This is a genomic window from Methanocalculus alkaliphilus, assembly GCF_024170505.1.
Classification (GTDB): domain Archaea; phylum Halobacteriota; class Methanomicrobia; order Methanomicrobiales; family Methanocorpusculaceae; genus Methanocalculus; species Methanocalculus alkaliphilus.
In genome coordinates, this window is the sequence record NZ_JALJYG010000001.1 from 222536 (window position 1) to 279898 (window position 57363).

The window sequence follows — 57363 nt, forward strand, 5'->3', positions numbered from 1 at the left end:
AGCAGGATTGACATATGCAAACCGTTCTTCCGGAAGAAGGTCAAACCTGTAGATGAGATCCTCTGCATTATCGGCGAATTTTTTATACTGCAACCTGCTCTCGTACAGGTGATCTGAAAGGAGACCGACGATTCCGCCGACCCCGGCCATCACAATGGATCTGAAGAGGGCATCGATGAGGGCGGATGGTTCAGGGAGGATGATCCCATGCAGGAGGAGGTACGTTCCGGCAAGGAGGGTCCCGAAACTGACTCCGTCCTGCCTGTACCGGTATGCTGCAAGGATGATCGGGATATAGAAGAGATGTGGATAGACATTCGTCTTCCCGGCCTGCAGGAGCATGATGGTTGCGAGGATGGACAGGGCCGAGGTGATGCCGATGATTGCAATCCAGAGATCGGGAGTCTTCTGCCTTCCATTCAGGGGAAGAAGAAGGCTTTGATTATCCTTGCCAGGTTTCTGCATCAGGTATATCGATCTCTGTCAGTATCGGTTCTTATATGCATCGACATGGTGATGAGCAATCTTATTGTAACAGGGCACCAAAGATATCCTTGACGATTGCGATGCACGATGATCATGAAGAATACCTGACGACAATCCTTGAGCTCTTCAGAAATGAGCCACGTGGGATGAGTATCAGTGATATATCCCGTGAGATCGGGCTGAACAGAAACTCAGTCTCAAAATATGTCAATATGCTCACCATTGCCGGGAAGATCGAGATGAAGGCGGTCGGTCCTGCGAAGGTCTATTTCCTCTCCGAACGGGTTCCGGTCTCTGCGATGATCGAGTTTTCATCTGATGGAATTGTCCTCCTTGATGACCAGCTCCGGATCGTCAATGCCAATGATCAGTATCTCTCCTTAACCGGGGCAGGCAAAGGAGACGTCCTCGGTGAGAAGATCAGGGGATCAACCCTCCCAATCCTCTCAACTGATCCCTTCCTCTCCTCGATTCCGAAGTTTGGGGAGAAGGAACAGAAGATTACCGACCATATGGTGATGATCAATGGGGAGGAGAGGATATTCACCATCAAGATCCTCCCGGCTGCCTTTGAGGGGGGCAAGGCAGGATATGCAGTCATCATCGAGGAGACGACGGAGAGGAGAGCGGCAGAGGAGACGATCAGGTCCGCACTCGCCGAGAAGGAGGCACTCCTCAGTGAGCTGCATCTTCGGATCAAGAATAACCTTCAGCTGATCGCAAGCCTCATCAGCCTCCAGATGATGGAGAGCCCGGATGACACCGTCAATGCCGCCCTGAGAGAGACACAGAACCGGATCATCTCTCTCTCCATCGTCCATGAACATCTCTATGCCCGCTCAATGGTCGCGGAGGTGGATATCGGGGAGTACCTCACCCTCCTCATCTCAGAACTCCGGCGATCATTTGAGCTCCCTGACAGGGCGATCACCCTCTTGGTCATGGATGAGGGGATACACCTCAGTACTGACCGTGCCATCGCGCTTGGCCTGATTACAAATGAACTGGTCACCATCGGTCTTGAATCCGGAGAGGAGCCGGATATCAGGATCGCCATCTCCCGATCCGATGAGGGGCATATCCTCAGCATCATCCCAGGTGCAGGCACGCACGAGCCGGAGGGGCTCTCGATCAATATCGTCAGAAGGCTCGTCAAAAGGGAACTCCAGGGAGAGTTCGGGATCGTGCCGGATGGATGGGAGGTCAGGTTTCCGTGACCGGGAATGAGTCGAGGCTCCGGTTCTTCATCGTTGAGGATAACGCTATCATCGCCTTTGATCTCGAACGGAGGGTTGAAACCCTCGGCCATACCGTTGTTGGCTCAGCAGACACCGCAGAGACGGCGATCAGAGGAATCCTCGAGACCCTGCCGGACTGTGTCCTTATGGATATCAGACTGAAGGGTGAGGGTGACGGGATCATGGTTGCAGAAGAGATACAGAGGACCTCACCCAGACCAATCGCCTTTCTGACGGCATACTCTGATAAAGGGATGCTGCAACAGGCCAGGGCCACCGGGCCGACAGCATGTATCATCAAGCCGGTCCGGGATCAGGACCTCCACCAGCTCATCTCCCGTATCCGATCAGGCTGATGCTCAGGCACGCCTGAGCGTGATGATGAACCGTGCACCTTCTTCCGGATGACCGGGTATCCGATCAGTAACCCCGATCGTCCCGCCATATCGCTCCACAAGCTTATTGACGATGAAGAGGCCGAGCCCTGATCCGGATCTGCTCGTTGCACCCTTCCTGTGCCGATCCATCACCTTTGTCTTGAGTTCATCAGGAATGCCGGATCCGGTATCGGCAACAGATATGATAGCGTCATCACCATTCTCCATAACGGTGATGAAGATCTCTGTTCCGGGACCTCCATGCCTGATGGCATTGCCGATGAGGTTGGTGAAGATCTCAGCAATGAGATCATCGGCGAGGACGGAGAGATCCGTCCCATGATATTCGATACCAACCCCGTCCCGATGGCGAATCTCCCGCATGATGATGGGATCAAGGGGGGTTCTGGTGAGGCGATCCCGTCGGGATCTCAGGTTCCTGAGTGTACTGACATCCCGGATGATCTCCGCATTCTTCACCAGGCAGTCGATGATCCGGGTGAGATACCCCTCCGCCGATCCCAGGTCACCATCCCTGAGCATCTCGGTGTACCCCATTGCAATTGCATTTGAGTTATTGATATCATGGGACATGATATCGACAAAGAGGGAGAGATCCTCGTAGGCGAGGGCAAGCTCCTCACGAAGATAGCTCCGTTCGAGATAGGTACCGACCAGGTGCGAGGCGACGGCAGCCATCTCCCGCTCATCCGGAGAGAACGGCTCATCCGATATCCTTCTGAGGAGGAGGAGGCCGCTCCTCCCCTCTCCTGCATCGAACCGGCTGATGATCGTCAGGGGATCCGTTTCATTCCCGGAGCAGGCGGGATCCCGGACAGCCGGATCTGAGGTACCGGGGGGATGGAGGAGGAGATCCCCTGTGGAGGAGGGGATCTCCCCTGTCAGTACCTCAATCACCTCAGGAATGACCGTCTCCGGGGGATCGACACCGGAGGTCAGTGCAAGAATCCTGTTTGTGAATGAGAGATACCGGAGATGGCGCCTGACCGCCTCATCAGCCTCTTTCTTCCGGGTGATATCGATATTGACCCCGATGAACCGATCCGGTCTGCCATCCAGATTGAAGAGGATACGGCCACGATCCTCCCACCATCGGAGATTCCCCCCCTTATCAACGACACGGTATCGTATTGTGAACGGCTCCCGGGAGATGCGGTGCCTCTGAAAGGCTGCATATATCGATGCCAGATCGTCCGGGTACACAAGTGAGCGCCACCCGTCTATACTTCGTGGTATTTCACCAGGCTCATAGCCGAGATGTTCATCGATCGGTCCGAACCACTGGACCACCCCGGTCTTCAGATCGATCTCATAGATGAAGTCACCGGCTGATTCGGCAGCGATCCGGAACCGCTCCTCAGACCGGGCGACTGCCTCCTCGGCACGCCTGCCACCGGTCCTGTTGTAGCCGACACAGAGGATCTCCCCGGCTGACCCGACCGGTGTCGCGATCCATGATGTCCATGCTGTATCACCGTCTCTTCGTCTACAGGCAAATTCACGCCAGACGATCTCCGCCTTCTTCTCCCGGGCATCCCGGATGAGGGAGTCGAAGGTTGCCACTGACTCCTCATCCGGAATGAGAAGGGATCCGGGATCCGATCCCTGCAGCTCATCCTGCGTATATCCGAAGAATGATGCCGCAAACTGGTTGACAAAGACGATCCTGCCGTTCTGGTCAAGCACCATGATGAGATGGATGGCATGGAGAAGCTTCCTGTAGGCCTCCTCCGGAGCACCCTCAATCTCAGGGATTCCGGCTGTTTTCATGGTGAGGATGGACCAGCCGGGATAGCCGGGATTTTGGACGGCACGAACCGTGCCAGAGAGGATGGAGATACCATCCTTGTGGTAGTGAGGAATAACAAGATCCCCTGGCAGGGGAGGTCCTTCACGGGCGCAGAAGCTATGATCCCGGCTCCCGGTCAGCTCTGCGAGGACCTGATGGCAGCTCATCCCGATGAACGCCAGAGCAGGTCGCCCGGCCAGATCGCCGCATGCCTTATTTGCCATCATGACCACGCCTATCGGGTCAAAGACCAGCATCGGATCGCTCATCTCATTGAGGGAGGAGAAGTATGAGAGAGGTATATCAGTAGCCTCCGGATGATATCAGTTAGAGCACCCTCTTCAATAAAGTATCCTGAGCATGGCTGGGATCTCCGCGTCTGCCCAGCTCCCTGTGGATATGGTCAAGGGCAATCTCCCGGTACGAGGCATCGATCTCAAAGCCGATGTAGTCGATCCCAAGCCGGATACAGGCAATCGCAGTCGATCCGATCCCCATGAACGGGTCGAGCACAAGCCTGCACCGGTCAACGCCGTGATCCCTGATGCAGAGGTCAGGCAGGCCGATCGGGAAGACGGCGGGATGGGGGCGTTTCTCTTGGATCGTCTCGTATGGGATGAACCATGTGTTCCCGCGATCCCGTCGATCTGCTGTTGCCTGTTTCCACCTGCCGATATTGCTCTTATCCTGGTACGGGACCCCGATAGCAAGCTTGTCGATCGGTACAGAGCCGGTCTTTGTGAAATGAAAGATGAACTCATGACAGTCGTTATGGTATCGCTTACTGTTGATCGGTTTGAAATGGCCGACAGAGATATCGCCGTTGATATTCTGGTTGTAGGATCCGATATCTGATCGGGGGATCGCAATTGATTTGATCCAGTGGATCATATTCTGGAGAATATATCCTCTCTTCCGGAATTCCATTGCAACATCGATCGGGATCCAGGGATCCTTCGGTGTCCCCCCGATATTGAGGAAGAACGAGCCCTGCTCTGAAAGAACCCGTGATGCCGCACCGGCGATCCCGCCCATCCATTCCAGGTACTCGGAGCGGGTGATTGTGTCGTCATAGGCAGAGTACGAGATCCCGATATTGTATGGCGGCGAGGTGACGATGAGATCAACCGATCCTGCATCCATCATCTCCATCCCGGCGATACAGTCCAGCCGATGGATCTGATTCCTCATCTCCAGGGCTTTCCCGCTCATCTGATCTCCTCATGCTCAGCCGGGATGACGGACCGGAGGGTAAGGGTATAGTGAATCGTCTCACCGGCATGGGGGTGGTTGGCATCGACGGTGAGGTACTTCGGATCAATCGCCTCGACCGTCACGACTGCCTTCTTCCCATCAGGGAGCCCGACCCGGACGAGATCACCGGGCTTTGGATCGCCCTTGAACTCGAGCCGCTTCCGCTTTAGCCGAAAGACGAGGCGTTTATTATATTTTCCATACGCCTTCTCCGGGGGGAGGGTGATCACCCGGCTCTCCCCGACGACCATCTCCCTCAACGCCTCGTCAAAGGCAGGGTTGATCGTCCCTGCACCAAGAACAGCCTCAACCGGACTGTCATCCTCTGACGCTTCGATGATGGTGCCGTCATCGAGGCGTGCGGTAAAATGAACAAAGACGGTGTCGCCGGATTGCGGGTGCTGCATTATAGTATATACACCTGCAAAAAAGAAAAGATGGTCGATCACTCTGCCTGGGTGCGTCCGGCAGGCTGATCGTCCCGCCCGTTGCCGATGAGCGAGAGGATGGCGGGCATGACGATGATCGCTCCCATCAGGGCAAATCCGACCGCGATGACGGTGAGGACACCGAAGTTGCTGATGATCCCAAAGCTTGAGGTGATCAGGGCAGAGAAGCCGAAGACGGTGGTCAGTCCGGAGATGGTGATCGCAGTGCCGATCTTCTGGACACTCTGGCGGATGGCATCAAGCTTTGGAAGCCCCTTCTCCCGCTCCTCATAGTACCTCTCGGTTATCAGGATGGTATATTCCGAGGCGATGCCTATCGTCATCGATCCGAGTGTTGCTGTCATGACGGTGTAGTCGATGCCGGTACTATACATGATCAGGCTGTTCCAGCCGACGATCAGAAAGATCGGGATGATCGGGATGATCGCCTTCCTTGCCTTCCGATAGACGATGAAGAGGAACCCGAAGATCATGACGAACCCAAGGACCGTCATACTGGTCTTTGTACTCCTGATCTCCTCGATGAGGGTGGTAAAGAACTCCCATCCCCCGGTGAGAGTGGTGGTGATTCCCGGCGGCGGCTGGTGCCATTCCAGTTCGGTGTGCATCTGGTTGATGAAGGACATCCCGACTTCGACCTCCATATCAATGGTCGAGATCTCGATCAGCGCCATCGAGTGGCCGCTCAGATAGCGTTCACGGCTTGCTGCGGGGATGGTCTCAAGCACCTCTGCCAGTTCGGCATCAGTCTCCGGGAACGTACCCCCGTTATACTGGAGGACGAGATCAGCGATGCTTTGGGTACTGGTGACCTTATCATTATTCTCCTCCTGGTACTGCTGGAAACTGTGCATCCACATGATCGAGTCGAGGGCTGAGACCCGGTCTCCACGGACAAAGATCGGGATGGTGTCTGATGGGCCCATTGCACGGGTGACCTTGTCGATCTGGACTTTTGCAGGCATATCCGGAGGCACAAATGTATTCTCATCGGTATTGACGATGATCTGATCATCAACTGAATACCCGCCGACTGCAAGGAGGAGACAGAAAGCGAGGATGAGTACCGGGAAGCGGGAGATTCCACCGACCATCGCGCCAAGCCCCTGGTTATACCGGTCACCCACTGAGAGACCCTTCTTCAGTGGAGCAGGTTTTGGTTCATACTTCATCAGGGTGGCGAAGGTCGGAACGATGATCAGGGCAGCGATGTAGCAGCAGACGACCCCGATGACACAGACCTCACCGAAGCTCCTGATCATCGGGAGCGGGGAGGTCCACATCGCAAGGAAGCCCATTGAGGTGGCGAGCATTGCATAGAGGATTGAGGGGCCGGACCGGGTCATCGTCTCCTTTATCGCCTCCTGGAGGGGCTTCCCCCGGACTTCCTCATCAAGACGGGAGTGGAACTGGATCGCATAGTCGATTCCAAGCCCGATGAGGACAGGGAATGCCGCAATCGTCACCATATTGATTTTTATTCCGGCAATCCCCATGAATCCGAAGGTCATGATAAGCCCGGTTGCAACGATCGCAACTGAGAGGAGGCGGTACCTGACCGCACTGAAGAGGATGCCGACGGCGACGATCATCAGGAGCATCGCGATCATGATGAGGCTCCCCATGGAGACGCCCATCTCATCCATCATCTGTTTTGAGAATGCAGGGTTGCCGGTCTGGACAACGGAGACTCCCGGCGGGGGATCTGAGACGCTGATCCGCGACTCGATGGCATCGACGATCCCAAACTGGGTCTCCATGCTTACTCCCGGCTGAAGGGTCACCTGGATGATGGTCATGGATGAGGTGGGGACGAGCCGGTCCAGGATCTCTCCCGGCATTCCTTCTTTTGCAGCTTCAACTTCAGCAATCGATGTGGGGAGCTCCCCTCCGTTTGCCGCACGGAACTGATCAGTTATTCCGAAGACGCCGGTGACATACTGCTCCCCTGCGATATCATCCTGAAGCCGTCCCATATACTCAAGGATGATCGGGTGGGTGACATCCTCGGTCTCAACGAGGATCATGATGCTGTCCGATGCGAACGTGCTCATGTATTTCTCAAGGAGGATGAACCGTGGGGTGTCCGGGTCCATATAGGTCTCAAACCCGGTCTCCATCTCGGTCAGTGTCATTCCGTAGAGTCCTGTTATGAGAAGGAGGATGACGACAGCTGCCACTATAAAAGGAGAGCGGGATATGAACTCCGAAAGTTTTTCAAATATCTTCATAACTGGGGTTCACTCCTCGCAGAACCGAATTTACTGCTGTTTCCGGTAGTACCAGTATCCAAGCCCGATGATGGCGATCAGGAGAGCACCGATCAACACCGGAGGAATTGTTGCCTCCCGTGGGACGACCTCCACCTCGACCTTCATCGTCCTTGATATCTGGGTATTGTCAAGGGCATCCCGGTACCGGACCTCGGAGTCAAGGCCATAGAGTTTCTCGACAGCACCGCCATCAACATTCAGGATGAACCGGGCGACAGCAGACTCCCCGGGTGCGAGGTCACCAAGATATGCGGTGTCATCGTTTGATGTAAAGGGATCTACCGCCGATATACGGGCGGTTGCACGGTAGGCGGTTGCTTCTCCGATATTTCTGTATTCGACATCAATAATGGTCTTCTGGCCGACTGCCACCACAGATGGGGGGGAGACTGCGGAGAACTCAATCTTTCCTCCAGTTGCAATACCTGCCGTCCTCGGGTCCGAGGTCTTCAGCTGGCCGTTCTGGTCCTTATAATCGACGATGATATCAAGGGGGTACTCACCGGGTTCGGCATTCTTTGAGACCGCAACCTTGAAGGTTCGAGTCACCTCCGCACCTGCCGGGAAGTCACCGATGAAGGAGCTTGCATCGGTCGGGATGAGCGGGCTTGCACCACTCCTCTGGATCCTGAGGGTGGCAGACCGGCCCTCCTCAGAACCGATGTTCCGGACAGATACAGTAACGAAGCCTTCTGTTCCGACATTGAGTGCTTCGGTCTCTATTCCGGTTATCTGAATCCTGAGATCCGGCTTCACAACAAGATGGATATAATCCTCGACGGTACGGGTTGTGTAGAAGTACCGGATGAGATCCTCGCCATACTGTTCGGCACGGCCGAGATACGTGTACTCAATGGTGATCGGCACAGCATACCGGCCTGCTGCCGCATCCTCATCAACCTGGATGGTGAAGGCCGCTGTTGCACTGCTGCCGCCGGGAATATCACCGATCATCTGGTCATCGGTCTTTATGCTGAGAGGGGCAGAGCCGGCTTTGAGACCGACGAGGGCCATCTTCGCGGTATCAGGCCGGTCGTCCCGGGTGATGATGTCGCTTCTGATGATCTTGACATCGGTTATTCCGGTGTTCTCGATCCGGAGGTGGACAACCGCCTCCTCACCCGGAGAGAATTCGTTCGTTCCGGTGATCGCGGTTCTGAGTTCCGGGGTTCCGGAGATATACTTCTCACCTGCAAGTGCGGGTGCGGTGATGCCGGCAAGGATGAGAGCGGCAAGGATGAGGACCCGGATAGAGGTCGTTCTAAGAGATGCATTCGCCATTCATGAGCTCCGTACTTTGTTGACTAGCAGTTGTTTTTCATAATATAAAAGCCTTTTTTTCATATGTCACCTATATGAGTTTCACAAAATGATACATATGTCACCAATTAGAGGAACAATTATATATTTAAACAATCAACAGATGAACGAATGGAGTCACCGCGGAGAGAGTTTGCTGAGATCAGGGATCTCCTCAAGGACCACCCAAAAGGGATGAGCGTCACAGAGGTCGCCCGTGCGCTCGGCCGGAATAAACATTCGACCGGCAGGTATCTCGACAGCCTGTATGCCTCCGGCCAAGTCGAGATGAGGACGGTCGGGATGGCGAAGATCTACTCCCTCGCACACCGCCTCCCACTCACCTCCCTCATTTCAACGATGCGGGAGAGGATCATGATCCTTGATGCGGACCGGCAGATCATTCTCATTAATGAAGCATGTGCGGCATTCATCGGCGTACCTGTGGATGAGGTGACAGGGAGGGATATCGGCTATATCCCTGCAAGGGATCCGGCGATCATCGATCTCCTTGCCACGATTAAAGATCACACCGTAGAGAGTGAGGAGATAGTAGAATATTCGGTTCTGATGGCAGACAGGGAGAGGACGGATCTGCATATCCATATCATCCCATCGATGGATGATGCGCACCGCGAAGTCTATGTCGTCGTCATGGTGGATATCACCGATCATGTCAGGATGGTCGATGAGCTGAGGGAACGGGAGCAGCAGTACCGCCAGCTGGTTGAGATGGCCGGTGCCATCATCCTGAAGCTCGATAATGAGGGGAGGATCACCTTCTTCAATGATTTTGCCGAGGAGTTCTTTGGATATTCACGGGAAGAAATCATCGGGGAGAGTGTCATCGGAACGATCGTCCCGCCGGAAGAGATGGATGGCAGGAACCTCCAATTCCTTATCAGGGAGATATGTACCGGTGCAGATGCCTACCGGCGCAATGAGAATGCCAATATCACCAGGGACGGCCGTCTCGTCTGGGTCCGGTGGTCCAACAGCCCGATCAGGGATGATGAGGGGAATGTGACCGGAATCCTCTCGGTCGGCAACGACATCTCTGATCGAAAAGCGATGGAGCTTGAGCTGACGGCCCGGAAGGACCAGCTTGAACGGAGAGTACAGGAGATAGAATGCATCCATAAGTTCTCCGATACAATCGACCCCCGCAACACCCTGCCGGAGATCCTCGCCGGGATCGTCAGGGTCATCGGGAGATGCTGGTCAAAGCGGGGCACGACCGCCGTCCGGATCACCCATAACGATGAGATATATGAAAGCGGCGTTCCTGAAGGACTCCCCTTCGCCTTCTCCCACCCGATCGTCGCCAATGGGGTTGTGGTCGGTGTGTTTGAGGCAGGATTTGGCGGCAGGGACGAGGACCCCGACTATCTGGAGAGTAAAGAGCGGCTCCTCACCCTCTTTGCGGAGCGTACCGGCTGGACCATCGAATGGATGGAAGGAGAGGCGGAACTGAGGAATGCCCGTGATCTCTCGGAGACACTGATCGAGACGGTTGATGCGGTCATCTTCGTCCTTGATCCGGAGGGAAGGATCACCCGCTTTAATCGAAAGGCGGAAGAGATGACCGGCTATCTCGCTGCTGAAGTTATGGGACGGACGATCTGGGATATCTTTGTTGCTCCCGAGATGATCGAGGGGATCAGATCCCACATCACCACCCTCACCAGGACGAGGAAGAGTGCACGGATCAGAACAGCATGGATTGCAAAGGATGGAGCCCGGAAGAAGATCGACTGGTCCAATACCGTCATCACCGATGAGAGGGGAGAGGTCACCCATATCATCAGTACCGGGATCGATGTCACCCGGCAGGTTGAGGATGAGGAGGAGCTGCGTCGGTGCAGATCCGTGCTGGACAGATTCCTGGCAGGAGAGGAGGAGAAATGAAAAGAAATTTCCTGATCACCGGAGTACTGCTCCTTGCCACACTCCTTGCCACAGGATGTGTCGTCGGGGGCGGGGATCTCCCGGATACATCCTGGAGGCTCATCTCCTATCTGGGAGATGATGGTCAGACCGTCAGAGCAGCTGCGGGAGGAACCATCTCATTCTCCGGGGATGGAACCCTTCAGGGGAGTGCCGGGTGCAATAGCTATGCAGCCGAGTACCGGGCGGGACAAGGGCAGATCGTCATCAGCCAGCCAATAGCAACCGAAATGTACTGCATGGATGAGAGCGTGATGGAAGAGGAGCGGCGGTTCCTCTTTCTGATCACCCAGGCTGCCGGGTACTCGCTGGATGGCGACATTCTCATCTTCTATCAGGGAGATGGCCGGGAGATCCTTGCGTTTGGGCGGATGATCTGAGTTATAGATTGCTCATACCTCTGATTATTCGATGGAGTCAAAAACAATGTGTGCACGAGAAGCCGTATTTGGTGGACGATTACATGAACAAGGCAGAATATTCTTTCCGTATTGTCTGGAGATGTAGCCGGCCCTTGGAACCATCTCACCCGGAATATCCTGGCGACCACCCCTCCTCCGATCGAATCCTTCTGGTTTGAAAGACTCTCGAGGAAGGGGTAGGGCGCCTCCACTCCATTCCTCTTCACTTTCACCCCCCGCTCCCGATCTTTATGAGGCCATCTGACGGAATACTCAATAATCAGTGTCCTGGAGCGTCTTGACGAGGGGCTTCCTCCTGCAGGAGGATGGAGTGGAGATCTGCTCAAGGCATTGAGGATACAGGAGCGATCAAGGGAGTTGGAAACAATCACAGATTCAGATCACCCGTATAAACGCCTCTTCAGCCACAAAGAGATGATGGCAGACCTCATCTCCGGGTTTCTTGATCCCGGATTTGCTGCTGCCTGTGACGTTACGACACTGAAGCGGTGTAATGGCAGCTATGTGACCGATGATCTCAGGGAGCGCGAGGATGATCTCATCTGGAGCGTGAGATATGGGGATCGGACCCTGATCATCTACCTCTTAATCGAGTTTCAATCCACACCCGATCCGACGATGCCGATCCGGATCATGTCCTATATGGCGCTCCTCTGGCAGGATCTGATACGGACAGGGAAACACTCCGTACGAAAACAATTGCCCGGGATACTTCCGATCGTCCTCTATAATGGCGAGAGTCCATGGAATGTACCGGATGATATCGGTGCAGCCATCCTGATGCCTGATCCGGTTCTCCGGTTCAGGCCGTCAGTCCCGTATCTTGTGGTTGATGAGCTCCGGCTGACACTGCATCATCTCACAGAGACGAGAAACCTTGCAGCCAGCCTCTTTGGTCTGGAGCAGTCATCCAAAACTGCGGATCTCTTCCTGCTCGGCCAGCGGCTGAACGCATGGATGAGTACGAATCCGGATCTCGATCCTCTGCGCCGGGATTTTTCGCTATTCTTTGAGAATACCTTAAAGACAGATAACAATAAACCACTACCAAATCCGTTTTGTGGGGAGACTATGCTAGCAGAAAAGGTAAAACGATGGACCGCTGAGCTGAAGGCGGAAGGGAAAGCGGAAGGAATAGCTGAGGGGCAGCGAAGACTCCTGAAGAGGATGAAGGCGTTTGGGATGCCCATCAGTGAGATCGCAGAGATCACCGGACTGCCGGAGGAGGAGATCCGCCACCTTATCTGACAGACAGTTAATCCGGGCTCTGCCCCCCACTCTTTTACATGATTCAGTTGGCCAGAGATTCCCTTCTGACCAGGACCAGTGGAGATCTCTGATTTTGCCAGGGGGGGTTCACTTTGAAGAATGCAACGAGGTGAGGCTCACGATCTAACAGGCAGGAAGCCCACGACTTCAGTCGTGGGTAGTTGACTCTCCATCGCCATACTTTAATAAAATCTCCCCTTTATTGGTAAGGCGATATTTCTGTAGTCTGCTCGTAGGTTTTTCAGGAATTGTATATTCTATTAATTCTTCATGGAGCAACATTCGTATTACATGGTTCAGTTGGCCAGAGACTCCCTTCTGACCAAGACCGGTGGAGATTTCTGATTTTGCCAGGGGCCCACTTTGAAGAAGCCGGGCTATTCGTAGTGCCAGAGAATCTGGCTGTGACTCTGGCTGTGACTCTGGCTGCGACTCTGGCTGCGACTCTGGCTGCGACTCTGGCTGCGACTGAGCATCTCTTCTGTATCCCATACCAGATCGTGGGAAGGTAATTGAAAACCAGTGCTCAGACGTATCAATCTTCGGTTCACCTATACCATATTCTCTGCAGAGCTGCTGAATGCGGCGAATGCCAGATCCAATATGTTCAACCACTTTCATTCGGTAGAGTGTTGCAAAAAGAAGTGGATTTCTTGGAACACTTCTGGTCCCAAGATTTTCCTTGCTCATCCCGGCAGGAAGTCCTCCAGGACTTACGATCTCAACCCGATCTGAAAAGATATAAACCTGAACATTGGCTGTAGTGCGGTAATCGCGATGTGCAAGTGCATTAACAACCGCCTCACGAAGGGCTTCTTCAGGCAGCTCGGGTTTCTCTTCCCTTTTTACATGCCGGATTATATATTCAATATTTATCTTTGAAAGTATATATGCAACCACATCATTGATCATGGAGTAGATATCGCTGTTGTAATTCCGCCGGTCAAGAATACGTACTTTATCTGTACCCATAAACAATGCACAGGCAACATCAGCGCTCGGGGTGAATTTTCTGATGTCGCGGGCCATGAGCCATGCACCAGCATGCGTCATCTGCCCTTCGTGAATCAAGTGCAGGTTCTCTAATGCTGCGAAGGGCGCCATATCAGTTGGAATCCGAGCCCGTTTCTGAAACGCAGTCCATACATCATCTGTGAGGTCATTCTCCATGGAAAATTTCCTACAGGGACTTTCATCAAAATGAATCAATCCCTCAAGATAAAAAAAATCGCGAATCTCTGATCGAGACATCTGCATTGAAGAAGCACCTTCGCGAATGTAGAACTTACCTGCAAAGGAATAGGGCTTGCTGTTTTGGGTTGGAATCGTTATGCAGAGTACCTCACCTATGCTTTCAATCTCAACAGCAATTGGTGGATCTGAAGAACGGGCGATGTTTTGAACCTCAGATTTAAGGCCATTATGATTATTTACACCGATAATCCGCCCATCATCCCCCACACCAATGAGGATGACACCCCCGGATGCATTGGCAAAGGCACATATTTCTCGTCCGAGACCAGACGTACCTGCCTGTTTGAACTCAGTAGTATATCCCTCTCCAAGTAAAATACGATCATTCAGATTCATCTGCTTCATTGTTGATCAATTACAGGCATTCGACCTGTCCATGATAGTACATTATTTGATGAGATATAAAGCGTATTCCTTTTCCTATTGTTCAACACAACAGCCTCCAATGAGGCCATATAATGCCTCTTCAACAAAAAAGCCATATTGGGTCCTGCAAGGATACAATCTGCCAGAGAACCCAGAAGATCCACCCCCTCACACCCTGTCAGCACGACGGCCTGCACGGACATTACCAAGTGATGTCTGCAACACCTGGTTGCAGTTCTCAAGGAGTGGGGAGCCATGCCCAAAGTATATCGCCCTGACATCCCGCTGGCAGATAACTGCGAGGGCATGGATAAAACCCTCCTCATAGGTTCCGCCCCTGGACCGGATGACAAGCGGGGTGTCACCTGCAAACAGGACCCCGTCCTCCTCGCAGAAGAGGCATATCGAGTCATGGCTGTGGCCGGGGGTGTGGATCACCTCGAACGTCCGATCACCCGCCTTCAGCGTTTCGCCACCTCTGACGACGGTATCAACACCTTCGAGATGTCCGGAGAAGGCATAGACGACCGGGCAGAAGAGCTCCCTGATCCTCGGGAGGAGGGATGCATGATCATAGTGGGAATGGGTGATGATCACCTGGTCGAGTTTCCGCTTCCCGACACCGGTGGAGGCAGCCCGGATCGCCTCGATGATGGCAGGATCCCTCCCGGTATCGATGAGGGTATTTCTGGTATCCAGTGAACACCACGTTCCGGTGATGAGATAGGCATTGGATGTGTATATGCGGCTCTGTTCTGTCAGGTTATTGATCTTCATAGCAGCGTGCGGTCCTGTCTCAATGATTCCTGTACCCCGCCCGGGAGTTGCCTTCTGATGATGAATCCCTTTCTTTCTCCAGCCCTGTTATCAGACCGGTATCTTCCTGAAGACCTGGGCATTTGAGACGACCGGTTCAAAGAGATCGCCACACTCGGAGGGCATCTTCTGCGTCTGTTCGGTCAGGAAGAACCCTCCGTCAGAGAGGGTGTCATAAAACATCCGGATGACCCTGATCCGCTCTTCCTCGGTGAAGTGGAGGAGGACATTTTTACAGGAGATGAGTGAGATATTGGTTCTCACCGGCTGGAGGGTGAGGAGATCATGCCGCTGGTAGGTGAGCCGCTTTCTGATCTCCTCTGCGATGATGAAGTTCCCTTCTTTCTCTGGATCAGGTGAAAAGTACCTGCTGAAATACTCTTTTGGCATCCGTTTCAGTTCCTGCTCCGGGTAGCTCCCCTTTGAGATGATGGCATCAAAAAGGTTTGAATGGTCGATATCGGTCGCCAGGATGCGGACATTCCGAAATATCATCGACCCCATATTCTCCTTTAAGAGAATCGCAATGGTATAGGGCTCCTGGCCCATTGCGCATCCTGCACTCCATACATCAATTGTCCTCCGGCCTTTCAGTGTGGGGAGGATATGATCGGTGATCACCTCCAGTGTCTGGAGATCCCTGAAAAAATATGTGAATGCCATTGTTGTATCTCCTTATCATATGGTATCCGAATGGATATCCTGTTTTGGTCTGGTTCAGGAAGGGGATCAGGAGGATATCGTACCTGGAATCCGGATGATGAAGGTGCTCCCCTCTCCCGGCGAGCTCTGGAGCGTAATATCCCCTCCATGAAGCTGGATATACCGCTGTGCAAGCGGCAGACCAAGACCGAGGCGATTATACTCCCGTGAGAGGGCATTCAGATCTGCGATATGGAACGGCTCAAAGATCTTCTTCTGTGCCTCGGGATCGATCCCGATGCCGTTATCGATGACCCTGATATAATGTGATGCTGGATCAGCCTCATACCGGATGGAGACCTGCCGGGGTGGTTCGTTATACTGGACCGCGTTTCCGATGATGCTTGCAAATACCTGATAGAGAAGGCTGGGATCACCCCGCAGAAGAGCATGGCGGGGGACATCATTACGAACCTCCGCCCGGGCACGGTGATCGGATCCCCGGATGATATCCTCAATGAAATTGTGAAGGGGGATACTCTCATGCGACGGAATCACCTTCCCCGAGTCGAGGAGGGAGAGCTCCAGGATACGATCGATGATCCGCCTCTCCTGATCGATATTCTTCTGGCAGCGGGTGAGAAGATCAACGACATCCTCCGAGAGGCCAAAGCCTTTTGGATCGGAGGTGAGGAGGCTGAGATACCCAAGCGCAGGCTGAAGCGGGGTCCGGAGTTCATGCGAGGCGACCATCACAAAGTCGGTCTTGCGCTCGATCTCTTCCTTCAGTGCATGCTGGGTGATGACCAGCTCCTCAAGCTGTGATCGCATCTCCTCCTCTGCCCCTGATAATTTCTCATTCATCTCCAGAAGAGCGGTATTTGTCTGGGAGAGCTCCTCATTCATTCCCTCAAGACATTCCTCAATCCCCCGGGACTTCTCTGCAAGAAGGGTGATGACAATGCCAATGGCGATGAAGAGGAGGACCCGGATCAACCCCTCATTGAGGTAATCCATACCCGCATAGAGAAGGAGCATCCCAAGATACGTACATGAGAGGATGATGGAGAAGATGAGGCCACGCCTGAAGAAGAAGACACAGGCGAGGATGATCGGGATATAGAAGAGATTCTGGAATATAATATAGACCCCGGATGAGAGGGAGATGATGCCGACGATGAGGGAGAGGGCGGTGGTGAGGAGAACAGTTCCAAGACGGAGCCCGGTATCAGTCTGCCGCAACATCAGGCACCCCCACCTGATCGGAGAGATCCACAACCCCCGCGGTTGACGATGGATGTGGGATCACCTCTCATCTGAAACCAGAGAGGTGATCCTGAGGGGGGAAGCATACTATTGATATTGTCGTTCATGAATAATGAATGATACCGGATAGCGATTGAGATCAGGCAGGGACAATCGTCAGAAAGGTACGGGGAGAGGCCAGTCCCCAAACGGGAAGGGAAACCCCCGAATTCCTCAGATACAGTCATCACTCCCGGAGCATATCTCCAAGGAGCTGTTTGATATCGATCCAGATGACGAGATCGGTCGCCTCCTTATCCTTCGCCTGAGCCTTCTTCTTGATGATCCCAAGGATACAGGAGTCGTCATCCGAGTCCATCGCACCGGTTCTGTCAACCTGGTTCGTCTCGAAGGTTGAGACCGAGAGGACATCATCGACCATGATCCCGACCTTCTTTTTAGTGATATTCTCGTCAAGGACGATGATCCGGGACTCCTCCTCGGCCCGGTTCGATCCGATGATGTTCAGGCGTGCCTTGAGATCGATGATTGTGGTGATCTCGCCACGGAGATCGATGATCCCCTTGATATAGGAGGGGGAGTTGGGGAGGGCGGAGATCCGCGTATACTCCACAACCTCCCGGACCTCAAAGAGGTCGATGGCGAAGGTCTCGTCCCCGAGGACGAACTCCACAACCTGGATCGACCCGTCTGATCGCACTCCGGCCTCACCTTCTGCTTCACGTACCATTGCCCTGCACCTACTTCGCCAGTTTGAACTTCTGGTTCGCCCGAAGTGTCTTGTTTGCAACTTCACTGACGTTCTCGATCATCTTAGCGACCTCGTCGATGCCTGCCGATGCCTCTTCGGTTGCGGCGGCGGCATCACCTGCCTCGCGTGCGTTCTCCTCGATGAGACCGGTCACCTCATGGACACTGGCGGTGATCTCCTCGACGGTTGCTGCCTGCTCTTCGGCGGCACTGGCAACCTCCTCGATGGCACGGGAGATCTTCTCGACAGAATCGACGATCTGGTTGAAGGCTTTGATCGTCTGCTCCATCTGGTCAGAGCCTGCCTCGACGGCGGTGTTGGCGGTTCCCATCGCCTCGACGGCACGCTTCGCCTTCGTCTGGAGGTCACCGATCATGCTTGCGATGCTCTCTGCGGATGACCCCGACTCCTGGGCAAGCGATTTGACCTCGGCGGCGACGACAGCAAACCCGCGGCCTGCATCACCGGCTCTTGCCGCCTCGATTGCGGCATTGAGGGCGAGGAGGTTCGTCTGGTTTGAGATATCAGCGATGAGGCCGACGATCTTTCCGATCTGATTCATCTGGTCGTTGATGTCCTTGATGATGGCATCGACATCGGCTGCGGAATGGCTGATCTCACCGATGCCCTTCTCGGCGGCGGCGGCGAGTTTTGCACCCTCTTTCGACTGGTCATCAGCGTTTCGTGCGAGCGATGCAACAGACTCTGCATTCGAGGTCACTTCCTCAACCGCTGCGGAGAGATCCTCCATCGCACGGAGAACCTGCCGGGCACCGTTGTTGGACCGCTCAGAATTCTCGCTGACCCGTCCGGTGTTTCGGGCGATCTGCTGGGCACCGGATGAGACCTCCTCAACGCTGGCGTTCGCCTCTTCGGAGATGGCGGCAAGCTCCTCCATCAACCGGGAGACATCGGCAATTGCAACGGAGACCTGGGTACTGGTGTTGTTCATCGCGTTCTTCAGCTTCTCCATATCACCACGGGCGACAACATCCTCAGAGAAACGGGTGCTGAAGTCGGCGTTGGCAAAGGCATCTGCAATCCGGATCACCTCATTGACCGGCTTGACAATGGCATCAAGGGTGTTGTTTAAGCCGTCGATGACCTTCCGGTAATCGCCGTGGTGCTTTGATGCATCGGCACGGGTGGCGAGCTTTCCTTCAACTGCAGCAGCTGCAAGGAGGTTTGCATCATCGATCAGCATGTTGATCGCATCGATACATTTGTTGACGCTGACCTTCATCTGGTTGTAGTCACCGGCAAATTCAGCTGTAATCTTCTCAGGAATGTCACCATTGCTGATGCGGTTGATCGATTTTGCCATGCCATTGAGCGGTCTGACAACGGCATCGAGGGTATTATTCAGACCGTCGATGACCCTCTTAAAGTCGCCCTGATGCCTGGATCCATCCGCACGGGCAGAGAGGTTTCCTTCAACGGCACCGGCTGCAAGATAGTTTGCATCTTCCACCAGGAGATCGACCGCATCAATACACTTGTTCAGATTGTTCTTGATCTCGTTGAAGTCACCTTTGTACTCATCGGTGATCTTCTCGGGAACATCTCCATTACTGATACGCTCAACATATTCCGCTGCGACATTTAAGGGACCGATGACCGAGTCGAGGGTCTCGTTGACACCCCCGATGATTCTGCCATAGTCGCCTTTGAACTGGCTGGCATCACCGCGGACATCAAGCCGTCCTTCAGCTGCGGCAGCACTGATCATATTCATCTCACTGCCGAACCTCTGAATCGTCGTGACGACATCGCCGAATGCCCCTGCAACCTGGCCGATCTCATCACCGCTTCTATCGGTCTGGACCGTTCCGGAAAGGTCCCCATCGGTGACACGCCTGCCAAGAGCAACGAGCTCATCCATCCGCCGTGCAATACCACGCCCAAAGAGGATCGCAATACCCCCGCCGATGATGACAGCACCGATCACGATGGCAAGGATCGCATTCCTGATGTCATTGATCGGCCCGGTGAAGTCTGCCCAGTCGGCACCTGCAACGATGTACCAGTCGAGATCTGGATAATAGGCAAATGATGCGATCATGTCATCACCCTCCCAGTAATATCTGATGACACCATCCCTCTCCGTGAGGATCTGCCGGGCAAAGTCATGCTGTGCCAGGCTCTGGCCCTGCATCGTCGGGTGGATCAGGAGTGTGCCGGTGCTGTCCATGACGTACATATATCCAGTCTGGCCAACGACAGTATCCCTGATATTCTGCTGGATGACTCCGAGGGTTGCCTGCTCAGGAATCCCGACGAAGAGGATACCGATGACCGCACCCTGTGCGTTCCTGATCGGCTCGTACGCAGTGATATAGTCAACGCCGACGACATTGGCAGTCCCATAGAAGGTCTCGCCACGGGTGACGACGACATCATAGACCTGTTGTGCTATTGGTGTCCCGACGACACGCCTGCCATCTGCACCAAAGACCGAGGTGGATACCCGGATCGCCTGGTTGCCCTGCACCTGGAAGATAGTCGCAGCGGCGCCATCAAGCTGATTTGAGAGGCTGTCGACGAGTTCATGATTATCATTTACGACATAGACCTGCCCTGCTGCATTGACGAGAACCAACTGCCCGTCCCGTATCTCCGGAGTACCCTCTGCATTAAAGGTATAACGGAGGACGTTCAGCCCTCCCTGCACCAGCTGCATCGTCAGCGTATAGACGCTCTCCGTCTCCTGCCTCGTATCCTGTGCAATGAGGTTAAACTGCGTCTCAACCTGTTCCTCAATCGCCCCGCTTGCAGAATTATATGCAACTATCCCGAGGAGCACCGTCGGCAGTACAACAAGCGCAATGCAGATGATCAGGATCTTCGTTCCGATCTTCATATTTTGAAAACGTTCCATAATTCCATTTGACATAATCATACCTCCACTTTCCAATCCATTGGAATGTCCCGGTTCCGAATGATTTGATTTGGTTTAATTTCTGAAGCCCTCCTCTTCGGGCTATCAGAGGCATCAATGCATTCGGAGTTAAGTCCTGTTTTTCTCTTCATAAAACTGATCGATTAGTGTCCAGAGCAAATCTGAAGAAGATAGCTAAACAATACCTATAATACATACAATGATAAAAAAGTATTTCACATATATATACGTTTTTAATGAATAGTATTTATAAAATAAAGAGATATATATAGATTTACCTATAATTATAATAAGAAAATGATTTCCGGAGAATTAATGTCTTTACGCAGATATCGTATCTTCAGCCGCTTACCCACTCAGCATCTCACCAAGGAGCTGCTTAATGTCGATCCAGATAACGAGATCTGTTGCTTCCTTATCCTTCGCCTGGGACTTCTTCTTGATGATGCCGAGGGTGCAGGAGTAGTCATCTGAGTCCACAGCCCCGGTACGGTCGACATAGCTCATCTCAAAGGTGGAAACCGAGAGGACATCATCGACCATGATCCCAACCATCTTGTTCGTGATATTCTCATCAACGACGATGATCCGGGACTCCTCTTCAGCCCGGTCAGAGCCGAGAATGTTGAGGCGGGCCTTGAGATCGTTGATCGTTGTGATCTCTCCATGGAGATCAATAATCCCCTTGATATAGGAGGGGGAGTTGGGGAGGGCGGAGATCCGGGTGTACTCCATCACCTGGATAGAGCCGTTTGATCGCATCGCGTCCTCACCTTCTGCTTCACGTACCATTGCTCTGCACCTACTTCGCCAGCTTGAACTTCTGGTTCGCCTGGAGTGTCTTGTTTGCAACTGTACTCACGTTTTCGATCATCTTAGAGACCTCCTCGATGCTGGCAGAGGCTTCTTCGGTTGCCGCTGCTGCATTACCAGTCTCTTTCACATTGTCATCGATGGGGCCGGTGAAGTCCACCCAGTCGGCACCGGCAGCGATATGCCAGTCGAGAGGCGCAAAGTAGGTGAATCCAACGATCTTTACTTCACCCTCCCAGTCATAATGCATGATCCATTCCTTCTGGTCTACCATCTGTTTACTAAAATCAAGGTGTCCAAGGTTCTGGCCCTCAAAGTTTGGGTGAATAATCGCAGTTCCGGCACTATCAAAGACATACATATACACGTTCCGGCCGATGACCTGATTCCGGATACTCTCCTGAACGACCCCAAATGATGCCTGCTCTGGAATCCCGACGAAGAGGATACCAATGACCGCACCACCAGGTCCGCGGTTCGGTTCATACGCGGTGATATACTCTGTACCGACGACATTGACAGTTCCATAGAAGGTCTCGCCACGCGAAACGAAAGCAGTATAGACCTCCTGTGCCACTGGCGTCCCGACGAACGTCTGCCATCTGCACCAAAGACCGAGGTGGATACCCGGACGGCCGGAACCTCACCCTCTGGGGGAAGGCCGCCCTGCTCTATGACAGCGAAGGGAGCATCACCGGGGCGATTGGGTCGATCCGGGATATCACGACGCTGAAGGAGGCGCTCGGCCGCCTTGAGAAGGCAAATAGAAAACTTCTTTTGAGAAACGGGGACGCCATACCAGAGGAAAGGAGCGAATAGAAGAGAGTAGGGAATCGCCGCAGTGCAGAAAGAAGAGATGATAACGCCGAGGGGGAGATTTGAACTCCCGAGGCGCAGAACACCAGTGGCTTTCGAGGCCACCGCCTTCCCGGGCTAGACTACCTCGGCACCGGGATAATATATTTGCTTTTCGGAGGTATTAAGGCTTCTGAACCAGGATATCCATCCTTCCTGAAAAGCAGAATATAAGGAGGATGGGATACGAACATCCTATTATGCAGAACCGACTGCCCCGCATCCTTATCTTCGACTTCGACGGTGTCATCGCAGACTCAATCCCTCTCAAGGCAGAGGCATTCCGCGAGACCTTCTCCTTCGTTCCAGAACATCAAGACGAGATCGTCAGGTACCATCTCGATAACGGCGGTATGTCCAGATATGTCAAGTTCCAAAACATCTACAGGGATATCCTCCACCAGCCCCTCACCAGGGAACAGGAGGAGGCGCTTGCATCCAGGTATCAGGAGCAGATCCTCCAGGCGATGTACTCCATCCCCCTCATTCCGGGAGCAGAAGCCCTCCTTGGCCGGTATGCAGCGGTCATCCCCCTCTATGTCGTCTCTGCCACCCCGGAGGAGGAGATGCATATCATCGCCGAGAGGCGCGGGCTTGCAGGCTTCTTCGTCCGGATCTATGGATCCCCGCGATCCAAGGCAGACGGTATCAGGGAGATCCTTTCTCTGGAAGATATCCACCCCGAGGACGTCCTCTTCGTTGGTGACGCCCCCCAGGACTGGCAGGCGGCCCGGGAGACCGGGGTGCGGTTCATCGCCCGTGTCGCGGAGGGTGATATTAACAGATTTGAGGAACTCCCCGGAGTTGAGATGATCGTCTCCGATCTGCATGAACTTGGCGACTATCTGGCATCGCCCAGAAAATAAAAATAAAAGAGAGAGGGTGGTATCCCACTATTAGTGGGACTGGGTGACCATCATATCGTCAACCCGGATCAGGAGTGCCGCAGTCTCTGCCGCACTCTGGATCGCCTGGCGCTTCACCCGCATTGGTTCAAAGACGCCTTCTGCTGCCATATCAACGACCGCTCCGGTGTAGACATTCAGACCGGCGTTCTTCTGCCCTTCGCTGTGTGCCTTCTTCAGGGCAACAAGCTTATCAATCGGGTTGTATCCTGAGTTCTCGGCAAGGGTGATCGGGATGATCTCAAATGCCTGTGCAAATGCCTCCATTGCGATCTGCTCACGGCCACCGATGGTTGCAGCATAGTCACGGATACGGATCAGAAGTTCGGTCTCGACAGCACCGCCACCGATGGTATATTTTCCATCCTCCATGGCATCCTGGATAACACGCTTTGCATCGTTGATGGCACGGTCGATCTCATCAACCACATACTGGGTCGAGCCGCGGATCAGGATGGTGACTGCCTTTGCGTTCTCGCATCCTGAGATCTTGGTCAGGTCTTCCCCATCCATCTGCTCGACCTGCTCGGCGGTTCCAAGCGTCTCGACGGTGAGATCCTCGGGCTTGTTGACGATCTCTCCACAGAGTGCCTTTGCCGCGTACTTCATCTCCTTCTCAGGGACATCCTCAAGGGAGTAGACGCCGGCCTTTGCAAGATAGAACTGAACTGCATCGGCGATCCCCTTCTGGCAGAGGAGGACGTTTGCACCTGAGGCGATGATCTGATCGGCGATCTTCTTTAAGGATGCACGTTCCGCATCACCAAATGCAGCCACCTGCTCTGACGAGGAGATCTTGATCTTCGACTTCGTCTGGGTCTTGGTGATCTCAAGCGGAGAGCTGATCATTGCGACCTTTGCACCATTGACGATCTTCGGCATCTGTTCATCGACACGGGCCTTGCCGATGATGACACCATGGACAAGCTCGATATTATCGATCGTGTCGCCCTTCTGGGTCTTGACAAGGATATCGTCCTCATCGATGACGATCCGCTCACCTGAACGGTCGGCGACGGTTCCGACAGCATCGACGACGATGGCGGATGCCTTCTCCCGGATCGCCTCGATGGTCTTTCCGAGCATCGCGGTGGTGGCGATCTTCTGTAATGTCTCTTTATCATCGGGGGTGACGGTGATGGAGAGCTCATCGATGATCTCAAGCGCCTTCCTCATACCGAGGCTGTAGCCCTTGGAGATATTTGTCGGGTGGATACCCATCTTGATGAGCCGCTCTGCCTGGTCGAGGAAGGAACCGACCATGATGGCTGCTGTCGTCGTCCCGTCACCACACTCATCATCCTGTGCGGTTGCGACCTCGACGACCATCTTCGCGCCAGGGTGCTGGACAGAGAGTTCGCTCAGAATCGTCGCTCCATCGTTTGTGATGGTGATATCATCGCCAGCAACGAGCATCTTATCCATGCCACGGGGGCCAAGTGTCGTCCTGACCGCCTCCATGATCGCCTTTGCCGCGAGGATGTTCGAACGCTGTGCCTCAAACCCACGGGTCTGCTCGACGTTTTGCCGTAAAATAATCACCGGCTGCCCGGATGACTGCATGCCTTGTACCAACGTATAATCCTCCTGTATCGGTAAAAATTGCTTTGAAGTTCTATATAAACATATGCTCGATTCCCAGGCCGATCAATCGATCCGGGATATTCTGAAGAGTGAGTAGACCGGAACACCATCAACCTCGGTGATACCGCGCTTATCAAAGAGAACAAAGACCGCAACCGGGACACCGCCATGCCGCCTGAGATACCCGATAACCTCGGCGATCGTCTTCCCCGAGGTGATGACATCATCGACAATAATACAGCGTTTCTCCCCAATAGAGGCAAAATTACCGGAGATTGAACCGATCGGCGTCTCTGAGACGGCATGTTTTGCCGGGTGGTAAATCGCAAGGCTGCATCCCTCGCGTGCACCGATGAGTGTCGCAAGCGGGATCCCCGAGATCGCAATACCGATCATCACATCGGCATCAAGGCTCATTGCCCCATTACAGGAGGCACGATACCGGTCGATCATCATTGAAGCGACCGATTCAAGCTGGGTCGCATCACAGCTGACGGCTGTCCAGTCAATGTGCACATCCCGTGGTGCAACATCTCCTTTTGGCTGGGTTAAAAGCCAGGTGACCGTCTCCATCGAGAGGGAGAGCTCATCGGCAATCTGACCCTGGCTATGCCCCTCTTCAAGGAGGAGGCGGGCACGCTCTTTCAGATCGGTGAGGGATGACATGGAAGTACGATCGATACCCATCTATTTATTCCTTCGTTTCAGCGATGCGCCACAAACCGGGCAGTCAGATCCGGATTCGACCTCCCGGCCACACCCGGTACAGACGAGTCTCCACCGCCGCTTCTTTGCCTTGCGCTGGAGAATCGGCTTTACCCCGACTCCAAGGAGAGCAGCGACGTTCTGGATAGCAAAATCATCGGTTGCAATCACCCCGCTGACCTCATCAGCAAGAGCAAGGATGCTGATGTCCGTCGCCGAAAGGACCCCGAGATCCCCGCTTGATGCCGCAGCCCTCCTCACCCGGGTGATGGATCCGGGCTCAGGGCTGGCAAGAAGAAGCCCCTGCTCCCGGAGGAGATCGAATCTGCACTTTGATGAGAGATCACGGAGCTCGGAGAGCACCTCCGGGGTCGTGTACAGCTCGCCTTGCAGAGGATATTCGCCGAAGAAGAAGGAAGCATCACAGACGATCTTCATGCCGATGCCTCCACACATCCGTCACGATGAGAGAGTGAGACGGAGTACCCGAACTGCTCAAGGAGATGGATCATCGTCTCCGCATGGAGCGTGAGGCGGGATGTCCGGATTGACCCTCCATACATCGCAAGGTAGATCATCAGCTGATCGAAGAGATAGGGGTCGCAATCAGATCCAGACCCGTCACGGTATGCCTCCGCAGCCATCCTGCCGACCTCCTCTGCCGGAAGCCCACGCCTCCCGACCGCTGATCCCCCATGGCCGGGGCTCCAGACGGTGCATGTCGATCCCACACCCGGCCCCTCCTGCCTGATGATACGGATCGGAAGATCGCCCACAACCGCAGCCGCCGCGGCGGCCTGCCGTGTTGCGACGTGATCGGGGAGCCCTGATGAGGCAGATATGATTCCTGCACCCACCGGCGTACATGAACCGAGGGGTGCCGGATCAGAGGGCAGGACAGTGGCGGTGACAACGCCCCCTCCGACCGGATAGTACCCTCTCTTTTCGATCACCAGATCAACCTCTGCCCCGTGTGCCCGGAGATAGCCGAGGAAGACCTTGTCAAAATAGTCGATGGTCGGGCTGTTGATCGCCCCGGTCCCTCCGGTGACGGTGATCACACCGCCGATCCGGAGCGCCTGCGGGAGCCATGCGGAGAGGAGGAGCGGGATACTCCCGGCAGTGCCGATATCGATGGCGACCGTCCTCATCCCGGGAGTACCCGGGAGAAAGGTGATTTCCCGTGACCCCACCGTGACACCCGTCGTCTCTGCATGAGAGACGGCAGCGGCGGCCCTGACGGCGGCGACATGCTGGGCAGCAAGTCCTGGTTGGGAACGGGCAGCCCTGATATTCACAACCCTGATCGCCTCCCCGGTCAGGGATGCCAGGGCAACCGCGGCCCTGACGATCTGGCCACCCCCTTCAAGCAGACCGCCGTCGATCTCCTTCATCGCCTGAGTGCCCCGGCGATCGAGTGAGCGGCAGAGAACTTTGAACAGCCACGCTCGATGGTATCGCTTGAGGCGACATCCGAGAAGCCGGCAGCGATGAGGCGGGCATATCCCCCGCCTGAGAAGACACCATGCACACAGGCAGCCTGGATGCTCAGGGCACCAAGATCTCCAAGCATCTCTGCTGCGGTTGCCAGCGTTCCCCCTGTCGAGATGATATCATCAACGATAACGACGCTTCGTCCGTTGACATCAAGGTTCTTGGGTTCGATCCGGACCTCGTGGCCGGAGAGGCGGGTCTTCTCAAGGTGATCATACTCCCATCCGGCACCAGAGGCAACCCCCCTGGCAAACGCCGATGCACCATCATCCGGAGCGAGGATGAGGGGATCAGCAATACCGGTGGAGGAGAGGTATGCCCCGACTGCCGGTGCGATGGATATGTTCTCTGCAGGCACCCTGAAGTACTGCAGCACCGCAGGCTCATGGATATTGACCGTGACGATCCGTCGAACACCCCTGCTCAATGCCTGGGCGACTGCCCGGACACTGATCGGCTCACCCGGATGGAACCGCTTATCCTGGCGGGCGTATCCCATATATGGAAGGACCAGAGTCACCTCAGATCCCTCACAGGCATCGATCAGAAGGAGGAGCTCGACAAAGGCATCATTATCAGTCAGTGACGAGACGATCACCGTCTCATCATCAAGGTTCAATGCCCGGAGATACAGCTCTCCATCAGGGAACCGGGAAACCTTCACCTCACCCAGGGGGGCGCCCAGCTCCCCGGCAACTCGTGCTCCGAGAATCTGGGTTTTTTCCGTGCATACGACCTTCATATTACGTATCTCCCTGTACTGAAACTACTTAAACTATAGACCTGCTATATATAAGCATTCAACGTTTCGTGAGGTATACTTCAGAATGGATACGGAAAAACTGACTGATGAGCCGGTGGTGGAACAGGATGAGGAAGGACTCTTCGGTGAGATCGACCTTGTCACAACGGCAGATATCGAAGTACCCCAGTCTCTCATCGATCAGGTGATCGGTCAGGAGCAGGCAGTCGAGGTGATCAAAAAAGCAGCGATCCAGCGACGGCATGTGATGATGATCGGAACACCAGGTACCGGCAAGTCGATGCTTGCAAAGGCGATGTCCGAGCTACTTCCAAAAGAGGAGATGCAGGACATTCTCGTCTATCCAAACTCTGATGACAATAACAACCCCCTCATCCGGACGGTTCCGTCGGGGAGGGGAAAGGAGATCGTTACCGCACATAAGATGGAGGCACGAAAACGGGCACAATGGCGGAATATGCTGATGCTGTTGATCGTCTTTGGTATCATCGGGTATGCCCTCATCTCGGGAATGCTTCTGATGGGTATCATCGCTGTAGCCTTCATCTTCCTCGCCTTCAGGACAATGATGCCCCGTGACGATGTGATGGTCCCAAAGCTCCTTGTATCAACCAGCAAGGATGCCAAGGCACCCTTCATCGATGCGACGGGATCCCAGGCAGGGGCTCTCCTCGGCGATGTCCGCCACGACCCGTTCCAGTCCGGAGGACTTGAGACCCCGTCCCATGACCGTGTCGAGGCAGGAGCCATCCACCGCTCCCATAAAGGGGTTCTCTTCATCGATGAGATCAATACCCTCACCCCGCATTCACAGCAGAACCTCCTCACCGCCCTCCAGGAGGGGGAGTTCCCGATCACCGGGCAGAGCGAGCGTTCAAGTGGTGCGATGGTCAGGACCGAGGCAGTCCCCTGCAGGTTTGTCATGATCGCCGCAGGCAACCTCGATGCGATGCAGGGGATGCATCCTGCCCTCAGATCCCGTATCCGTGGCTACGGGTACGAGGTCTTCATGAAGGAGACGATCGATGACACCCCGAAGAACCGCGAGAAGTTCATCAGGTTCATCGCCCAGGAGGTCAAGAATGACGGAAAGATCCCGCCATTTGACCGCAGCGCCATCAGCGAGGTGATCCGGGAGGCACGGAGGCGGTCGAACCGGAAAGGGCATCTCACCCTGAAGCTCCGTGATCTCGGCGGCCTTGTCCGTGTCGCCGGGGATATCGCACGCGGGGAAGGTGCAGAAGTAACGACAGCACAGCATGTCATCATGGCAAAAGAGACCGCCCGTTCTGTCGAAGACCAGATCTCAGACGAATATATCAGGCGGAGCCGGGACTATGACCTCACCATCGTCTCGGGAACGGCCATCGGGAAGGTCAACGGGCTTGCGGTGATGGGGAGCGACTCGGGATCGGTCCTTCCGATCGTTGCCGAAGTGACCCCTGCACAAGGGGCAACCGGGACAGTCATCGCAACCGGTCTCTTAAAGGAGATCGCACAGGAGTCGATCAAAAACGTCTCTGCGATCCTGAAGAAGTTCACCGGGAAGGATATCAGGAATATCGATATCCATGTCCAGTTCATCGGCACCTACCAGGGCGTCGAAGGGGACTCTGCATCAGTGTCGGTAGCAACAGCGGTCATCTCAGCCATCGAAGGCATCCCGGTCAGGCAGGATGTCGCCATGACCGGATCACTCTCGGTCAGGGGGGATGTCCTCCCTATCGGCGGTGTCACCTATAAGATAGAGGCGGCTGCCAAAGCCGGGATCAAACAGGTCTTCATCCCGGCATCAAACCTGGGCGATGTTCTCATCGAGAACAGATACAAGAGTATGATAGAGATCATTCCGGTCTCCCATATCGAAGAGATCCTTGAGCGTGCCCTCGTCCCCGAGAACCGGGAAGGCTTCCTTGTCAAGCTCCAGAAGCTTGCCGAGCATGCCGTCCGGTCCCAGAACTCACAGAACCAGACCGAACAAGGTGTTGCATAACAATGGATACAAACCTCAGGTACTGGGATCTCCGATATGTCAGCGGAGAGCATACAGGAATAGATATCGATAACGGAGAGATTGAGGCGGCAGGCGTCTCGTTCTTCTCAAAGGCGGTCATCCGTGCCCTCGGCCCGAAAGGGTGGGGGATCGTGACCGTCGCCCCCTTCGACCCTGACGACAGGACCTCGCTCTCTGCATATCTGAGCAGGGCAGAGAAAGCCGCAGTCGTCACCCGGGAGGATGTCGTCCTTGCCGAGGCAGAGAACCGGACGATCCTTCCTGTTCCGTCGATGAAGGAGGATCCACGTGAAGTTCCCCTCGAGGAGAAGGCGGCACTCCTGATGGAGATTACACAGGCAGCCTCCGTTCCTGGCGTCACCAGCACCCGTGGAACCTATACCGAACGGAGCGAGACGGTCTTCTTCCTCGACTCGACGGGATATGAGACCTCACATACCATCTGCAGATCAGGCTTCTCCGCAATGGCTGTCGCCAGACGCAACGGCATGATGGAGATGGGGTATGTCCGCGATCATACGATTGACGGGCTCAACATCAGGCACAGGGGATCGGAGGGAGAGAAGGCCGGAAACCGTGCCGTCGCACTCCTTGATGCAAAGAAGCCGAAAGGAGGACGGATGCGGGCAGTCCTTGATCCCGAGCTTGGCGGTGTCTTTGCCCATGAGGCGGTCGGCCATGCAAGCGAGGGGGATCTCGTCAAGGAAGGAGCATCGGTCCTTAAAAATCAGATCGGTGAGGCAATAGGGAGCCCGGTCGTCACGATCATCGATGATCCGACCTTCAGGTCATTTGGATTTGAGCCGGTCGATGCTGAAGGGATCGGGGGGATTCGAACGGTTATCATCGAGGATGGTATCCTGAAACGGTACCTCCACTCACGGGAGACCCTTGCAGCAGTCGGATCCGGGGATGCCGGCCATGCACGGGCGATGCCCGGAAATGTCCCGATCGTCCGGATGAGCAACACCTATATTGCAGAAGGGGATGCCAGCTACGATGAGATCATCGAGGAATGCCGGGATGGCATCCTCCTCGCGGGCTCCCGTGGCGGCCAGGTCGATCCCGGCCGTGGCGTCTTCCAGTTCAATGCCGAGTACGGATATCTCATCGAAGGGGGCGAGCTGAAGGAGATGGTCAAAGACGTCTCACTCTCAGGAGAGATTCTCCAGACACTCCATTCCATAACCCTCTGTGGAAATGATCTCCGTATGCATCCGGGGTATTGTGGAAAGGGGGGACAGAGCGTCCCTGTATCGGACGGATCGCCCCATCTTCTCCTTGAAGAAGCGATCATCGGAGGAAGCGGCGATGTTTGAAGGTATTGAAGATGAGATCATCGAATACGGGATGGGTATCGTCGATGAAGTTGAGGTCGCCTGCATCAGGAGTGAGAGCGTCTCGATTGAGTTGAAGAAGACCGTCCCGGCTCATGCAGGAGAGTCATATGGCACCGGCCTCGTCATCAGGGTCATTGATGGCGGAAGGATCGGATCCTCGAGTACAAACAGCCCCGGGACATGGCGTTCCTGCCTCGATCAGGCGATAGCAAGCGCCCGCCTGGCAGAAGCAGTCCCATGGGGAGGCCTTCCCGGACCGGTCCCACTCTCCGGCGAACCACTGTCATTCGATCCCTCGGTCAGGCTCGACCCTGATCTCGCCCTCTCCACCTGTAACGAGCTTCTCCAGGGCGCAGAAGAGTATCCCGACGCAGACGTCGTCGGTGGGGGGGCAGGTTTTTCACTCAGTACGGTCCTCCTCGCAAACTCTGCCGGTATCCGATACCATGAGGAGCACAGCTCGGTCTCCGCATCCCTTGAGGCGATTGCGGATCAGTCCACCGGGTTTGAGTATGACAGATCCGCATTCATGGATATCGATCCCCAGGCAATCGGCCGGACCGCTGCCGAACTGGCAACCGGCTCGAGAAACGGCCTTCCCATCGATACCGGAACCTATGATCTCCTCTTCTCGCCGATGGCATTTGCAAGCCTCGCCGCGTCGCTCCTCCAGTCGGCACTGAACGGACGAAATGTCCATATGGGCCGATCCTTCCTCGCCGGGAAGCTCGGAGAGGTGATCGCATCCGAGGATCTGACCGTCACCGACGATCCTTTCTACCAGCGGGGGCTTGGAAGTACCCGGTTCGATGCGGAAGGCGTCCCCACATCCCGGATGGAACTCATAAAAGACGGTATTCTCACCTCCTATCTCTATGATCTCAAGACCGCATACCGGTTTGGGACGAAGAGCACCGGAAACGCAGCCCATGGCGGGCCCGGCGGCGGAGTCGGAATAGGGGTTCATAATATGGTCTTTGATGCCGAGCGGATGGCTGAGCCCGGCGAGGGGACCTGCATCTATATCCACGATGTCATCGGCGCCCATACCGCCAACCCGCTCACCGGAGACTTCTCGGTCGAAGTGCAGAACTCCTTTTTCATGGAAGACGGAGTCAAGGGTGATCCCATCAGAAAAGCGATGCTCGCCGGGAATATCTTTGAGATGCTCGGAAAGATCATCGGGATGGGGGAGACCCCACGCCGGGTTGGATCAGTCATCGTCCCTCCTGTCCGGGTATCGGATATGCGTCTTGTCGGGTAGACAGACAGGCATCCCTGCCACTTTTTTATCTGGTGAACAATCCTTATCCCCTCTTCCATCGAAGAAACACCCCACAGGTGGCATCATGAAGAAGGTTCTGCAACGCTGGTGTATAGATCATGAGATTCCCCTCATCGGGGTGGCGGATGCAGCACGATGGAAGGGAGAAGTTTTGGAGGAGTACCATCCGGATTCGATCTACCCGGGATGCAGATCCGTCATCGTCATCGGCCTCCCCATCCATCTCCCATCCATCGAATCGTCCCCATCAATCCAGTACCGGGAGATGTACAGAACCGTCAACGCCCTCCTTGACCAGTACACCTACCGGATAGCAGAACGGCTCAATCAGGCCGGACTCCCCTCCGTCTCGATCCCACGGGACGGATACGCGGGAATTGAGGCGTTGATCAAAAATCCGGTCGCCTTCTTCTCACACCGCCATGCCGCATACCTCGCCGGCCTTGGGACATTCGGGCTGAATAATATGCTCCTCACACCAGAATATGGACCACGCGTCAGGTTCGGATCAGTCCTGACAACCGCAGTCATCGAGCCGGATCCCATCCGGGCTGATGACCTCTGCACCCGGTGCATGGAATGTGTCACATACTGCCCTGTCAGGGCCGTCAGTCCGGAAGGGTATCCGGAGGGAAAGACCAATAAAGAGGCATGTGCAAAATACAGCGCCGCACTGAGCCGGAAGGCCATCTCGCCCTGCGGCATCTGTATCAAGGTCTGCCCGATCGGATCAGACCGTATCCTGTACGGGAGGGAGGATACAGGAATCTATAGGAAAGAGGGGGGAGATCCCACCCTGCAGAGAGCCTGGGAGCATATCAGGCGGCACGGATCCCTTTAAAAGACGCTCGCCTCAGAGTAGACGACAACATCGTCTGGCTGGATCTCATACGGCTTGATCTCCCGTGAGTGCTGGGACCGCCGCATCTTCACCACCTCAACCGCGAGATGGGTTCCGGAGAGATCGCTCGCCCGGACATACCGGAGCAGGACGACGCAGTCGACGAGGTACTCAACCAGCCCGTACTTACTTGCATAGGGGATCTGTGTATCGGTCTCGCTCGTCAGCACCAGGGTGCAGTTCTCATCACGCATCATCTCAACGAACCTGAACATCTCAAGCCGCCGGGTCGCCTCATCCGGGAGGAGACCCTCAAAGAGGGAGATTGGATCGATGACGACCCGTGATGCCTTCGTCTCCCTGATAAGGGCAGGGATATCATTTTTAATGCTGTTGATGGCAAGCGTGAAATCGGTTGGATCCAGTTTTATCAGGAAGAAGGTCTTATCCAGGTAGGTATCGATATCGTAGCCCCGCCGCCTGATACTCTCAACGATCATCTCTGCCCGTTCATCAAGACTGATGAAGACACAGGTCTCCCCCTTTGCAAGCCCTTCAAAGATGAAGCTGATCGCAAAGGTGGTCTTCCCTGTACCATAGGTCCCGATAAGTGCTGACACCGAGTGATGAATCAGGCCGCCGCCAAGCATCTCATCGAGACCCTCTATCCCGATCTTTATCCTCTTTTCACCTCTTCCGGCGGCCTGCCCGGGGGAGCGGCTCTTTGCCACCTCGTGTACCGGCTCATCCATCAATGCCGAGAAATCATCATCCACTCAGATCACCATCCTGATATTCGCCACCTCAAAACCGGTGGCATCGCTGATTTTTACCGCAAATTTCACAAGATCCCGCTCTTCAAGATACGGCATCACTCCACGGAACTTCAAAAAATACATAATTCTCTGCCGCCGCTGTGCCGAGCTCTCCTCCCACTGGAAGAGGATGACGGCATCGGCGGCATCACAGATCTCAAGCTCCCGGGAGGGATCAACGATACCACGTGCAAGATGAAGGAAGATCGTTGTATTCCATGCCTTTGCAACCCTCTGGAGACCATGAAGAAATGCGACCAGGTTCTTCCACCGGACCGGCTCGTTATGGAGACCCGCAAGATCGGTGAGGGAGTCGATGACGACAAGGCTGTTCTTCTTCCCTGCACCGAGTTCGGCGATGAGATCAGATAAGAGGCTGTCAGTCTCTGCCTTCCTCCGCTGCATCCGTGCAACAATGCCCTCCTGACTGTCGTACCAGGTTGCGGGGACGATACTTCTGTCAAAATATCCGCCTGAGAGATCGGAGAAGAGAACCCGGTCGGTGATCCCGGTTGTGATATCACGCTTAAACGAGCTGGTGATCTCCCTGATGATATCCTCTTTCGTCCGGGTGATACTGATATAACGGATCTCCTCGGGAACGGCATATCCGGAAGACGGGGTGCTCCCCATCCTGGAATGGGTGATGAGTGAGGTGTAGGCAAATTCGGCACTTCCAGCACCAATATCAGAGAGGAGGAGGACGAGTGACCCCGGTATCACGCCTCCGTTTAATACCGGGTCAAGAGAGGCGATCCCGGTCGGCATCCGGCTAACTGTATCTTCAAACATATAATTATTCCTCACCAGATAACCCACAGTTCATGGGCTCCACATATTCTAAGGATAAGGTATATCCCTTTGTGAGATAAGCATACCTGTGATAGCGGAGACCGGCCGCTCAATGGGGTAATAGTGGTGCCTTTCGATGAAGAGAAACAGCATGATCGCGATCTCCCGAAACCGGAGAGTGATCACTTTGGGGAGAGGCATGGCCCTTCACCACGGAAGAAGGGTTTCTTCTCTTTTTTACGTTGGAGAAGAGAGGAGGGAAGCCAGCCTGAACCAGCAGACCAGGAGGATGAGCGGATCGTTCATGATCCCCTCCAGCAGATTCCACCCCTCGAAGAGGTCATGATCCTTCCAAAGAGTCACGATCAGGGAGAGGCACCAATCCCTGATCCGGCTCCTCCATCCGAAGAAGCCGTTGGAGACGAGATGCTCACTCCCGATGATTATGCGGGCAGGGAAGAGAAGGGGATCACCTTAATGCGCGCCGATCCGGTTGATGCCGCCCCCCCGCGTTCCGAAGGTCCACAGAGGCGATCACTCCTTGGGATCTTCAGACGGGAAAGGGAGACGCTCTCGGTTCCCGAATATTCATATGAGACCGTCGGGCCACTTGTATCTGCCGTTCTGAAGGAGAATGAGGAGGAGGTTGATACCTACTGGATAGAGCCCGGACTCTCCCTCGTCTCAATCACCTACAACAGGGAGACGAGGCTGAAAGAGTACCATCTCTTCGAGCCGGTCCTGACTCCATATGAATATGAGCTGCTCGAACGGCTTTATGAGGATCTCCGTGACATCCTCATCCTGACAGATGTGGAGATCCGTGAAAATCCCTCCATCATCCTCTTCAGAAAGACCGAGGAACTCCTTCACCAGTATGGCCTGACCCTTGAACCGGAGACGATGTACAGGATACGGTACTATCTGAAGAGGAACTTCCTTGGCTGGTCACGGATTGAGCCCCTGATGAAGGATCTCGATATCGAGGATATCTCCTGTGACGGTCATGATATCCCGCTCTTCCTCTACCATCGTACCCACCGGAACATCAGAACAAATATCATGTTTCCGGAACGGCAGTTGAATTCACTCGCAATCACCCTCGCCCAGCGCTCAGGCAAGCACATCTCAATCGGAAACCCGATCCTCGATGCGACCCTCCCGGACGGCTCCCGCCTCCAGCTGACACTTGGGACCGAGGTGACGAGCCGGGGCTCCTCATTCACCATCAGGAAGTTCAGACCCGAGCCGTTCACCCCGGTCGAACTGATGGAGAGGGGCACCTTCACCGTCGATCAGCTCGTCTACTTCTGGCTTGCCATCGAGAACAACAAGAGCCTCCTGTATATCGGAGGAACCGCATCCGGGAAGACCTCGTCATTGAATGCGATGTCTCTCTTCATCCCGCCGCTTGCAAAGGTCGTCTCGATCGAGGATACCCGTGAGATTATGCTTTACCGGGAGAACTGGATCGCAAGCGTCACTCGCGAATCGGTCTCATCCGAGGGGAGCAGAAGCATCAATATGTTCGACCTCCTCAAGGCGGCGATGCGGCAGCGGCCGGAATATATCATCGTTGGCGAGGTCCGGGGACCTGAGGCGCAGACCCTCTTCCAGGCGATGAATACCGGCCACACCACCTACTCGACGATGCATGCAGGCGGTGTCGATGCAACGATTCACCGTCTCGAATCCGAGCCCCTGAATGTTCCACGAAACATGCTCCAGGCATTGAACATCATCTCGGTCCAGGCACTCATCTTCCGGGGAACCGAACGGGTCAGGAGATGTCAGGAGATCGTTGAGATCACAGGGATTGAACCAAATTCAGGGAATGTCCTCCTCAACAACGTCTTTGAGTACGATCCCGTCTCTGATCAGATGAAATATTCCCAAAGATCGCATGTTTACTCCGCCATCGCCGCAAACAGGGGATGGAGCAGGGAAGAACTCTCTGCCGAGGTGGAACGGAGAAGGCAGGTGATCACCGCGATGCATGAGCAGGGGATAACTGACTTCAAATCGGTCTCGGAGATCTTCTCAATATTTGCGATCACCCCCGATCTGATCCTCGCCGAGATTGGTGATCTCAAGCAGGTCCTCTCATGATGTTGTATGAACGGGTGCGCCGGTTTGCCCGTCGCCACCCTCTCCGGTTTCAGCAGATCAGAAATGATATCCTCTCCGCACGGATGGGTATCACGGTTGAGCGGTTCTTCTTCCAGGCCATCCTTGTGGGACTCCTCACCGGAGGCTTCTTTGGTATTCTCTTCTTCACCCTCGCCGGCATCTTTGAACCGATCACCATATCACAGGCTGCCTATGAGTTCTCCCGCCAGAACCTCCTGAGAGTGCCATTCCTTGCAGACCTGCCAATGGAAAACCTCCTCTTCCGGAGCATCGCATCGGTTATCATATTCTGCATCTCCTCCTATGCCGCCTTCCGGACTGCACTTGCATTTCCGGCCCTTGTCAAGTCCAACCGTGCAACACGGATCAACCTGACACTCCACAATGCCGTCGCCTATATGTATGCGATGAGGAGGGGAGGGGCAGAACTGATCGAGATCTTCCGTTCACTCTCTGAGAACGCTCATGTCTATGGGGAGGTCTCGCTGGAGTTCCGTCAGGTGGTCAGGGACTGTGACTTTTTTGGCCATGATATCATCTCTGCACTCCGTGAGCTTCAGATCTCCACACCATCGGCAAAGATGAAGGACTTCATCCAGGATCTCCTCTCGGTCATCGAGAGCGGGGGAAATATGACAGGGTTTCTCCAGGCGAAGGTAAATCTTTACCAGGATGAAGCACGGTTTGAACAGAAGCAGTTTTTAAGCACCCTCTCCCTCGTGGCAGAAGGATACGTCACCCTCTTCGTTGCCGGACCACTCTTCCTGATCATCGTCATGGTCGTTATGGGGATGATGGGGCCCGGGGCGCTGATGCAGCTCAACATCGTCATATATGCGCTGATCCCCATCGGGACAGCGATCTTCATCGTCTTCATCGATATGATCACCTCCCAGCCCGATAAGGTGCAGCGCTATTCGATCATCCAGGAGCTGCATGAGTACCCGGATGTCCGGGTGAGTGATGAGAAGAAGGAGTATGAGGAAGGGCTGATCGAGAGGCTGAAGAAGTATGACAGGATGACACGGATTCGTGAGTTCTTCTCAGATCCCCTCCATTATTTCCTTGTACTCCCCCGGCGTGTCTTCTATTTCAGTGTTCCGATTGGGCTCATCTATCTCACCTTCTGGTATCTCCAGATCCCCGATTACGGCAATACCGAGCTCTTCATCAGGGTGCTGGACGATTATGTCATCGCCACGTTCCTCATCATCTTCGGCCCGTATGCAGTCGCACATACCATATGGAGCAGGCGGATCAATGAGATCGAATCGTCACTCCCCGACTTTCTCCAGCGGCTGGCCGGAATCAACGAGGTCGGCCTCACCATCGCAAAGGCACTCTCGATCCTCGTCAGGACGAACCTCGGCCTCCTCAGCTATGAGATCAAAAAGATCAAGCGGGATCTCGAATGGGGTGCCAATGTGGAGGATGCCCTTGTCAGGTTTGAGGAACGCCTCTCCACACCGTCCATCTCCCGGACAGTCACCCTCATCACCCGTGCAAGCGCGATGAGTGGGGAGATCGGGCAGGTCCTCAACATCGCCGCAAGTGATGCCGAGATGAGTGAGACCCTCAAGAGAGAGCGGGGAGGGGAGATGTTCCTCTATACCGCCGTCGTCTACCTCGCCTTCTTCGTCTTTATCTTCGTCGTGATGGTCATCGGGACCCAGTTCCTTCCGGTCATTGAGATGGCAGATACCGATAGTGCACCTGCCGGGACGGCCTTCTCGGCGGTCGGTGCGATATCAGCACTCACCTACGGCCGGCTCTTCTACCATGCCGTTGTTATCCAGGCGATCTGCTCAGGACTCCTTGCAGGGCTGATGGGCGAATCAACGCTTGCTGCAGGTGTCAAGCACTCCTGCATCATGGTCCTTGCGGCCTTTGTGATCTTTGCGATCTTTTAACCGCATTTTATTCTGCGATACCCTTATTACATCTCTGCGGGAAAAGAAACCTAGGTGATTGAACTATGTGTACTGTTGGTGGAGCCCACGATGTGGAGATGGAAGAGGACCGGGTGAAAGGAAAGGATTACCGCTGCCGTGACTGCAATGCAACCTTCAAAGCAGTTGGAAAACATCCCATCTGCCCGACCTGCCAGTCTGAAAATCTCACTGAAGCATGATCCTGACACCAGGTGATCGTGCGGTCCTCATCAGAGGACATACTTCTTTTCTTATCGTTGCCCGGGCAGGGAAGCGGTTCCCCCTCATCATCGATACCTTCGATGACGAGTATGTCCAGGGTATCATGCCTGATGATATCATCGCCGTCTCTGCACCTGAGGGGGGGATGGTACGGCCGGCACTGTATCTCCTCGATCTCGTACGGCTCTATGATCAGCCGCTTCTTGTCCTCCCAAAAGAGCATCCCGGATCCAGAAGGCTCAGATACCTTGTTTCCGCAGGCCCGGAGATTCACCTCTCCTGCGGGATCGTCAGGGGGACACACCCGGAGCAGCATCTCCTCTGTTCAGGCGAAGATCTCTCAGGAGGAGTACTATCAGGCAGAGATGGCGTTATTTTTGTTGAAAACCTTTCCGGGGTGAGATCATGGGACTATCTCCCCAATGAGCCTCTGGATACAGAACAACAATTATAAGAGCTTCTATTAACCAATTATTCTGTTGCCGTGAGAGGAGGGTTGGATGAAAACTGAGGTTCTGAAGAGCATCAAAAAGACCGAAGAAGAGTACCGTCTGATGATCGAGAAAGCATCGGCTGAGCGTGAGCAGATTATTGCAAATGCCAGACTTGAAGCGGATAATCAGATTACCAAGGCGGCAGCCGTCGCCGAGGAGTACAAGAAGAAGCGTCTCGCAGATGCACGAAGTGAAGCTGCAAAGAAGCATTCCGTGATCCTTGAAGAAGGCAGAAAGCAAGCCGAATCACTCAGATCAAAGGGTAACAAGCGGCAGAAGGAAGCTGTTTCTTTGCTCACCGAGAGATTCAAGGAGAGAGTCCATGTTACAGCCTAAGACGATGACGCGTCTGCTCATTGTTGGATCAAAGGAGCAGATGTCGTCGGCTGTGACTGAACTATATCGTCATCACGTATTTCACATCACCGATTATACCGATCAGGGGAAGGAAGGATTTGAAGGAGTCCGTATCGGGCAACCGATGGCAGGAGCAACCGAGCTCTCTACCGATCTCATCAAGATCCGGTCCATCGAAAACACCTTCGGACTGACACCTGACGATTATATCGGCGCCCCGAGACGTCCTGCGGCCTCGATCAGAGAGATTATTGAGCGTGACCTCCCAAAACTTGAAGAAAAGGTCAGCAATCTCACGGCACAGAGATCATCGGCCGAAGCGCGTATCAGGGTAAATGAACAGCGTATCGCAGAGTTAGAACCATTCTCGGCGATTCCACTGGAACTTGGCTTATATAGCGGATATGATTCTATATCTGTCATTGCAGGACGGGTCTCCAGGGATATCGAGATTCCTGTTCCCCATGAGAAGTTCTTCACCCCCGCCAGGAGTGGCGGCACAATGGTAATCTTCTTTAAAAACGAGAGCCGGAGTGCTGTTGAAGAAGCTCTGGGGAACGCAGATTTCCAGCAGGTTCCGATTCCGACGGAGGATGGTTCCGTCCGGCAGAAGATCGACCAGTACAGGTCAGAGATCTCTACCTTACACGCAGAGATTGCGGATATCGATCGGAAACTTGAAGGACTCAGATCCGAGAACGGACAGTTCCTCGCAGCATGTGACGAGGTTCTGAGTGCCGATGTCGAACAGGCAGAAGCACCACTCAGGTTTGCAACCACCGACCTCATCTTCATCGCTGACGGCTGGGTTCCGACGGGAGATGTAGAGACCGTCAAATCCGGGCTGTCACAGGCTACCGGCGACCGGATCCTTGTGATGGAGGCTGAAGAGAGCGAGGGGGAGCATAGCGAACCACCTGTCGAGTATAACAACCCGTCATTCTCCAGACCGACGGAACTGATCATCGACACGTATTCACGACCACGATATGATGAACTTGATCCGACACTCATCGTATCGATCATCTTCCCGCTCTTCTTTGGTATCATCCTCGGAGATATCGGGTACGGTGCCATTCTTCTGGTTCTCGCCCTGGGTCTTCGGAAGATACTGAAAGGCGAAGCTATGGAGCGTCTCCTGAATGTCCTCAGGAACGCAAGCATATCCGCAATCACCTTCGGTATAATCTATGCCGAATGTTTCGGAGCTCATCCCGGTGCACTGAATATCCACCTCTGGGATCCGATTCTGAGCAGACACCTGCTGATCGGAACGCACGCGTACTATCAGGCGGACATTATTATTCTCCTGGTATTTGCGGTCTGGCTTGGTGTTCTGCAGATGACACTTGGCCGTATGATGAGTGTCGTCAACCACTACCGCCACCGTGATATGGTCCATGTCATGGGTCAGGCGGGCTGGATAGCCCTGATGTGGGGAGTATTAGCGATCATCTGGTCGATAGCTCCAATTCCGCTCATGCCGGATCTGACCGGGCTCCCACCTGTCGTGATGGGCTTCAATATTGCAGCCGTCATCGGGGCATTCCTGGTCGTTGCCGGAGCAATCGCAATTATGCGCGAATCACCTATTGAACTTATCGAGATCCCCTCGATTCTCAGCCACTCGTTATCATACACACGTCTGACCTCGGTGGGTCTTTCGTCAGTGGCAATTGCGATGGTGGTCAATTTTATCGCCATCGAGATGCTGATCGAGCCTCAGCTGTCGCAGCTGACACCGGTCGGGATTATTATCGTGATCTTTGGAATTGCCGTCCTTCTCACAGGCCATCTTCTCAATACGGCACTTGGTCTCCTTGGAGGAGGTCTGCAGTCTCTCAGGTTGCAGTATGTTGAGTTCTTCACCAAATTCTACAAAGGCGGTGGAGAGAAGTACAAACCCTTTGGAATGAAAAAGAGATTAACGGAGGATTAAAAAATGGATGTAGCAACAGCAATGGTAACAGTCGAAATGGTCGAAGCATCGCAGATGGGAATGAAGGCAATAGGAGCAGCGCTCGCAGTCGGTCTCACCGGTATTGGTGCGGGTCTTGCTGAGATGACTATCGGGGCAGCTGCTGTTGGTGCAACCGCAGAGAACAAGGATGTCTTCGGTATGGCACTTCTGCTCACGGTTATTCCGGAAACGATCGTCATCTTCGGTCTTGTTGTCTCACTGCTGATCCTGTTCTGAGTGGAGCCGACAATGGGACTAGAAGTTGTCGCAGAAGAGATCAGGGAGAAAGGGCAGAAAGAAGCCACTGCTATCCGGAATGAAGCCAATGAAGAGGCCCAGCGGATCATAGCGGCAGCAGCAGAGAAGGCATTGTTGATCAAACAGGATGCAGAGACAGAGGTGGAGCGGCAGATCGGCCAGATGATGGCACAGGAGATCTCAGCCGCTAATCTCCTCGTCAAGCGTGAAGTCCTCAACGCGCAGAAAGGAATGCTCGATGAGGTCTATAACGAGACGAAGAGCGCTCTATCAGAGCTTCCCGGGACCGCCCATGCAAAGGCGGTCCGCGAACTCCTCAAGGCGATCGTCAAGGAGATCAAGGAAGGGCGTGTCTACTGCAACAGCCGCGATCAGCAGGCAGCTGAGGCTGCCCTCTCCGAACTGAAAACTCTGAGCGGATACTCGTTTGGCGGTGTCATCGATATCGATGGTGGCGTCGTTGTCAAAAGTGCAGACGGTCAGCTGACCATAGATCTCAGCTATCAGACCTTCCTTGACGAAGTCTGGGAATCCGGGTTGAAAGACGCCTCGGATATTCTCTTTGGGTAGGGGGGGATGAGCTGATGTCTGTGGTGAGTGGCGGAACAGCCCCCTATGTCTACGTCTGCACGCGAATGCGTGTCCGTAAATCCAAACTGCTCCCGCGAGAAGAATACCTCCGGATGCTCAACATGAGCCTTCCCCAGATCACCCGTCATATCGAGGAGATGGAGTATAAACGGGAGATCGATGAGCTTGCCGCATCCTTCGACGGGATCGATCTCGTCGAGGAGGCACTCTCCTGGAATCTTGCAAAAGAGTTCCAGAAGATTCTGGAGATCACCCCTGGCATCCTGAAACAGTTCACCAAATCCTATCTCCGCAGGTGGGACATCCAGAATGTCCTCACCATCATCCGTGGTAAGAACCAGGGGATGAAAGCAGGGAAGATCAAGGAAGTCGTTGTTCCGGCAGGGTCGCTCGATGTGAACTTCCTGGATCGTATGATCTCAGAAGAGTCTAACGAGCGTGCAATCGAGATGCTCAAAGGGCTTCCCCTTTACTCCGTCATCGAACGTGAGCTGCCCGCCGCGATCGAGAAGGGATCCTTTGGAAGGCTTGAGAATGAACTCTATCGTCAATTCTATGCCGATCTCATTAATGAGGCATCCGGCGGACTGAAGGGCGGAGATCAGTTTCTCAGATCCATCCAGCTGGATATTGATACCAGGAATATCAAGACACTCTTTCGGCTGAGAGGACATGTAACCTCCCAGGAAGAGATGGAAGGTGTCTTCATTCCCGGTGCCTCGTTCGGTGAGGAGGAGTTGAAGAGGCTCTCACAGGTGGAGAGTCTCGATGAGCTCGTCGATGCTCTGAGGAAGAAAGTAAAGAGCTCCGCACTTGTTGATGTCCTGGAGGGGCTTCGTGAGGAGAAACCCATTCACGAAGTCGAAAATGCCCTGATTCGTGCCCAGCTTGAGTATATGGATCGCATCTCGAAGAGGAATCCATTCTCAATTCATCCTATTCTCGTCTATCTTGAGAAGAAGAAGTATGAAGTGACGAATCTTCGGGCACTCGCACGGGGCAAGCAGGCAAACCTTCCGGCTGAGAGGATCGAGAACTATCTGGTGATATGATGGAGATCGCAGTAATCGGAAAAGATGAGTTTATCCTTGGCTTCCGGCTTGCAGGTATTCAGAAGACCCTCGCAGCTGAAACCCCGGAGAAACTCACAGAGGCGATCACACGGACCCTTGAGGATCCGAATGTGGGTATCCTCGTCCTCCAGAGTACAGATATGGAACAGGTCCCGAGGAAGCTCCAGGTTGCCCTTGAGAACTCGGTGAAACCGACCGTCATCTCCATCGGTGGCGAGACAGGTGGTCTCTCCCTGAGAGAGCGGATAAAGCGATCAGTGGGTGTTGATCTGTGGAAGTAAAGAAACAATCAGGAATTCTCAAAAGGATTGCGGGGCCGGTGGTCACCGCAATCAACCTTGATGCACACATGTATGATGTCGTCAAGGTCGGTAATGAGGAGCTGATGGGTGAGGTGATCAAGATTGATGGTGAGAATATCATCATCCAGGTCTATGAAGACACCTCCGGTATCAAGCCGGGCGAACCCGTCACCAACACGGGCCTCTCGCTCGCAGTCGAGCTTGGGCCCGGGCTCCTGACCAGTATCTATGATGGTATCCAGCGGCCTCTTGAGGTCCTCGTCGATAAGATGGGGAACTTCATTGAGCGTGGTGTGACTGCCCCCGGTCTGGACAGATCGAAGAAGTGGGAGTTTACACCCGTCGTCAAGGCAGGTGACCGTGTCGAACCAGGCCAGGTCATCGGCGAGGTCCAGGAGACCAACAAGATGCATCGGATCATGATCCCCCCCAACGCAAAGGGCGGGGTCGTCAAGTCGATCAGCCCGGGATCATTTACAGTCGAAGAGACCGTCATCACCCTTGAGGATGGATCTCAGTACCCGATGATGCAGGTCTGGCCGGTCCGTGTGCCGCGTCCGGTCGCAGAGAAGAAGAACCCAAAGATCCCCCTCAACACAGGGCAGCGTATCCTTGATGGTCTCTTCCCGATTGCAAAAGGCGGAACGGCAGCTATTCCAGGACCATTCGGTTCAGGAAAGACCGTTACCCAGCAGCAGCTTGCAAAATGGTCCGATGCAGAGATAGTCGTCTATATCGGCTGTGGTGAGCGTGGCAACGAGATGACCGAGGTTCTTACAGAGTTCCCGCACCTCGATGACCCAAAGACCGGAAAGCCCCTGATGGAGCGGACCGTCCTGATCGCCAACACCTCAAACATGCCGGTGGCTGCACGTGAAGCATCGGTTTATACCGGAATCACCATCGCGGAGTACTTCCGTGACATGGGCTATGACGTCTCCCTGATGGCAGACTCAACCTCCCGGTGGGCCGAAGCGATGCGTGAAATCTCAAGCCGTCTTGAAGAGATGCCCGGTGAAGAGGGATACCCTGCATATCTTGCAGCCCGTCTCTCCGAGTTCTATGAGCGTGCAGGTCTCGTCGAGACACTCGCTGGCGGAGCAGGATCCGTTACCGTCATCGGGGCAGTCTCCCCGCCAGGTGGTGACTTCTCCGAACCGGTTACCCAGAACACACTCCGTATCGTGAAGGTCTTCTGGGCACTGGATGCAAAGCTCTCCCAGCGGCGTCACTTCCCTGCGATCAACTGGTTAAACTCGTACTCCCTGTACCTTGACCAGCTCCATGACTACTATGACGAGAACATCTCCCCCGAATGGAACAAGCTCCGTTCATGGGCGATGGAAGTCCTTCAGAAAGAGTCAGAGCTGCAGGAGATCGTTCAGCTCGTCGGATCCGACGCACTCCCCGAATCTGAGCAGATCACCATCGAGGTTGCCCGGATGCTCCGTGAGATCTTTCTCCAGCAGAATGCCTACGATGATGTCGATACCTACTGTGACATGACGAAGCAGTTTGATATCATGAAGGCCATCAAGGTGTATGCTGAGCTTGCATATGCTGCACAGGTTGCCGGTGTTGCTCCGCAGCAGATCATCAGCATCAAGGCGAAGTCAGATCTCCCGCAGACCAAGTTCACCCGTGACTACAAGCCGATGCTTGAGCAGATCCATAAGGATATGGAGTCTGAGTTCACCGCACTGAGGGCAGGAGCATGAAGGAATATAAGACAGTGACCAAGATCGCCGGTCCTCTCGTCTTTGTCGAGAAGACCGAGCCGGTCGGATACCAGGAACTGGTCAACATCGTGCTCGCAGACGGCACCATGAAGCGTGGCCAGGTCCTTGATACAAGCGATGATCTCGTCGTCGTGCAGGTCTTTGAGACGACTGCCGGTATCGGCAGGGACTCGGGGATCAGGTTCCTTGGTGAATCGATCAAGATGCCGGTCGGTCGTGAGATGCTCGGCCGTATCCTCTCCGGAGGCGGCAAGCCCATCGACGGCGGACCAGAGATCGTCCCTGAGAAACGGCTCGATATCACCGGTGCTGCGATCAACCCGTATGCACGTGGAAATCCAAAGGACTTCATCCAGACAGGTATCTCCACAATCGACGGGACAAATACCCTCGTTCGTGGACAGAAACTGCCAATCTTCTCGGGGTCAGGTCTTCCCCACAATGATATTGCTCTGCAGATCGCACGTCAGGCAAAGGTTCCAGGCTCAACTGAATCTTTTGCTGTCGTCTTTGCTGCAATGGGTATCACAAAAGAGGAAGCCAACCACTTCATGGAGGACTTCGAGCGGACCGGTGCTCTTGAGCGTGCGGTCGTCTTCCTCAACCTTGCAGACGATCCGGCGGTCGAGCGTATCATTACGCCACGTCTCGCACTGACCACTGCAGAGTACCTCGCATACGAGCTTGGATACCATGTTCTTGTCATCCTCACGGACATGACCAACTACTGTGAGGCGCTCCGTCAGATCGGTGCGGCACGTGAAGAGGTTCCGGGCCGTCGTGGATATCCGGGATACATGTATACCGATCTCGCCAACATCTACGAGCGTGCCGGTATCATCAAGGGAGTCAAAGGCTCTGTCACCCAGATTCCTATCCTGACGATGCCGGGTGACGATATCACCCATCCGATCCCTGATCTGACCGGGTACATCACCGAAGGGCAGATCGTTGTTTCCCGTGAACTTCACAGGAAGGGTATCTACCCGCCGATCAATGTTCTTCCATCGCTGTCGCGTCTGATGAACCTCGGTATCGGCGAAGGACTGACCCGTGATGACCATAAGAAGGTCTCGGATCAGCTCTACGCAGGATATGCGGAAGGAAACGATCTTCGTGGTCTCGTCGCAATCGTCGGAAAGGATGCGCTCTCCGAGCGTGACCGGCTCTTCCTTGAAGTGGCAGACTACTTTGAGAACCAGTTCGTCCGCCAGGGCATCAGTGAAGATCGGACCATTCAGAGAACCCTCGATGTCGGCTGGGAGCTCCTTGCAACACTGCCGGAAGAGCAGCTTGTCAGGATCGACCGTGATCTGATCAGGAAGTACCATCCCAAGTACCGGAAGGAGTAACCTGCCATGGCGCTCCGCGATGTAAAGCCGACCCGATCTGAACTGATCGCTCTCAAGAGGAGGATCAAGCTCTCAGAGCGCGGCTATAAGCTCCTGAAGATGAAACGTGACGGGCTGATCCTTGAGTTCTTCAAGATCCTTGAACAGGCAAAGGATACCCGTGACGAACTCGCCCGGAAATATGAACGGGCACAGGAGATGATCGCCATCGCAGATACGGTCGAAGGCGCCATCGGTGTGAAGGCTGCTGCCTTCTCTGTTGGAGATGTACCACAGATCGAGCTCAAAAGCAAGAACATCATGGGAGTCGTCGTCCCTGACATCAAATCCTCAAGCGTGAGGAAGAACCCGATGGAGCGGGGATACGGTGTCATCGGCACCTCGTCGGTCATCGATGAGGCCGCGGATGCGTTTGAGGATCTCCTCGAGACGATCATCCATAACGCCGAGATCGAGACGACGATGAAGAGGCTCCTCGACGAGATTGAACGTACCAAGCGGCGTGTCAACGCTCTTGAGTTCAAAGTCATCCCCGAGCAGACAGAGGCACGTGACTTCATCAAGATGCGTCTCGATGAGATGGAGCGTGAAGAACTCTTCCGCTTAAAGAAGATTAAGGCCCGGACACAGGCCTGATCTACTCTTTTTTCAGGATAAAGAACGTATAACCGTAATACGAACCATATTCCTCAAATATCCTGATCTCCTTCTCCATCTCCGAGAGGAAGTCCAGAATCTCAGGTGCATCAAACCTCTTTCTCCAGACTTCAATCTGTTCCATCACGGGAGTGTAATACTCTTCCCATGCCTTCCTCGAAAGCCGTGGTGTGGCTATTACAGAATAGCCCGCAGCTTCTGCATCCCGTATCCGATCATCATCCGAACCGATGCCCGGGCAGTCTTCCTCCCAAAATCTTCGCAGTCCTTCGGGTGGATCAGATCGATGCCAGCAGATCTCAGATACGACGAGATGTCCCCCCTCTTTCAGAAGAGGTCTCCAGGCGGTCAGGCCTGCGGAGAAACCCATGGTATAGATCGCCCCCTCAGACCAGATCAGATCCACCGAGTTTTTTTTGCAGGGAAGACTATCCATCGATCCGCAGACAGGAGATACCTCCCGCATCCTCACCAATTCTCTCAAATACGGCAGATGAATATCGGCTGCGATGATCCTGCTATCCGGTTTTGCTGCTGCAAGTACTCGTGTCTGGCGCCCTTTCCCTGATCCGACATCAAGGATCACCGGAGATTCAGGGGTGTCAAGGGAGCCGAAGATCTCTCTGGTTACCTGGTCATCTCCCGGCCCAAGCATCGTGAGCTCTTCAAAAAAGGTAAAGATAAAATCCATAATGATTATTCCTGGGTCTTTATTCGAAATGAATATTGTCTTGGTCTTCATATGATATAGCAGGAGCCGGGCAGGTAGTTCTATGGCATTTGGTACATTGCAGGATGTTGATATCAGGGGAAAGACGGTGCTTGTGCGGGTGGATTTCAACTCTCCCATCGATCCCGCATCAGAAATGATCCTCGATGATAAGCGGTTTCGTGAGCATATCCCGACGATCAGGGCACTTGAAGACGGAAAGGTCGTCATCGTCACACATCAGAGCCGGCCTGGAAAGAAGGATTTTACCACGCTTGCATCACATGCAGAGAAGCTTGAACGCCTGATCCACCGGCCTGTCACCTATGTCGATGATATCTTCGGGCGGACCGCACATGAAGCGATCCGGACGATGCGATCCGGGGAGATTCTTATGCTTGAGAACGTCAGGTTCAATGCCGAGGAGAATCTGACGATGAAACCGGAGGATGCGGCAAAGACCCATCTCGTCCGGCGCCTCTCCGAGATGGGAGATCTCTTCGTCAATGATGCCTTCGGAACGGCGCACCGTTCACAGCCGACGGTCGTCGGATTACCGCGGGTGATGAAGACGGTCGCAGGCCTTCTGATGGAACGTGAGATAACGATGCTCTCAAAGGTCTCATCTGGTGCCCCGCATCCGATCACCTTTATCCTGGGTGGGACCAAGGTGGATGACTCCATCGCTGTTGCTGAGCATGTTCTCAGGAATGGGATCGCTGATCAGATCCTCGCTATTGGAGTCGTCGGAAACATCTTCCTTGCTGCAGAAGGGAGAGAGCTTGGAGAGCCTTCACGCCACCTGATCGAGAGCCTCGGGTATACCGGGGAGATCCAAAAAGCCCGGGATATTCTGGCAGAGTATGGGGATCAGGTTATCCTCCCCGGAACAGTCGCAGTACGAGAGAGCGGAGAGAGGGCTGAGTACCCCGTGAGCGAGATTCCAAACGACACTCCGATCCTCGATCTTGGATCAGAATCGATACGAAACATGGTCGGGGTGATCCGCTCCTCAGGCACCATCGTCTTTAACGGCCCAGCCGGTGTCTTTGAGGATCCTGACTTTGCTATCGGGACATACGAACTCGTCCGTGCGGCAGCCGGTGTCGAGTTCTCCGTCGTCGGGGGAGGCCATACTGCCGCGGTCATCGAGAAGATGGGGCTTGAGTCGGCATACTCCCACCTCTCAACAGGGGGAGGTGCCTGCATCGAGTTTCTGACCGGCAAGAAACTTCCCGCAGTTGCGGCACTTGAGGCCTCCTGGGAAAAGTTCGGGCGATAGGGCAAAGAAAAGATTATTCTTTTGGAGTTTCCACTACCTCATCAACGATCGAGCTGATCTGGGTCAGGAGGAGGGGATCGAGCCCCTTCTCAGCACTCAGATATACCCCCCTGAGATCAAGGAGCCGGATCTTGTTTGAGAGAAAATGGATGAATTTTGAGATATTCGGAGATGAGAGATAGATGAGAAGGGTACTGACAGAATCAAATATCAGAGCTGTATCCGCTTCTTTTCGGTTCTTCAAGGCCTCAGTTATGGCGATGCCAAGCTCTGTGAGATTTCCGGGATTTGAGGTAAACGTGGTATTCCCCTGATCTGCCGGTGCTGAACCGAGCGAATACTTCGTTATCGCATCAATAAAATGGATCTTCTCCATCGCAATGCCTTCTTTTCTGTACAGATTTGCAAGGATCGATGACGGGATATTCGTTGTGACAATGATACAGGAGGTGTTCTTCCTCACCAGATCATTGACAATATCCAGGTTCATCCGTTTCATCCTGGAGGGATCTGAGATATAGAGGTATATCGACGATCCTTCAGTATCCGCAATACCCATCCCTTCACTCCTCATCCATCAGGAACCGCCGGTACGATTCCGGTATCTCCTCAAACCCGCTGATGATGGACTGCTGGAGATCACCAACATTCTCGACGATCTTCATCGCATGCTTCACCTGGATGAGAAGGGTTGTATGCAGTTCCTCATCGGTGATCGCACCTGCCTGATGGAGCTGACGAATCTCCTCAAGGGTATGGGCAATGATCTCAACCGGATTTTTAATCCGGAGTGCCGCCTCGGTCACATAAGCGATGAGTGCACGCTCTGCCTTCCGGATCTCGGTAAGGTTCCTGCCGATGACCGCGATGCCGGTGACAATCCCCCGTTCATCAAGGATCGGGGAGAGGGAGAGGGAGAGTTCGAGCTCTTCGCCGTCTTTTCGGATCCGGCGGGTCTCAAACTGCTCAATCCGCTCACCACGCTGGACACGCATGAGTACCCCCTTCCAGTCATCCAGATAACCTGGTGGGATGATCTTAGCGATACTCTCTCCGATCATCTCGTCTGCAGAGTACCCGAATGTCTCCTCGGCACCACGGTTCCAGGAGATGATCGTTCCATCCGGCTTCTCTCCAAGGATCGCATCCGGGGTCATCTCGATGATGGCACCAAGTACTGCCCGGAGTTCATGAACCTTCTTTATCGTATCGATGTTGGTGAGGATATGAACGGCCCCGATGACTGCCCCGCTCTCATCCTTCACCGGATCGACGGAGACCTGGTACCAGTGATTTGCAAGGTTGACGGTATATACCTCCCGCTTTCCCGTCTGCTTTGCCTTGACAAACGGGCATCCCCGGATGAATGTCGGTGTATGGTGGACCACCCGGAAACACTGCTCACCAATAATCTTTTCAGGAGGCAGTCCAAGCAGCCTGCCTGAAGCACTGTTTGCATGAAGAATGACCCCGTCTGTATCAAGATAAAAGATAGGGTCCTCGATTGCATCAAAGGTCCTCTTCAGGATATCAAATTCAGATATATTCGGTTCTTTTCCCTCACTCATCCTGACCAACTACAATCTACTACCTATTTCAAGGTGATAAACGCTTTGAAATGCATCAGGGTGGGAGAGGGGTCGTATCAACCACCCGGTGCGGGATCGGCCGGTCAATCCGGATGGCGGACCCCGGTCTGAGCGAGACGAAGAGTCGGATCCTCTCATCTGGTGCAAGCGGTTCAGGGAGGACGATCAGGAGATCAAAGGTTTCGCCAAGACCGATGACCGATCTCTCTGCTGGTCCACCGGTGATGAACGGTTCTCTCCTCTTGATCACCATCCACTCGCCGGGATTGAGCGGAGGGTGATGCGATGGTGAGAGCCGGATTATACCGTCCCCCCGGTAGAGTGAGACTGATATCTTATTGATATCAAGTGAGATATCCCCGATGACCGGCGAGAAGGAGACCCTGACCGCGCCAACTGCCCCTGTATCATGAACAGAAGGGAGTATCAGAACACCTTCCACCTCACGGGGAACGGAGGAGTAGCCGATGGGATCGCCGGCGAGATGCACCGTTCCACGGCTGACCTCGACTGCACGTATATACAGCCCCTTCGGCTCTTCACCTGGATCATAGGTAACGAGATAGGCGGTGATGGTGATGAGCGTCACAAACAGAAGAAGATGCAGAATGATAGAAAGCATCGATACGGCATTATCACTCCCCCTCATTCTCATCAGGGATGAGTATTTCCCGGGAAGGATATAAGCATTGCCGGGGTTATCACCGGAATCTGGTCGCTTCTTCAGAGGAATCACCCTCCGATACCCTTAAGAGTTCTGCTGACTGTCAGAGTAATTATGGAATATACAGTCGTTGATGGCGAGGACCGTGGAGATCTGATTCTCTACGCACTCTCCACCTGCCGGTGGTGTAATATGACAAAAGAGCTTTTGCAGAGCCTGAACCTGAAATTCCGCTACATCTATGCGGATCTCCTCCCTCCAGAAGAGCTTGAGGCGGTCATCAGCGAGGTCGAACGGTTCAACCCGGCGGGATCGTTCCCAACCCTTGTGATCAATGGGAAAGAGGCTATCGTCGGCTACCGGGAGGATGAGATCAGGAGGCTGTTTGCCCGATGACCCCTGAACCGACAGAGGAAGAAATTGCCACTCTTGAAGAGATGCTTGGATGTGAAGCCGAGGCACACGGCTACCATCTCACCCCGGACAAAGAGGCGCTGCATGCACTTCTGAAGGGGCTGATCACAAACTCCCGCCGGTATGGATATCCGGCATGCCCCTGCCGCCTCTCATTTGGAAAGAAAGAAGAGGATATCGATATCATCTGCCCCTGTGACTACCGGGATCAGGATATCGATGAGTATGGTGCCTGTTACTGCTCCCTCTATGTCTCAAAGAAGGTCCTCTCCGGAGAAGAGGCGGTCGAATGTATACCGGAACGGCGGCCGCCACGTGCTGAGCGGAAGAAAGAGTCTGTACAGGTGAAAGAAAGTGGATTTTCTCTTCCGATATGGCGCTGCCGTGTCTGCGGATATCTCTGTGCACGGAAACACCCGCCGGAGACCTGCCCGATCTGCGGTGTTGATAAAGATCGGTTTGAACGGTTTGCCTGAGGTGGATCATGGGTACACACGAGCTCGCGACATTTGCGGCAGGATGCTTCTGGGGTATTGAGGCGGCGTTTGCCGAACTTGAGGGTGTCATCTCGACACGGGTCGGATACACCGGTGGCGTGGTGGATAACCCGACGTATGAGGATGTCTGTTCCGGGAGTACGGGTCATGCAGAGGCGGTCGAGGTGACATTCGATCCCACAGCCACCTCCTACGACCACCTGCTGATACGGTTCTGGACGATGCATGATCCGACGACACTGAACCGGCAGGGGCCTGATATCGGGAGCCAGTACCGCTCCGCGATATTTACCCATTCCGATGAACAGTATACAAAGGCGGTTGCCTCCCGTGATCGGATGGATGCGTCAGGCAGGTTCAGGCGTCCGGTTGTGACTGAGATCACCCCAATCAGACGATTCTGGCCCGCTGAAGAGTATCATCAGCAGTACTTCAAAAAACAAGGGAAGAGCGGCTGTGGAGTGAGGTTCTGACGATGGAGTTTATGGAGGTACTCACCACGCGGTATAGTGTCCGGGCGTATCGTCCGGATCCGGTGAGCGACGAGATCCTGGCAGAGATCCTTGAGGCCGGCCGCCTTGCCCCGTCTGCCGTGAACCGTCAGCCCTACCGGATATACATCCTCCCGACAAAGGGACACGAAGAGAAACTTGCCGATATCTACCCGAAGAGCTGGTTTGCATCTGCCCCCTTCGTCCTCTGCGTCACAGCAGTCACCAAAGAGGCATGGACCCGGAAGGACGGGGTCAGCTATGCCCCTGTGGATGCGGCAATCCTGATGGATCATATGATCCTTGCGGCAACACGCCTGGGACTCGGGACCTGCTGGGTTGCTGCCTTCGATCCCGAAGCGGCACGTCGCCATCTTCACCTTCCGGACGGCGAGGAGCCGATCATCTTCACTCCGCTCGGCTATCCGGCTGACCGACCTCCGGAGAAGAAGAGAAAGCAGATCAGCGAGCTGGTTGTACAGGGCTGGCCCTCGGACTGACGGGATCAGGATACCTGCCGGAGAGGAATCCTCCAGAGGCGGAGATCGAGATCCCTGGCAACAATATTCCAGATAGAGATCGATGGTTGCAGCCGGTGCGAAACAGGCAGAAAATGCGATCTTATCCGATAACACCGGGAAATATCATGCAATAGCCGCCGGGAGAAGAACTCCTCGCCGGCAGGCGGCATCATCAGGTGAATCTCACCACCCGTCACAACAGAGATGCACCGCATCTCAAAGACACAGGCAGCCTCAATATCGGCAAATGAGAACGAACTGCCCCGGGGATGGTTATGAAGGAAGATGGTATGATGGAGGGAGAGGAGCTCCCGGTGCCAGAACCTGATCCTCTCCTCCTCCCCGATTAGTTTCCTGAGGAACGAACCACTCCTGTCGAAGACGAAGGCATATTCGAGCGGCTCATCCCGTATCTCCTCTGCGTACCGGGAGAGGAGCTCCGGTGAGAGGGGATCACCCTGCCGAAACGGATAGGGGGGTTTTGAGAGGAGATCCGGAAAGAGTCTGATGGTCCGATCAGGATAGGCTGAACCCCTGTGCCGGGCAGAGAATGAGGTATCATCACCCGGTGTACCTGAGGAGACGAGTATCATACCGACACCTTCATGCAGGGGGAGACGTTTGCAGGCATTGTAATTAAATTAATTTTGATTTAGTTAAAATTTTCTGGTTTTAAATTCCCCCGCCATCTCCAAAGGAAGGCAGATATACCATAAGAACGAGATTTCTGGTATGAAAAGCCCGGTCCAGACGATAGTCATCACAATCACCTGCCTCTTCATCGGTGTTGTGATCGGCTCCCTTATGACTCCGGTCAATGAAACGGATGATGCAGCATCTTATCTCATCCAACTTCAGTCGGATATCACAGAAGACCTCCAGAGGCTTGATACTGACCTTGCACTCGCCGCATATGCATTCGGGGAGATCGGCCTTGAGGGGGAGACTACACGGGAGATCCTCCTCTCACTCAGCCAGCGCCACCCGGCAATCATCGACTGCACCACGGTCAGTCCGGATGGGATCATCCTGGCAGCCGAGCCACCCGCCTATCATACCGCCGAAGGGGTTGATGTCTCCCACCAGCAGGCGACCAGGCATATCCTCACAACAAAACGGCCGATGATGAGCGGGATCATCCCGGTTGCAGAGGGGATGGAGGCGGTCTTCATCGGAGCCCCGGTCTTCTCACATGGAGATGGCACCACCCCTGAAGGGCAGTTCATCGGTTTTTCATCCATCGTCTTTCATCCTGACGTATTCCTTGAGGGAATTGTCAGACCGGTCATGGCAGATACTCCCTATACGGTCACCATTGTGGACACCGACGGGCGTGTCCTCTATGATACCGATCCTGACCAGATCGGCCTCCCCCTCGACGACCCCGCCTATACCCCGTTCCCTGAGCTGATTGCTCTTGTCACACGGGTCACTGAAGAGAGGCAGGGAAAAGGAACCTATAGCTTCCGGGGAGAGACGAAAGAGGCGATCTGGACAACGGTCGGCCTGCATGGAGAGGAGTGGCGGGTCGCGGTTGTCCGGGTGGTTGGATAAGGATACTCCGGAGAGAAGTTTCGTATCCAATTATTTTACATTACATCATTTTATTTTTACTAAATAGATGCAATAGCAGTACGGATAGGAAATTTTTATTAATGAATAATCATCTTCTCATGAAGAAACAACACATTTATCCCCTTCCTTAAGATATGGTAATACGAATAGTGATTCCATTTCGATGGCGAGAGGTTGTTCTATGAAAATACATGGAGTTATGATTATCCTTGTGGCTGTGAGCATCGTGCTGACAGCGGGGTGTGTTGGTGGCGACCCGGATGCCCATGAATCCGTCCTCCGGATCGGAACGCCGATGGAGATAAAGAGCCAGAGCGTCTTTGGAGATTATAATCTTGGCATCTTCTTCGGCCTCTCAAACCCGTCACTCTGTCGGATGAACGAGAATGGTGAGATAATCGGATATCTTGCCTCGCACTATACTGTCTCGGATGATAACCGGATCTGGACATTTTATATCGACGACTCATTCTTCTGGAGTGATGGAAGACCAGTCACACCTGAGGATGTCGCCTTCTCAATAACCACGTACGGAGAGAAGATACCATCAGCACGCTGGATCGGTGAAAACCTGGATGATGTTTTGATAGGTGACGACTATGTCAGCTTTATCTTTACCCAGCCGTACACCACCATTGATCTGGAATTCTGCTCCTACAGAATTGTTCCTGCACGAGACTGGAAGTCCATTGAGGAGCCTCTCCAATATACCAGCAGAGGACCATATACCGGAGCCGGTCCATTCTACCTGGATGATATCAATCTCCAGGCAGGAATACTCACATTCGAGAGAAACCAGCACTGGAGAGGGGAAGAACCATCCATCGAACGGATCGAGATCCATTCGTACAGCAACATTGACAGCGCCATGCTTGCCCTTGAACGAGGGGATGTAGATACCTTCTACCGATACGCAGGATCATATCCATATACCGGCATCCAGCGTCTTGAAGCAACAGGAGAATTCGACTTTATCGAGACAACGAATGTCGGGCTGATATTCCTCGGACTGAACCTGAAGAGCGCACCGACAGATGATCCGGCATTCCGTGAGGCTGTCGCCTATGCCATAGACTATGAGGAGATCATCCGGATCGACGCTCTCGGATATGGAGAGGTGCCAAACCGTGGATTTGTTCCTCCATCAATGGAGTTCTTCAGGGATACACCCCCCCTCTCATACAATCCGGCCCATGCAAAAGAGCTTCTTGATGCTGCCGGATATACGGACAGAAGTGGAAACGGGTATCGGCATGGAAAAGATGGAGAAGAACTGAAGCTTGAGATTCTTATCCGGTCAGAGTATGCACGGGTCGGCGAACTGATAGCCGACTATCTCAATGATATCGGGGTGAGAGCAACCATCAAGACCGTTGATGCAACAACCTGGTTTGCATTAAAGGATAGTTACTCCTATGATCTGACGATTACCCGGACGACCCCCTGGGGAATGTATATGCATGCAGGGTATGGAACCGGGTATTTTGACAGCAGAAGAACCGGTCAGGGTGTTCTGCATTATCTTGATGAC

At 54.2% G+C, this 57363-nt stretch carries 57 protein-coding genes and 1 tRNA gene (2 of these 58 only partly in view); 31 read left to right on the forward strand and 27 right to left on the reverse strand.

The features are described from left to right. Positions 1-465, reverse strand: partial view of a PAS domain S-box protein gene (locus J2T58_RS01285; protein ID WP_253486814.1) — the 5' portion only. The gene continues 1650 nt to the left of window position 1, outside the view; 465 of the gene's 2115 nt are visible here — the first part of the coding sequence; it begins with the start codon at positions 463-465; its stop codon lies off the left edge, out of view. A gap of 101 nt (positions 466-566) precedes the next feature. Between J2T58_RS01285 and J2T58_RS01290 the strand changes: the two genes are divergently transcribed. Continuing rightward, positions 567-1703 carry a sensor histidine kinase gene (locus tag J2T58_RS01290; protein WP_253486815.1) on the forward strand — a complete coding sequence of 379 codons (1137 nt, stop codon included), beginning with the start codon at positions 567-569 and terminating at the stop codon, positions 1701-1703. Beyond that, positions 1700-2080, forward strand: coding sequence for a response regulator (locus J2T58_RS01295; protein WP_253486816.1), 381 nt, complete (start codon positions 1700-1702; stop codon positions 2078-2080). The genes J2T58_RS01290 and J2T58_RS01295 overlap by 4 nt, the downstream gene beginning before the upstream one ends. A 3-nt stretch (positions 2081-2083) precedes the next feature. Here J2T58_RS01295 and J2T58_RS01300 read toward each other — a convergent pair whose 3' ends face one another. From J2T58_RS01300 to J2T58_RS01320, 5 genes are read right to left on the reverse strand one after another with little or no spacing between them, the layout of a single operon-like run. Next, positions 2084-4180: a PAS domain-containing sensor histidine kinase gene (locus J2T58_RS01300; protein ID WP_253486817.1), complete on the reverse strand. Its 2097-nt coding sequence runs from the start codon at positions 4178-4180 to the stop codon at positions 2084-2086. 58 nt (positions 4181-4238) lie between these two features. Next, on the reverse strand, positions 4239-5123 hold the full coding sequence (locus tag J2T58_RS01305) for a DNA-methyltransferase (protein WP_253486819.1): 885 nt from the start codon (positions 5121-5123) through the stop codon (positions 4239-4241). Continuing rightward, complete coding sequence (locus J2T58_RS01310) at positions 5120-5572, reverse strand: FKBP-type peptidyl-prolyl cis-trans isomerase (RefSeq protein WP_253486821.1); 453 nt, start codon at positions 5570-5572, stop codon at positions 5120-5122. The genes J2T58_RS01305 and J2T58_RS01310 overlap by 4 nt, the downstream gene beginning before the upstream one ends. A gap of 38 nt (positions 5573-5610) precedes the next feature. After that, positions 5611-7845, reverse strand: a complete 2235-nt coding sequence (locus J2T58_RS01315; RefSeq protein ID WP_253486823.1) for an efflux RND transporter permease subunit — start codon at positions 7843-7845, stop codon at positions 5611-5613. 30 nt (positions 7846-7875) lie between these two features. Beyond that, a complete protein-coding gene (locus J2T58_RS01320) occupies positions 7876-9168 on the reverse strand; it encodes a COG1361 S-layer family protein (RefSeq protein WP_253486824.1) in 1293 nt (430 codons plus the stop codon). A gap of 150 nt (positions 9169-9318) precedes the next feature. Here J2T58_RS01320 and J2T58_RS01325 point away from each other — a divergent pair, with 150 nt between their 5' ends. The 3 genes from J2T58_RS01325 to J2T58_RS01335 all read left to right on the forward strand — a co-directional run bounded on the left by J2T58_RS01325 (position 9319) and on the right by J2T58_RS01335 (position 12803). Further along, the gene (locus tag J2T58_RS01325) at positions 9319-11094 is read left to right on the forward strand and encodes a PAS domain S-box protein (RefSeq protein ID WP_253486825.1); all 1776 of its coding nucleotides are present in this window, start codon (positions 9319-9321) and stop codon (positions 11092-11094) included. Then, positions 11091-11513, forward strand: coding sequence for an META domain-containing protein (locus J2T58_RS01330; RefSeq protein WP_253486826.1), 423 nt, complete (start codon positions 11091-11093; stop codon positions 11511-11513). Before J2T58_RS01325 ends, J2T58_RS01330 begins: the two co-directional genes overlap by 4 nt. Before the next feature lie 399 nt (positions 11514-11912). Further along, the gene (locus J2T58_RS01335) at positions 11913-12803 is read left to right on the forward strand and encodes an Rpn family recombination-promoting nuclease/putative transposase (protein ID WP_253486827.1); all 891 of its coding nucleotides are present in this window, start codon (positions 11913-11915) and stop codon (positions 12801-12803) included. A 168-nt stretch (positions 12804-12971) separates the two neighbouring features. On the opposite strand, the gene J2T58_RS01340 is transcribed toward J2T58_RS01335, so the two are convergent. The 8 genes from J2T58_RS01340 to J2T58_RS01375 form a co-directional block, all read right to left on the reverse strand. After that, a complete protein-coding gene (locus J2T58_RS01340) occupies positions 12972-14423 on the reverse strand; it encodes an ATP-binding protein (RefSeq protein WP_253486828.1) in 1452 nt (483 codons plus the stop codon). 189 nt (positions 14424-14612) lie between these two features. Beyond that, a complete protein-coding gene (locus tag J2T58_RS01345; RefSeq protein WP_253486829.1) occupies positions 14613-15221 on the reverse strand; it encodes an MBL fold metallo-hydrolase in 609 nt (202 codons plus the stop codon). Positions 15222-15311: 90 nt separating this feature from the next. Beyond that, positions 15312-15923, reverse strand: a complete 612-nt coding sequence (locus tag J2T58_RS01350) for a CheR family methyltransferase (protein WP_253486830.1) — start codon at positions 15921-15923, stop codon at positions 15312-15314. 66 nt (positions 15924-15989) lie between these two features. After that, positions 15990-17147: a sensor histidine kinase gene (locus J2T58_RS01355; protein WP_253486832.1), complete on the reverse strand. Its 1158-nt coding sequence runs from the start codon at positions 17145-17147 to the stop codon at positions 15990-15992. 247 nt (positions 17148-17394) lie between these two features. Further along, the gene (locus J2T58_RS01360; protein ID WP_253486834.1) at positions 17395-17898 is read right to left on the reverse strand and encodes a chemotaxis protein CheW; all 504 of its coding nucleotides are present in this window, start codon (positions 17896-17898) and stop codon (positions 17395-17397) included. A gap of 10 nt (positions 17899-17908) precedes the next feature. Then, the gene (locus J2T58_RS01365) at positions 17909-20812 is read right to left on the reverse strand and encodes a Cache 3/Cache 2 fusion domain-containing protein (RefSeq protein WP_253486836.1); all 2904 of its coding nucleotides are present in this window, start codon (positions 20810-20812) and stop codon (positions 17909-17911) included. A 354-nt stretch (positions 20813-21166) separates the two neighbouring features. Beyond that, the gene (locus tag J2T58_RS01370; protein WP_253486838.1) at positions 21167-21610 is read right to left on the reverse strand and encodes a chemotaxis protein CheW; all 444 of its coding nucleotides are present in this window, start codon (positions 21608-21610) and stop codon (positions 21167-21169) included. Positions 21611-21620: 10 nt separating this feature from the next. After that, entirely contained in the window at positions 21621-22208 is a 588-nt protein-coding gene (locus J2T58_RS01375; RefSeq protein WP_253486840.1) for a Cache 3/Cache 2 fusion domain-containing protein, read from the reverse strand. Here J2T58_RS01375 and J2T58_RS01380 point away from each other — a divergent pair. Continuing rightward, on the forward strand, positions 22202-22450 hold the full coding sequence (locus J2T58_RS01380; protein ID WP_253486841.1) for a hybrid sensor histidine kinase/response regulator: 249 nt from the start codon (positions 22202-22204) through the stop codon (positions 22448-22450). The two genes, J2T58_RS01375 and J2T58_RS01380, sit on opposite strands and share 7 nt — an antisense overlap. A gap of 44 nt (positions 22451-22494) precedes the next feature. On the opposite strand, the gene J2T58_RS01385 is transcribed toward J2T58_RS01380, so the two are convergent. After that, positions 22495-22579 (reverse strand) — tRNA-Ser (locus J2T58_RS01385). A gap of 107 nt (positions 22580-22686) precedes the next feature. Here J2T58_RS01385 and J2T58_RS01390 point away from each other — a divergent pair. Further along, complete coding sequence (locus J2T58_RS01390) at positions 22687-23352, forward strand: HAD family hydrolase (RefSeq protein ID WP_253486842.1); 666 nt, start codon at positions 22687-22689, stop codon at positions 23350-23352. Between the two features lie 30 nt (positions 23353-23382). Here the strand turns inward: J2T58_RS01390 and thsA are convergent, their stop codons facing one another. From thsA to J2T58_RS01415, 5 genes are all read right to left on the reverse strand, one after another. After that, positions 23383-24954 carry a thermosome subunit alpha gene (thsA, locus tag J2T58_RS01395; protein ID WP_253486923.1) on the reverse strand — a complete coding sequence of 524 codons (1572 nt, stop codon included), beginning with the start codon at positions 24952-24954 and terminating at the stop codon, positions 23383-23385. A gap of 84 nt (positions 24955-25038) precedes the next feature. Then, complete coding sequence (locus tag J2T58_RS01400; protein WP_253486843.1) at positions 25039-25641, reverse strand: orotate phosphoribosyltransferase-like protein; 603 nt, start codon at positions 25639-25641, stop codon at positions 25039-25041. A 21-nt stretch (positions 25642-25662) separates the two neighbouring features. Then, entirely contained in the window at positions 25663-26118 is a 456-nt protein-coding gene (locus J2T58_RS01405) for an NOB1 family endonuclease (RefSeq protein WP_253486844.1), read from the reverse strand. Then, positions 26115-27074: an RNA 3'-terminal phosphate cyclase gene (gene rtcA, locus J2T58_RS01410; protein WP_253486845.1), complete on the reverse strand. Its 960-nt coding sequence runs from the start codon at positions 27072-27074 to the stop codon at positions 26115-26117. The genes J2T58_RS01405 and rtcA overlap by 4 nt, the downstream gene beginning before the upstream one ends. Continuing rightward, positions 27071-27916 carry a ribose-phosphate diphosphokinase gene (locus tag J2T58_RS01415; RefSeq protein ID WP_253486846.1) on the reverse strand — a complete coding sequence of 282 codons (846 nt, stop codon included), beginning with the start codon at positions 27914-27916 and terminating at the stop codon, positions 27071-27073. Before J2T58_RS01415 ends, rtcA begins: the two co-directional genes overlap by 4 nt. An 85-nt stretch (positions 27917-28001) precedes the next feature. On the opposite strand from J2T58_RS01415, the gene lonB reads away from it, so the two are divergent. The 4 genes from lonB to J2T58_RS01435 all read left to right on the forward strand — a co-directional run bounded on the left by lonB (position 28002) and on the right by J2T58_RS01435 (position 33417). Next, positions 28002-29930, forward strand: a complete 1929-nt coding sequence (gene lonB, locus J2T58_RS01420) for an ATP-dependent protease LonB (RefSeq protein ID WP_253486848.1) — start codon at positions 28002-28004, stop codon at positions 29928-29930. Positions 29931-29932: 2 nt separating this feature from the next. Beyond that, complete coding sequence (locus J2T58_RS01425) at positions 29933-31270, forward strand: TldD/PmbA family protein (protein ID WP_253486850.1); 1338 nt, start codon at positions 29933-29935, stop codon at positions 31268-31270. Further along, positions 31263-32555 carry a TldD/PmbA family protein gene (locus tag J2T58_RS01430; RefSeq protein WP_253486852.1) on the forward strand — a complete coding sequence of 431 codons (1293 nt, stop codon included), beginning with the start codon at positions 31263-31265 and terminating at the stop codon, positions 32553-32555. Before J2T58_RS01425 ends, J2T58_RS01430 begins: the two co-directional genes overlap by 8 nt. Before the next feature lie 85 nt (positions 32556-32640). Then, on the forward strand, positions 32641-33417 hold the full coding sequence (locus tag J2T58_RS01435) for a 4Fe-4S binding protein (protein ID WP_253486854.1): 777 nt from the start codon (positions 32641-32643) through the stop codon (positions 33415-33417). On the opposite strand, the gene J2T58_RS01440 is transcribed toward J2T58_RS01435, so the two are convergent. Both J2T58_RS01440 and J2T58_RS01445 read right to left on the reverse strand, forming a co-directional pair. Next, positions 33414-34067: a KaiC domain-containing protein gene (locus tag J2T58_RS01440; RefSeq protein WP_253486925.1), complete on the reverse strand. Its 654-nt coding sequence runs from the start codon at positions 34065-34067 to the stop codon at positions 33414-33416. The two genes, J2T58_RS01435 and J2T58_RS01440, sit on opposite strands and share 4 nt — an antisense overlap. A gap of 126 nt (positions 34068-34193) precedes the next feature. Next, on the reverse strand, positions 34194-35024 hold the full coding sequence (locus tag J2T58_RS01445) for an RAD55 family ATPase (protein ID WP_253486856.1): 831 nt from the start codon (positions 35022-35024) through the stop codon (positions 34194-34196). 477 nt (positions 35025-35501) lie between these two features. Between J2T58_RS01445 and J2T58_RS01450 the strand changes: the two genes are divergently transcribed. From J2T58_RS01450 to J2T58_RS01510, 13 genes are all read left to right on the forward strand, one after another. After that, positions 35502-37133, forward strand: coding sequence for a type II/IV secretion system ATPase subunit (locus tag J2T58_RS01450; protein WP_436262626.1), 1632 nt, complete (start codon positions 35502-35504; stop codon positions 37131-37133). Next, positions 37130-39064, forward strand: a complete 1935-nt coding sequence (locus J2T58_RS01455) for a type II secretion system F family protein (RefSeq protein ID WP_253486859.1) — start codon at positions 37130-37132, stop codon at positions 39062-39064. The genes J2T58_RS01450 and J2T58_RS01455 overlap by 4 nt, the downstream gene beginning before the upstream one ends. Before the next feature lie 65 nt (positions 39065-39129). Beyond that, positions 39130-39285 (forward strand): hydrogenase maturation nickel metallochaperone HypA, encoded by a 156-nt coding sequence (locus J2T58_RS01460; protein WP_253486860.1) that lies wholly within the window; start codon positions 39130-39132, stop codon positions 39283-39285. Further along, complete coding sequence (locus tag J2T58_RS01465; protein ID WP_253486861.1) at positions 39282-39761, forward strand: alpha/beta hydrolase; 480 nt, start codon at positions 39282-39284, stop codon at positions 39759-39761. Before J2T58_RS01460 ends, J2T58_RS01465 begins: the two co-directional genes overlap by 4 nt. Positions 39762-39807: 46 nt before the next feature. Then, positions 39808-40137, forward strand: a complete 330-nt coding sequence (locus J2T58_RS01470) for an ATPase (protein ID WP_253486862.1) — start codon at positions 39808-39810, stop codon at positions 40135-40137. Then, a complete protein-coding gene (locus J2T58_RS01475) occupies positions 40124-42097 on the forward strand; it encodes a V-type ATP synthase subunit I (protein ID WP_253486863.1) in 1974 nt (657 codons plus the stop codon). The genes J2T58_RS01470 and J2T58_RS01475 overlap by 14 nt, the downstream gene beginning before the upstream one ends. Positions 42098-42100: 3 nt before the next feature. Further along, positions 42101-42355, forward strand: a complete 255-nt coding sequence (locus tag J2T58_RS01480; RefSeq protein ID WP_253486864.1) for an ATP synthase subunit C-like protein — start codon at positions 42101-42103, stop codon at positions 42353-42355. 12 nt (positions 42356-42367) lie between these two features. After that, the gene (locus tag J2T58_RS01485) at positions 42368-42946 is read left to right on the forward strand and encodes a V-type ATP synthase subunit E family protein (RefSeq protein WP_253486866.1); all 579 of its coding nucleotides are present in this window, start codon (positions 42368-42370) and stop codon (positions 42944-42946) included. A gap of 14 nt (positions 42947-42960) precedes the next feature. After that, positions 42961-44019, forward strand: a complete 1059-nt coding sequence (locus tag J2T58_RS01490; protein ID WP_253486868.1) for a V-type ATP synthase subunit C — start codon at positions 42961-42963, stop codon at positions 44017-44019. After that, on the forward strand, positions 44019-44321 hold the full coding sequence (locus tag J2T58_RS01495; RefSeq protein ID WP_253486927.1) for a V-type ATP synthase subunit F: 303 nt from the start codon (positions 44019-44021) through the stop codon (positions 44319-44321). Before J2T58_RS01490 ends, J2T58_RS01495 begins: the two co-directional genes overlap by 1 nt. Then, entirely contained in the window at positions 44312-46060 is a 1749-nt protein-coding gene (locus J2T58_RS01500) for an ATP synthase subunit A (protein ID WP_253486870.1), read from the forward strand. The genes J2T58_RS01495 and J2T58_RS01500 overlap by 10 nt, the downstream gene beginning before the upstream one ends. Next, positions 46057-47433: an ATP synthase subunit B gene (locus J2T58_RS01505; RefSeq protein ID WP_253486871.1), complete on the forward strand. Its 1377-nt coding sequence runs from the start codon at positions 46057-46059 to the stop codon at positions 47431-47433. The genes J2T58_RS01500 and J2T58_RS01505 overlap by 4 nt, the downstream gene beginning before the upstream one ends. Before the next feature lie 6 nt (positions 47434-47439). Further along, a complete protein-coding gene (locus J2T58_RS01510) occupies positions 47440-48069 on the forward strand; it encodes a V-type ATP synthase subunit D (protein WP_253486872.1) in 630 nt (209 codons plus the stop codon). A gap of 1 nt (position 48070) precedes the next feature. Here the strand turns inward: J2T58_RS01510 and J2T58_RS01515 are convergent, their stop codons facing one another. Beyond that, a complete protein-coding gene (locus J2T58_RS01515; RefSeq protein WP_253486873.1) occupies positions 48071-48781 on the reverse strand; it encodes a class I SAM-dependent methyltransferase in 711 nt (236 codons plus the stop codon). 82 nt (positions 48782-48863) lie between these two features. Here J2T58_RS01515 and J2T58_RS01520 point away from each other — a divergent pair, with 82 nt between their 5' ends. Beyond that, on the forward strand, positions 48864-50081 hold the full coding sequence (locus J2T58_RS01520; RefSeq protein WP_253486874.1) for a phosphoglycerate kinase: 1218 nt from the start codon (positions 48864-48866) through the stop codon (positions 50079-50081). Positions 50082-50094: 13 nt separating this feature from the next. Here the strand turns inward: J2T58_RS01520 and J2T58_RS01525 are convergent, their stop codons facing one another. Genes J2T58_RS01525 through J2T58_RS01535 form a run of 3 tightly spaced genes read right to left on the reverse strand, consistent with a single transcriptional unit; the run spans position 50095 to position 52325 of the window. Beyond that, entirely contained in the window at positions 50095-50640 is a 546-nt protein-coding gene (locus tag J2T58_RS01525) for a DUF7504 family protein (RefSeq protein WP_253486875.1), read from the reverse strand. A gap of 4 nt (positions 50641-50644) precedes the next feature. After that, complete coding sequence (locus J2T58_RS01530; protein ID WP_253486929.1) at positions 50645-51649, reverse strand: PAS domain-containing protein; 1005 nt, start codon at positions 51647-51649, stop codon at positions 50645-50647. A gap of 55 nt (positions 51650-51704) precedes the next feature. After that, on the reverse strand, positions 51705-52325 hold the full coding sequence (locus tag J2T58_RS01535; RefSeq protein WP_253486876.1) for a hypothetical protein: 621 nt from the start codon (positions 52323-52325) through the stop codon (positions 51705-51707). 123 nt (positions 52326-52448) lie between these two features. Between J2T58_RS01535 and J2T58_RS01540 the strand changes: the two genes are divergently transcribed. The 4 genes from J2T58_RS01540 to J2T58_RS01555 are packed head-to-tail and all read left to right on the forward strand — an operon-like array spanning position 52449 to position 54236. Then, on the forward strand, positions 52449-52730 hold the full coding sequence (locus tag J2T58_RS01540) for a glutaredoxin family protein (RefSeq protein ID WP_253486877.1): 282 nt from the start codon (positions 52449-52451) through the stop codon (positions 52728-52730). Then, positions 52727-53224 (forward strand): ferredoxin-thioredoxin reductase catalytic domain-containing protein, encoded by a 498-nt coding sequence (locus J2T58_RS01545; protein ID WP_253486879.1) that lies wholly within the window; start codon positions 52727-52729, stop codon positions 53222-53224. Before J2T58_RS01540 ends, J2T58_RS01545 begins: the two co-directional genes overlap by 4 nt. An 8-nt stretch (positions 53225-53232) precedes the next feature. Beyond that, positions 53233-53718: a peptide-methionine (S)-S-oxide reductase MsrA gene (msrA, locus tag J2T58_RS01550; RefSeq protein ID WP_253486881.1), complete on the forward strand. Its 486-nt coding sequence runs from the start codon at positions 53233-53235 to the stop codon at positions 53716-53718. A gap of 2 nt (positions 53719-53720) precedes the next feature. Next, positions 53721-54236 (forward strand): nitroreductase family protein, encoded by a 516-nt coding sequence (locus J2T58_RS01555; protein ID WP_253486882.1) that lies wholly within the window; start codon positions 53721-53723, stop codon positions 54234-54236. A gap of 5 nt (positions 54237-54241) precedes the next feature. On the opposite strand, the gene J2T58_RS01560 is transcribed toward J2T58_RS01555, so the two are convergent. After that, positions 54242-54850 carry a hypothetical protein gene (locus J2T58_RS01560; RefSeq protein ID WP_253486883.1) on the reverse strand — a complete coding sequence of 203 codons (609 nt, stop codon included), beginning with the start codon at positions 54848-54850 and terminating at the stop codon, positions 54242-54244. A gap of 139 nt (positions 54851-54989) precedes the next feature. Here J2T58_RS01560 and J2T58_RS01565 point away from each other — a divergent pair, with 139 nt between their 5' ends. Both J2T58_RS01565 and J2T58_RS01570 read left to right on the forward strand, forming a co-directional pair. Further along, positions 54990-55811 carry a cache domain-containing protein gene (locus tag J2T58_RS01565; RefSeq protein ID WP_253486884.1) on the forward strand — a complete coding sequence of 274 codons (822 nt, stop codon included), beginning with the start codon at positions 54990-54992 and terminating at the stop codon, positions 55809-55811. Positions 55812-56013: 202 nt separating this feature from the next. After that, positions 56014-57363: the 5' portion of an ABC transporter substrate-binding protein gene (locus J2T58_RS01570; protein ID WP_253486885.1), read on the forward strand. Its footprint extends 234 nt past the window's final position; 1350 of the gene's 1584 nt are visible here — the first part of the coding sequence; it begins with the start codon at positions 56014-56016; its stop codon lies off the right edge, out of view.

What these genes read in the sequence shown, in the direction of transcription:
- J2T58_RS01505 (WP_253486871.1), top strand. Translation starts at nt 46,057, where the DNA reads ATGAAGGAATATAAGACAGTGACCAAGATCGCCGGTCCTCTCGTCTTT.
- J2T58_RS01470 (WP_253486862.1), top strand. Translation starts at nt 39,808, where the DNA reads ATGAAAACTGAGGTTCTGAAGAGCATCAAAAAGACCGAAGAAGAGTAC.
- J2T58_RS01490 (WP_253486868.1), top strand. Translation starts at nt 42,961, where the DNA reads ATGTCTGTGGTGAGTGGCGGAACAGCCCCCTATGTCTACGTCTGCACG.
- J2T58_RS01320 (WP_253486824.1), bottom strand. Translation starts at nt 9,168, where the DNA reads ATGGCGAATGCATCTCTTAGAACGACCTCTATCCGGGTCCTCATCCTT.
- J2T58_RS01450 (WP_436262626.1), top strand. Translation starts at nt 35,502, where the DNA reads ATGCGCGCCGATCCGGTTGATGCCGCCCCCCCGCGTTCCGAAGGTCCA.
- J2T58_RS01355 (WP_253486832.1), bottom strand. Translation starts at nt 17,147, where the DNA reads ATGTTGCGGCAGACTGATACCGGGCTCCGTCTTGGAACTGTTCTCCTC.
- J2T58_RS01405 (WP_253486844.1), bottom strand. Translation starts at nt 26,118, where the DNA reads ATGAAGATCGTCTGTGATGCTTCCTTCTTCTTCGGCGAATATCCTCTG.
- J2T58_RS01300 (WP_253486817.1), bottom strand. Translation starts at nt 4,180, where the DNA reads ATGAGCGATCCGATGCTGGTCTTTGACCCGATAGGCGTGGTCATGATG.
- J2T58_RS01485 (WP_253486866.1), top strand. Translation starts at nt 42,368, where the DNA reads ATGGGACTAGAAGTTGTCGCAGAAGAGATCAGGGAGAAAGGGCAGAAA.
- J2T58_RS01495 (WP_253486927.1), top strand. Translation starts at nt 44,019, where the DNA reads ATGGAGATCGCAGTAATCGGAAAAGATGAGTTTATCCTTGGCTTCCGG.
- msrA (WP_253486881.1), top strand. Translation starts at nt 53,233, where the DNA reads ATGGGTACACACGAGCTCGCGACATTTGCGGCAGGATGCTTCTGGGGT.
- J2T58_RS01360 (WP_253486834.1), bottom strand. Translation starts at nt 17,898, where the DNA reads ATGGTACGTGAAGCAGAAGGTGAGGCCGGAGTGCGATCAGACGGGTCG.
- J2T58_RS01370 (WP_253486838.1), bottom strand. Translation starts at nt 21,610, where the DNA reads ATGGTACGTGAAGCAGAAGGTGAGGACGCGATGCGATCAAACGGCTCT.
- J2T58_RS01315 (WP_253486823.1), bottom strand. Translation starts at nt 7,845, where the DNA reads ATGAAGATATTTGAAAAACTTTCGGAGTTCATATCCCGCTCTCCTTTT.
- lonB (WP_253486848.1), top strand. Translation starts at nt 28,002, where the DNA reads ATGGATACGGAAAAACTGACTGATGAGCCGGTGGTGGAACAGGATGAG.
- J2T58_RS01465 (WP_253486861.1), top strand. Translation starts at nt 39,282, where the DNA reads ATGATCCTGACACCAGGTGATCGTGCGGTCCTCATCAGAGGACATACT.
- J2T58_RS01365 (WP_253486836.1), bottom strand. Translation starts at nt 20,812, where the DNA reads ATGTCAAATGGAATTATGGAACGTTTTCAAAATATGAAGATCGGAACG.
- J2T58_RS01440 (WP_253486925.1), bottom strand. Translation starts at nt 34,067, where the DNA reads ATGCTTGGCGGCGGCCTGATTCATCACTCGGTGTCAGCACTTATCGGG.
- J2T58_RS01435 (WP_253486854.1), top strand. Translation starts at nt 32,641, where the DNA reads ATGAAGAAGGTTCTGCAACGCTGGTGTATAGATCATGAGATTCCCCTC.
- J2T58_RS01510 (WP_253486872.1), top strand. Translation starts at nt 47,440, where the DNA reads ATGGCGCTCCGCGATGTAAAGCCGACCCGATCTGAACTGATCGCTCTC.
- J2T58_RS01545 (WP_253486879.1), top strand. Translation starts at nt 52,727, where the DNA reads ATGACCCCTGAACCGACAGAGGAAGAAATTGCCACTCTTGAAGAGATG.
- J2T58_RS01425 (WP_253486850.1), top strand. Translation starts at nt 29,933, where the DNA reads ATGGATACAAACCTCAGGTACTGGGATCTCCGATATGTCAGCGGAGAG.
- J2T58_RS01290 (WP_253486815.1), top strand. Translation starts at nt 567, where the DNA reads ATGCACGATGATCATGAAGAATACCTGACGACAATCCTTGAGCTCTTC.
- J2T58_RS01520 (WP_253486874.1), top strand. Translation starts at nt 48,864, where the DNA reads ATGGCATTTGGTACATTGCAGGATGTTGATATCAGGGGAAAGACGGTG.
- J2T58_RS01565 (WP_253486884.1), top strand. Translation starts at nt 54,990, where the DNA reads ATGAAAAGCCCGGTCCAGACGATAGTCATCACAATCACCTGCCTCTTC.
- J2T58_RS01350 (WP_253486830.1), bottom strand. Translation starts at nt 15,923, where the DNA reads ATGGCATTCACATATTTTTTCAGGGATCTCCAGACACTGGAGGTGATC.
- J2T58_RS01475 (WP_253486863.1), top strand. Translation starts at nt 40,124, where the DNA reads ATGTTACAGCCTAAGACGATGACGCGTCTGCTCATTGTTGGATCAAAG.
- J2T58_RS01400 (WP_253486843.1), bottom strand. Translation starts at nt 25,641, where the DNA reads ATGTCATCCCTCACCGATCTGAAAGAGCGTGCCCGCCTCCTCCTTGAA.
- J2T58_RS01340 (WP_253486828.1), bottom strand. Translation starts at nt 14,423, where the DNA reads ATGAAGCAGATGAATCTGAATGATCGTATTTTACTTGGAGAGGGATAT.
- J2T58_RS01525 (WP_253486875.1), bottom strand. Translation starts at nt 50,640, where the DNA reads ATGGGTATTGCGGATACTGAAGGATCGTCGATATACCTCTATATCTCA.
- J2T58_RS01455 (WP_253486859.1), top strand. Translation starts at nt 37,130, where the DNA reads ATGATGTTGTATGAACGGGTGCGCCGGTTTGCCCGTCGCCACCCTCTC.
- J2T58_RS01540 (WP_253486877.1), top strand. Translation starts at nt 52,449, where the DNA reads ATGGAATATACAGTCGTTGATGGCGAGGACCGTGGAGATCTGATTCTC.
- J2T58_RS01415 (WP_253486846.1), bottom strand. Translation starts at nt 27,916, where the DNA reads ATGAAGGTCGTATGCACGGAAAAAACCCAGATTCTCGGAGCACGAGTT.
- J2T58_RS01535 (WP_253486876.1), bottom strand. Translation starts at nt 52,325, where the DNA reads ATGAGAATGAGGGGGAGTGATAATGCCGTATCGATGCTTTCTATCATT.
- J2T58_RS01445 (WP_253486856.1), bottom strand. Translation starts at nt 35,024, where the DNA reads ATGTTTGAAGATACAGTTAGCCGGATGCCGACCGGGATCGCCTCTCTT.
- J2T58_RS01325 (WP_253486825.1), top strand. Translation starts at nt 9,319, where the DNA reads ATGGAGTCACCGCGGAGAGAGTTTGCTGAGATCAGGGATCTCCTCAAG.
- J2T58_RS01530 (WP_253486929.1), bottom strand. Translation starts at nt 51,649, where the DNA reads ATGAGTGAGGGAAAAGAACCGAATATATCTGAATTTGATATCCTGAAG.
- J2T58_RS01460 (WP_253486860.1), top strand. Translation starts at nt 39,130, where the DNA reads ATGTGTACTGTTGGTGGAGCCCACGATGTGGAGATGGAAGAGGACCGG.
- J2T58_RS01310 (WP_253486821.1), bottom strand. Translation starts at nt 5,572, where the DNA reads ATGCAGCACCCGCAATCCGGCGACACCGTCTTTGTTCATTTTACCGCA.
- J2T58_RS01430 (WP_253486852.1), top strand. Translation starts at nt 31,263, where the DNA reads ATGTTTGAAGGTATTGAAGATGAGATCATCGAATACGGGATGGGTATC.
- J2T58_RS01560 (WP_253486883.1), bottom strand. Translation starts at nt 54,850, where the DNA reads ATGATACTCGTCTCCTCAGGTACACCGGGTGATGATACCTCATTCTCT.
- thsA (WP_253486923.1), bottom strand. Translation starts at nt 24,954, where the DNA reads ATGCAGTCATCCGGGCAGCCGGTGATTATTTTACGGCAAAACGTCGAG.
- J2T58_RS01345 (WP_253486829.1), bottom strand. Translation starts at nt 15,221, where the DNA reads ATGAAGATCAATAACCTGACAGAACAGAGCCGCATATACACATCCAAT.
- rtcA (WP_253486845.1), bottom strand. Translation starts at nt 27,074, where the DNA reads ATGAAGGAGATCGACGGCGGTCTGCTTGAAGGGGGTGGCCAGATCGTC.
- J2T58_RS01480 (WP_253486864.1), top strand. Translation starts at nt 42,101, where the DNA reads ATGGATGTAGCAACAGCAATGGTAACAGTCGAAATGGTCGAAGCATCG.
- J2T58_RS01515 (WP_253486873.1), bottom strand. Translation starts at nt 48,781, where the DNA reads ATGGATTTTATCTTTACCTTTTTTGAAGAGCTCACGATGCTTGGGCCG.
- J2T58_RS01330 (WP_253486826.1), top strand. Translation starts at nt 11,091, where the DNA reads ATGAAAAGAAATTTCCTGATCACCGGAGTACTGCTCCTTGCCACACTC.
- J2T58_RS01390 (WP_253486842.1), top strand. Translation starts at nt 22,687, where the DNA reads ATGCAGAACCGACTGCCCCGCATCCTTATCTTCGACTTCGACGGTGTC.
- J2T58_RS01305 (WP_253486819.1), bottom strand. Translation starts at nt 5,123, where the DNA reads ATGAGCGGGAAAGCCCTGGAGATGAGGAATCAGATCCATCGGCTGGAC.
- J2T58_RS01555 (WP_253486882.1), top strand. Translation starts at nt 53,721, where the DNA reads ATGGAGTTTATGGAGGTACTCACCACGCGGTATAGTGTCCGGGCGTAT.